The organism is Rahnella sp. NRRL B-41462 (assembly GCF_003263525.1).
GTDB lineage: Bacteria > Pseudomonadota > Gammaproteobacteria > Enterobacterales > Enterobacteriaceae > Rahnella > Rahnella aceris.
Window position 1 is genome coordinate 1 of sequence record NZ_JYDF01000006.1, and the last position, 48064, is coordinate 48064.

42 protein-coding genes and 6 pseudogenes are annotated in these 48064 nt (G+C 54.0%); 32 read left to right on the top strand and 16 right to left on the bottom strand.

From position 1 onward, the window contains the following. The 5 genes and pseudogenes from lldD to UC14_RS01985 form a co-directional block, all read right to left on the bottom strand. Positions 1 to 1142 (bottom strand): FMN-dependent L-lactate dehydrogenase LldD (lldD, locus tag UC14_RS01965; protein ID WP_112197137.1); only part of this gene is annotated, 1142 nt, incomplete at its 3' end. A gap of 202 nt (positions 1143 to 1344) precedes the next feature. Further along, positions 1345 to 1611 (bottom strand): hypothetical protein, encoded by a 267-nt coding sequence (locus tag UC14_RS01970; protein WP_112151433.1) that lies wholly within the window; start codon positions 1609 to 1611, stop codon positions 1345 to 1347. Further along, positions 1580 to 1798: a hypothetical protein gene (locus UC14_RS26855; RefSeq protein ID WP_037032799.1), complete on the bottom strand. Its 219-nt coding sequence runs from the start codon at positions 1796 to 1798 to the stop codon at positions 1580 to 1582. The genes UC14_RS01970 and UC14_RS26855 overlap by 32 nt, the downstream gene beginning before the upstream one ends. Positions 1799 to 1893: 95 nt before the next feature. Beyond that, positions 1894 to 2226 (bottom strand): annotated as a pseudogene (locus tag UC14_RS01980) (ferric citrate ABC transporter ATP-binding protein FecE); the annotation flags it as partial. A 125-nt stretch (positions 2227 to 2351) separates the two neighbouring features. Next, positions 2352 to 2570 (bottom strand): YgdI/YgdR family lipoprotein, encoded by a 219-nt coding sequence (locus tag UC14_RS01985; protein ID WP_013578112.1) that lies wholly within the window; start codon positions 2568 to 2570, stop codon positions 2352 to 2354. Positions 2571 to 2948: 378 nt separating this feature from the next. Here UC14_RS01985 and UC14_RS01990 point away from each other — a divergent pair, with 378 nt between their 5' ends. From UC14_RS01990 to UC14_RS02020, 7 genes and pseudogenes are all read left to right on the top strand, one after another. Beyond that, complete coding sequence (locus UC14_RS01990; protein WP_051930969.1) at positions 2949 to 3323, top strand: hypothetical protein; 375 nt, start codon at positions 2949 to 2951, stop codon at positions 3321 to 3323. A 112-nt stretch (positions 3324 to 3435) separates the two neighbouring features. Beyond that, positions 3436 to 4761, top strand: a complete 1326-nt coding sequence (hutW, locus tag UC14_RS01995; protein WP_112197138.1) for a heme anaerobic degradation radical SAM methyltransferase ChuW/HutW — start codon at positions 3436 to 3438, stop codon at positions 4759 to 4761. After that, the gene (gene hutX, locus UC14_RS02000) at positions 4748 to 5260 is read left to right on the top strand and encodes a heme utilization cystosolic carrier protein HutX (RefSeq protein WP_112197139.1); all 513 of its coding nucleotides are present in this window, start codon (positions 4748 to 4750) and stop codon (positions 5258 to 5260) included. The genes hutW and hutX overlap by 14 nt, the downstream gene beginning before the upstream one ends. Continuing rightward, entirely contained in the window at positions 5257 to 5880 is a 624-nt protein-coding gene (locus UC14_RS02005; protein ID WP_112151436.1) for an NAD(P)H-binding protein, read from the top strand. Before hutX ends, UC14_RS02005 begins: the two co-directional genes overlap by 4 nt. A 168-nt stretch (positions 5881 to 6048) precedes the next feature. Next, the gene (locus UC14_RS02010) at positions 6049 to 6270 is read left to right on the top strand and encodes a YdgH/BhsA/McbA-like domain containing protein (RefSeq protein WP_014416648.1); all 222 of its coding nucleotides are present in this window, start codon (positions 6049 to 6051) and stop codon (positions 6268 to 6270) included. A 195-nt stretch (positions 6271 to 6465) separates the two neighbouring features. Beyond that, positions 6466 to 7814, top strand: a pseudogene (locus UC14_RS27335) (type II toxin-antitoxin system HipA family toxin). Next, the gene (locus tag UC14_RS02020) at positions 7811 to 8284 is read left to right on the top strand and encodes a helix-turn-helix transcriptional regulator (protein ID WP_013578106.1); all 474 of its coding nucleotides are present in this window, start codon (positions 7811 to 7813) and stop codon (positions 8282 to 8284) included. The pseudogene UC14_RS27335 and the gene UC14_RS02020 overlap by 4 nt, the downstream one beginning before the upstream one ends. A 59-nt stretch (positions 8285 to 8343) precedes the next feature. Here the strand turns inward: UC14_RS02020 and UC14_RS02025 are convergent, their stop codons facing one another. From UC14_RS02025 to UC14_RS02045, 5 genes are all read right to left on the bottom strand, one after another. Then, a complete protein-coding gene (locus UC14_RS02025) occupies positions 8344 to 8664 on the bottom strand; it encodes a multidrug efflux SMR transporter (protein ID WP_013578105.1) in 321 nt (106 codons plus the stop codon). Between the two features lie 115 nt (positions 8665 to 8779). Next, positions 8780 to 9634: a LysR family transcriptional regulator gene (locus tag UC14_RS02030; protein WP_112197140.1), complete on the bottom strand. Its 855-nt coding sequence runs from the start codon at positions 9632 to 9634 to the stop codon at positions 8780 to 8782. A gap of 195 nt (positions 9635 to 9829) precedes the next feature. Continuing rightward, positions 9830 to 11329, bottom strand: a complete 1500-nt coding sequence (locus tag UC14_RS02035; protein ID WP_112197156.1) for a UbiD family decarboxylase — start codon at positions 11327 to 11329, stop codon at positions 9830 to 9832. 246 nt (positions 11330 to 11575) lie between these two features. After that, positions 11576 to 13042, bottom strand: a complete 1467-nt coding sequence (locus UC14_RS02040; protein ID WP_014416645.1) for a HAMP domain-containing sensor histidine kinase — start codon at positions 13040 to 13042, stop codon at positions 11576 to 11578. A 3-nt stretch (positions 13043 to 13045) separates the two neighbouring features. Next, positions 13046 to 13768 (bottom strand): response regulator transcription factor, encoded by a 723-nt coding sequence (locus tag UC14_RS02045; RefSeq protein ID WP_013578101.1) that lies wholly within the window; start codon positions 13766 to 13768, stop codon positions 13046 to 13048. Between the two features lie 154 nt (positions 13769 to 13922). Between UC14_RS02045 and UC14_RS02050 the strand changes: the two genes are divergently transcribed. The 3 genes from UC14_RS02050 to UC14_RS02060 are packed head-to-tail and all read left to right on the top strand — an operon-like array spanning position 13923 to position 15681. Then, complete coding sequence (locus UC14_RS02050; protein ID WP_013578100.1) at positions 13923 to 14549, top strand: cytochrome b/b6 domain-containing protein; 627 nt, start codon at positions 13923 to 13925, stop codon at positions 14547 to 14549. A 10-nt stretch (positions 14550 to 14559) separates the two neighbouring features. Then, a complete protein-coding gene (locus tag UC14_RS02055; protein WP_112197141.1) occupies positions 14560 to 15363 on the top strand; it encodes a molybdopterin-dependent oxidoreductase in 804 nt (267 codons plus the stop codon). A 51-nt stretch (positions 15364 to 15414) separates the two neighbouring features. Next, a complete protein-coding gene (locus tag UC14_RS02060; RefSeq protein ID WP_112197142.1) occupies positions 15415 to 15681 on the top strand; it encodes a pentapeptide MXKDX repeat protein in 267 nt (88 codons plus the stop codon). Positions 15682 to 15782: 101 nt separating this feature from the next. Here UC14_RS02060 and UC14_RS02065 read toward each other — a convergent pair whose 3' ends face one another. After that, positions 15783 to 16172: a hypothetical protein gene (locus tag UC14_RS02065; protein WP_013578097.1), complete on the bottom strand. Its 390-nt coding sequence runs from the start codon at positions 16170 to 16172 to the stop codon at positions 15783 to 15785. Between the two features lie 159 nt (positions 16173 to 16331). Here UC14_RS02065 and UC14_RS02070 point away from each other — a divergent pair, with 159 nt between their 5' ends. Next, entirely contained in the window at positions 16332 to 16586 is a 255-nt protein-coding gene (locus tag UC14_RS02070; RefSeq protein ID WP_013578096.1) for a ParD-like family protein, read from the top strand. A gap of 37 nt (positions 16587 to 16623) precedes the next feature. Beyond that, complete coding sequence (gene map / locus UC14_RS02075; RefSeq protein WP_370447429.1) at positions 16624 to 17379, top strand: type I methionyl aminopeptidase; 756 nt, start codon at positions 16624 to 16626, stop codon at positions 17377 to 17379. A gap of 55 nt (positions 17380 to 17434) precedes the next feature. Here map and UC14_RS02080 read toward each other — a convergent pair whose 3' ends face one another. The 3 genes from UC14_RS02080 to UC14_RS02090 all read right to left on the bottom strand — a co-directional run bounded on the left by UC14_RS02080 (position 17435) and on the right by UC14_RS02090 (position 19482). Next, positions 17435 to 17917, bottom strand: coding sequence for a PadR family transcriptional regulator (locus UC14_RS02080; protein WP_223509528.1), 483 nt, complete (start codon positions 17915 to 17917; stop codon positions 17435 to 17437). 2 nt (positions 17918 to 17919) lie between these two features. After that, the gene (locus UC14_RS02085; protein ID WP_112197144.1) at positions 17920 to 18732 is read right to left on the bottom strand and encodes a siderophore-interacting protein; all 813 of its coding nucleotides are present in this window, start codon (positions 18730 to 18732) and stop codon (positions 17920 to 17922) included. 138 nt (positions 18733 to 18870) lie between these two features. After that, the gene (locus UC14_RS02090) at positions 18871 to 19482 is read right to left on the bottom strand and encodes a TetR/AcrR family transcriptional regulator (RefSeq protein WP_013578092.1); all 612 of its coding nucleotides are present in this window, start codon (positions 19480 to 19482) and stop codon (positions 18871 to 18873) included. Between the two features lie 387 nt (positions 19483 to 19869). Here UC14_RS02090 and UC14_RS02100 point away from each other — a divergent pair. From UC14_RS02100 to UC14_RS02150, 11 genes and pseudogenes are all read left to right on the top strand, one after another. Further along, positions 19870 to 22241: pseudogene (locus UC14_RS02100) on the top strand (TonB-dependent receptor domain-containing protein). A gap of 207 nt (positions 22242 to 22448) precedes the next feature. Beyond that, positions 22449 to 23111, top strand: a complete 663-nt coding sequence (locus UC14_RS02105) for a DUF3313 domain-containing protein (RefSeq protein ID WP_112197145.1) — start codon at positions 22449 to 22451, stop codon at positions 23109 to 23111. A gap of 26 nt (positions 23112 to 23137) precedes the next feature. Further along, complete coding sequence (locus tag UC14_RS02110) at positions 23138 to 23755, top strand: paraquat-inducible protein A (protein WP_013578089.1); 618 nt, start codon at positions 23138 to 23140, stop codon at positions 23753 to 23755. Continuing rightward, a complete protein-coding gene (locus UC14_RS02115) occupies positions 23752 to 24375 on the top strand; it encodes a paraquat-inducible protein A (protein WP_112197146.1) in 624 nt (207 codons plus the stop codon). Before UC14_RS02110 ends, UC14_RS02115 begins: the two co-directional genes overlap by 4 nt. Beyond that, entirely contained in the window at positions 24368 to 25963 is a 1596-nt protein-coding gene (locus UC14_RS02120; protein WP_112197147.1) for an intermembrane transport protein PqiB, read from the top strand. The genes UC14_RS02115 and UC14_RS02120 overlap by 8 nt, the downstream gene beginning before the upstream one ends. Continuing rightward, positions 25960 to 26541, top strand: coding sequence for a membrane integrity-associated transporter subunit PqiC (locus tag UC14_RS02125; protein ID WP_112197148.1), 582 nt, complete (start codon positions 25960 to 25962; stop codon positions 26539 to 26541). The genes UC14_RS02120 and UC14_RS02125 overlap by 4 nt, the downstream gene beginning before the upstream one ends. Positions 26542 to 26812: 271 nt before the next feature. Next, positions 26813 to 27304: a PadR family transcriptional regulator gene (locus UC14_RS02130; RefSeq protein ID WP_013578085.1), complete on the top strand. Its 492-nt coding sequence runs from the start codon at positions 26813 to 26815 to the stop codon at positions 27302 to 27304. Between the two features lie 126 nt (positions 27305 to 27430). Next, complete coding sequence (locus UC14_RS02135; RefSeq protein ID WP_112197149.1) at positions 27431 to 28570, top strand: efflux RND transporter periplasmic adaptor subunit; 1140 nt, start codon at positions 27431 to 27433, stop codon at positions 28568 to 28570. After that, positions 28570 to 31685 (top strand): annotated as a pseudogene (locus UC14_RS02140) (efflux RND transporter permease subunit). The gene UC14_RS02135 and the pseudogene UC14_RS02140 overlap by 1 nt, the downstream one beginning before the upstream one ends. After that, complete coding sequence (locus tag UC14_RS02145) at positions 31685 to 33055, top strand: efflux transporter outer membrane subunit (protein ID WP_119262443.1); 1371 nt, start codon at positions 31685 to 31687, stop codon at positions 33053 to 33055. Before UC14_RS02140 ends, UC14_RS02145 begins: the two are co-directional and overlap by 1 nt. 95 nt (positions 33056 to 33150) lie before the next feature. Further along, positions 33151 to 33537 (top strand): methionine-R-sulfoxide reductase, encoded by a 387-nt coding sequence (locus UC14_RS02150; RefSeq protein WP_013578081.1) that lies wholly within the window; start codon positions 33151 to 33153, stop codon positions 33535 to 33537. Between the two features lie 211 nt (positions 33538 to 33748). Here the strand turns inward: UC14_RS02150 and bamA are convergent. Continuing rightward, positions 33749 to 36171 (bottom strand): annotated as a pseudogene (gene bamA, locus UC14_RS02155) (outer membrane protein assembly factor BamA). Positions 36172 to 36385: 214 nt separating this feature from the next. Then, positions 36386 to 37324 carry an aminoimidazole riboside kinase gene (locus UC14_RS02160; RefSeq protein WP_112197150.1) on the bottom strand — a complete coding sequence of 313 codons (939 nt, stop codon included), beginning with the start codon at positions 37322 to 37324 and terminating at the stop codon, positions 36386 to 36388. A gap of 250 nt (positions 37325 to 37574) precedes the next feature. On the opposite strand from UC14_RS02160, the gene UC14_RS02165 reads away from it, so the two are divergent. The 9 genes and pseudogenes from UC14_RS02165 to UC14_RS02205 all read left to right on the top strand — a co-directional run. Further along, positions 37575 to 39155, top strand: a complete 1581-nt coding sequence (locus UC14_RS02165) for a carbohydrate porin (protein ID WP_037032764.1) — start codon at positions 37575 to 37577, stop codon at positions 39153 to 39155. A 77-nt stretch (positions 39156 to 39232) separates the two neighbouring features. Further along, positions 39233 to 40606: a sucrose-specific PTS transporter subunit IIBC gene (locus tag UC14_RS02170; protein ID WP_013578077.1), complete on the top strand. Its 1374-nt coding sequence runs from the start codon at positions 39233 to 39235 to the stop codon at positions 40604 to 40606. Beyond that, the gene (locus UC14_RS02175) at positions 40603 to 42012 is read left to right on the top strand and encodes a sucrose-6-phosphate hydrolase (protein ID WP_112197151.1); all 1410 of its coding nucleotides are present in this window, start codon (positions 40603 to 40605) and stop codon (positions 42010 to 42012) included. The genes UC14_RS02170 and UC14_RS02175 overlap by 4 nt, the downstream gene beginning before the upstream one ends. Further along, the gene (locus tag UC14_RS02180; protein WP_013578075.1) at positions 42013 to 43068 is read left to right on the top strand and encodes a LacI family DNA-binding transcriptional regulator; all 1056 of its coding nucleotides are present in this window, start codon (positions 42013 to 42015) and stop codon (positions 43066 to 43068) included. It begins immediately after the preceding gene. 257 nt (positions 43069 to 43325) lie between these two features. Further along, the gene (locus UC14_RS02185; RefSeq protein ID WP_112197152.1) at positions 43326 to 44144 is read left to right on the top strand and encodes an ABC transporter ATP-binding protein; all 819 of its coding nucleotides are present in this window, start codon (positions 43326 to 43328) and stop codon (positions 44142 to 44144) included. Beyond that, a complete protein-coding gene (locus tag UC14_RS02190; RefSeq protein WP_112197153.1) occupies positions 44144 to 44959 on the top strand; it encodes an ABC transporter ATP-binding protein in 816 nt (271 codons plus the stop codon). The genes UC14_RS02185 and UC14_RS02190 overlap by 1 nt, the downstream gene beginning before the upstream one ends. 4 nt (positions 44960 to 44963) lie before the next feature. Further along, positions 44964 to 46202, top strand: a complete 1239-nt coding sequence (locus UC14_RS02195; RefSeq protein ID WP_112197154.1) for an MFS transporter — start codon at positions 44964 to 44966, stop codon at positions 46200 to 46202. 13 nt (positions 46203 to 46215) lie between these two features. Further along, the gene (locus UC14_RS02200; RefSeq protein WP_112197155.1) at positions 46216 to 47724 is read left to right on the top strand and encodes an ABC transporter substrate-binding protein; all 1509 of its coding nucleotides are present in this window, start codon (positions 46216 to 46218) and stop codon (positions 47722 to 47724) included. Further along, positions 47724 to 48064: pseudogene (locus tag UC14_RS02205) on the top strand (ABC transporter permease); the annotation flags it as partial. The gene UC14_RS02200 and the pseudogene UC14_RS02205, both read left to right, overlap by 1 nt.

Here is a 48064-nt window from a genome sequence, read left to right on the forward strand (position 1 = left end):
TGATTCCGTCCGTAAACCAGCGAATCGCCACTGATATCAGCAATGGATTTCGCCCCGGTCAATGTCATCGCTACCCGCATTTCTTTTTCGATCAGGTTCAGCAGATTAATGACCCCGGCCTCGCCCGCCGCCGCCAGCGCATACACAAACGCCCTGCCCAGCAGCACGCTGTCTGCACCGAGCGCAATCATGCGGACCACGTCCAGACCGGTGCGAATGCCGGAATCGGCGAGAATGGTGATGTCACCTTTCACCGCGTCTGCAATAGCCGGCAGTGCGTGGGCGGTGGACAACACACCGTCAAGCTGACGGCCGCCGTGGTTGGAGACCACAATGCCATCAGCACCAAATTTCACCGCGTCTTTTGCATCTTCCGGATCCAGAATCCCTTTGATAATCATCGGGCCTTTCCAGAACTCACGGATCCATTCCAGATCTTTCCATGAAATCGACGGGTCGAAGTTTGCGCCCAGCCAGCCGATATAATCCTCCAGCGTGGTGGGTTTGCCGCGATAAGCGGAAACATTACCCAGATCATGCGGTTTGCCATTCAGCCCCACATCCCAGGCCCATTGCGGATGCATGACCGCCTGCAACATGCGGCGTGCAGCGGCGTTTGGACCGCTCATGCCGGAATGCGCATCGCGATAACGTGCGCCGGGCGTCGGCATATCCACGGTAAACACCAGCGTTTTAACCCCCGCCGCCTGCGCGCGTTCCAGCGCATTGCGCATGAAACCCCGGTCTTTCAACACATAAAGCTGGAACCACATCGGCCGGTCGATGGCCGGTGCAACCTCTTCAATCGGACAGACAGAGACGGTGGAAAGCGTGAAAGGAATGCCTTTTTTCGCCGCCGCGCGGGCAGCCTGCACTTCGCCGCGTCGCGCGTACATACCGGTCAGACCGACCGGTGCCAGCACGACGGGCATCGCCAGTTTTTCGCCAAACAGTTGTGTCTCAAGACTGAGATCGGACATGTTTTTGAGGATGCGCTGACGCAAGGCGATGTCGGCCAGATCGGCGGTATTACGTCTGAGTGTATGCTCGTTGTAAGCGCCGCCGTCGATGTAATGAAACAGGAATGGCGGCAGTTTACTTTTTGCCGCGGCGCGGTAGTCCGTTGATGCAGAAATGATCATGATGTTTTCTCGTTATCTTGCGCTCTTTTGATTGGCGCTGTAGGGGTGTCAAAAGTGTAGCTGATAAACACAACCTGAGAGAAAACAATGGCAACGAAAAACCATATTTTTACGCGGCAGAGCATGGGAGTAGAAAGAAGGAGAAATCTTGAAAATGCGCGGCGGGTTTAATCTCGCCGCATTGATGATGTCCACGGATTCATCATTTATCGGGTTTGTTCAGATGCCAGTGTAAAAGCCTGACGATCACCTGATACAAAAGAACTGTGATAACAGGACAAATAATAAATAGCGTCAATCCGATAAAGCCTTCAACGTCTGGTTCTCCAAATAACGCGGCTGTGTCATTCCAGAAGATATATTGTTCTTTAGTCACCGGGGATGAAGGCCGCAGAATAAGAAAAACCAGAACGTAAATGCCCACTGCAATTAATATTCTAAATCCCGTTGTCACACGACGCCTGCCCATTCAGGATCACCTCTATCATTCCATAACTCATTAAACCATTGGGTAATTCTGTCTGCCGGGTAGACATCAAGGCCTGACGAATAGCCATAAAATCACTGCGATGCTGAAGGGTGAAAGTACCTGCGCCGAACCTCTTCAGTGGTAAAAAACACACATCATTAACGACAAATTTTCCATGCAAGGTCATGAAGCATCATCCTTAAATTTAACTTAACACGAGATTTTACAAGTTTGAATGACAAAAAAGCATGACACTCGCGCCACAATCTATAACACCCCATTTCACCGCACAATACACATCGGCCTGCCCGACGCCGGTTCAGGGTAGATTTGCACATCGATATCAAAAACCTGCGCCAGCAATTCGGGTGTCATCACCTCTTCCGGCGTGCCCTGCGCGATAATTTTGCCCGCCGCCATCATCACCAGATAATCACAATAGCGGCTGGCCTGATTCAAATCGTGCAGCACCGCCACCCGCGTTTTCCCCTGCTGATTCTGACTGCGCAGCAGGTTCATCAGCTCAACCTGATGGCTGATATCAAGATAGGTGGTCGGCTCGTCGAGCAGCATCAGCGATGTCAGCAAACGTGCTCTATTTCCCCTTGAACCAGACCATAAGAGAGATTTATGTTTTTCGGGCTGGCAATCGGCTATAACTTTCTGAGAAAGAAATATATATTTTTACCCTGCAGATGACGCCATTAATGATATTAATGGCGGTTCCTGTGCCAGCGCACTTATTTTTCGACAATCTCTTTTACGTCACCCTGATGAACCTGGTGAACACTGCCATCAGTATCTTTATAAGAGATCAGACCGGTATCTTTGTCTTTCACCGGCTTGCCATGTGTTGTAATCATATGCCCGTCATTGGTTGAAATGACATAGTCACTGGAACAGGCACTGACAGCAAACATGATGCCCATAACAGCCACTACGCTTAATACTTTTTTCATCATAACTCCTGTTGAATTTTAACGCTAAATATCCGAAAAACACGCTATCAGGCTAATAAATATATCATTATTTTCTAACCACCCGCTTTCACATAAACGTATTCTGGTGGCTCATGTTATGGGTTCATACTGTCCTTAAATTCAACGCTTTGACAACGGGATGCTGAAAAATAAGGATGATGTTAATATTTTAACATCCGGATAAAGAATTTTTTATGCGTACATTACGCTGAATCCATGCACATATTTTCTAATTTTAAATTGTTGGTGTTCGTACCGGAACGCGATAATATTCATTATCGGGCGTCCGCAGAGGTATATGCACAGCAATATCATCATGCCCGGTAAAAGAGAGAATCAATAACCGGAATAGCTCTAATGCAAAATGAGATGAGAATAACTATGCTCAGGAAACCAATATTACTCACGCTGATATTTCTGATATCAGCATGTGCGGGTGAAAAGAATTTTTCAGTGGATTATATTAATAATCATCCCTGGGACATTGCTTATTGTTTACGTCAGAACCTGAATCAAAAAGGCTATCAAACCGGAACACCCGAAAATGATGCAGCCAATATAATGAAAGAAATGACCGTAAGTAAAAATGGAGAAACAGCGGGTATCTACTGGATTGATAAAGCCACTGTGGGGTCTATTGGCCGCTCAGTAAGTACACATAACGTTCAGGACTGGGCGTATCGGGATATGGATGCCGCGTTGCATCAATGTAAGTCAGAACTGGATCAGTAATCCTTTTTAACTTGATACAGATCATCTAAAACGCGGGTTAGGTTTGATCGAATGATAATCATTATCGTTTAATGCTCGGGAATGATTGATTCTTCAGGAGAAGAAGAACCCTATGAGCTTAGACCTCTCGCGTTTTTATGCCGCTGATCAGGGACTGCCATTTCCCGACCGGCGGGCAGTGATGCCATGGCGGCCTCAGCAGCCCGTCGCCCCGCAGGATGTCCCTGCACAGTGGCAGGCGCTCTGCATGCGCACACTTGCGGCCAATAAGCGCCTGGTCTATCTGCATATCCCTTTTTGTGCCACGCACTGTACATTCTGCGGGTTCTACCAGAACAAGCTGGAAGCGCAAGCCACAGAACAATACTGCGATTATCTGATCCGCGAAATTGAGCAGGAAGCCGGTTCGCCGCTGCATCAGTCCGCCCCTGTCCACGCCGTGTACTTTGGTGGCGGCACGCCGACCGCGCTCAGCGCGAAACAACTGCACCGGATTATCACCACGCTGCGCCGCAGTTTACCCCTGGCGCCGGACTGCGAAATCACCGTCGAAGGACGTATTCTTAACTTTGATGATGAACGGATTGATGCCTGTCTGGATGCCGGTGCGAACCGCTTTTCCATCGGTATTCAGACCTTTGACACGCGCATCCGCCAGCGAATGGGGCGCCGCGCGGACCGTGACGAAGCCATCAGTTTCCTGCGTAAACTCGGCGAACGTGACCGGGCTGCCGTGGTCTGCGACCTGATGTTCGGATTGCCGGAGCAGACGCCTGAGAGCTGGCGGGAAGATTTGCAGATTATCCGCGACCTGCCGCTGGATGGCGTTGATCTTTATGCGCTGAACCTGCTGCCTTCCACGCCGCTGGGCAAAGCGGTCGGGAATAAACGCACTACACTGCCGGATGTCAGCATGCGCCGCGATTTTTATCTCGAAGGCGAGGCGTTTCTGGCGCGTGATGCCTGGCATCAGATCAGTAACAGTCACTGGGCGCGCAACACCCGCGAGCGCAATCTCTACAATTTGCTGATCAAAAAAGGCGCGGATTGTCTGGCCTTTGGCAGCGGGGCGGGCGGCAATCTGGATGGTCAGTCGTATATGACGGCGCGCAGTCTGGAAGCGTATTACCAGCAACTGGACGCCGGGTTGAAACCTATCATGATGATGACAGCGTCAACCACCCGCGAGCACCGCTGGCGGCTGGATTTGCAGGGCGGCATCGAAGCGGGCCGTTATGATCTCAGCCGTATTGTTGAAGACCCCTTCCCGCTTGAACCCCTGTTGCAACAATGGCAACAGTGCGGCCTGATGAACAGCGAAGGCCCGCGTTTTAATCTCACGCCTGCCGGGCGGTTCTGGGCCAGCAATATGTTGCAGGCCTTACAAACACTGATCCCTCAACTGACCTTACGGAATGACGCACATGCACACGGATAACCTTCAGTCCCTGATCGACTTTTTAGCCACGCAACCCGACGGCACTGTCGAAGATATCGCCCGGGAATATGCCATCACGCCGCTGGAGGTGATCCGCAATCTGCCGGGAAGTTATCTGTTTGCAGGCACACATTTTGATGCGGTCTGGGACAACATCACGGCATGGGGCGAGGTGACGACGCTGGTGAATAACGAGGATCTGATCCTTGAATTCCACGGTGAATTGCCGACCGGCACGCATCGTCACGGCTACTTTAATTTGCGCGGTAAACACGGAATGAGCGGCCATATCCGTGCCACACACTGCCAGCATATTGCCCTGGTTGAACGGCCATTTATGGGAATGGGCACAGCAAGTGTCTGGTTTTTAAACGCTTGCGGTTATGCCATGCTCAAGGTTTTCGTCGGGCGCGACAGCCATCGCCAGCTTCTTGCCGATCAGCTGAATGCTTTTCGTGCCCTTCCCGCCATGCTGGCTGAGAGAGAGAAACAACCTTGAATACTTTGCTGATTTTTGGCGCAGGCAGCGGTGTCGGCGCAGAACTGGTTAAGCTCACGGCGCAGGATCGCCCGGTAGTGGCACTGATCCGCAACCCTGAACAAGCCGCAGTATTGCGTGAACAGGGCGTGACCGTCATTGAAGGCGATGCACTCAATTCCGCAGATGTATTGCAGGCCTGCCAGATGGCCGGTCCGGACGCGCAAATCGTGTCAACGCTGGGTGGCAAACTTGCCGATTACACTGCCAACCGGCTGATCATTGATACCGCAGAACAAGCCGGCATCCGCCAGATGTTGCTGGTGACGTCTATCGGTTGCGGCGACAGTTGGCCAACGTTATCCGCACGGGCAAAACAGGCGTTCGGCCAGGCGGTTCGTGAGAAATCACTGGCGGAAAGCTGGCTGCAAACCAGCTCGCTCGAAGGATGTATCCTTCGTCCCGGTGGCCTGATGAACGGTGAGGCGACCGGCAAAGCGCACCTGATCCAAACCGAAGCTCACGGCCGCGTGCGCAGGAGCGATGCCGCCCTGCACATCCAGCAACTGCTGGCCTCAGGCGATGGCTGGGGCAAAGTGTTTGCGCTGTGTGATTCAACGCTGGAAGGGGAACGGTTCTGAATTAAATGCCCCGGAAACGGGGCATTTAGTCCCCCTGACATGTTATTCAGAAATTTTAACCAATATCAGCAAATCACTTCGCTATTCATTCTAATCCCACGGCGTTATTCTTCTTCTCATCGAAGGCACATGGCCTTCCCCAAACAAACATTGAGAAGGAATGACATCATGAAATCTATCAAAACTTTCGTTGTTGCTGCTGCACTTGCCACGGTTTCTTTCGGTAGCTTCGCCGCTGAAATCGGCACTGTATCTGCTTCTGGCAATACATTAGAGGGCCTGGAATCCACCTTCGCAGCTAAAGCCGCTGCCGCCGGTGCAACCTCTTATAAAATCATCGAAGCCGGTGGTCAGAACCGTCTTCACGGCACTGCCGTGTTGTACAAATGATTTGCTGAAGTCCTGAGATAAAAACAAAAGCCGCTCCTTTTACAGAGCGGCTTTGTCATTGGGGTAAAAAACATAATGAGTGGTATATCACTCATTATTGCTTTAAAAAACCTTTAATGAGTTATTTAGGTAACATTAAATGGACTCTCATTGGATAATGAGTAATATACCACTCATACACTAATGGGAGCCCATATGGAATTTTTAACGTTACAAGCTTTCCTCAATAATACCTGGGTTGATATTGCTAACATCACTTTTCCCGGCAGTGAGCAGAATAACTATCGTCTGACCGAACTGAATTATCATTCGGATTACGCTATTGATAACCTTGATCGTGACGATAACCATGCCGCATCGTTGAATCACCCCGTCTCTTTGTTTTTTGATGGTGACGATGAGCGGGGTTGGCTGAAGTTTCTTGATGATATTATTCCCAGCGGTTCAAGTCGCCGCTATTGGGCAAACTATCTCGATCTCGAAGGACTGACAGCCGATCAGCAAAATTTCATTTTGCTCAAACATGGCACCTTGTCCCCTGTTGGCAATCTGCGCATAAAAGAATCATTACCGGAATATAATCCGCTGGCTGAAAAACTTTTCTTCACTATAGAAGATGTTAAAAACCGGGCGGGTGACTTTCTGGACTACGCACAACAACGCGGTGCGGCTGCCGGTGGCGCGACAGCGCCGGGGGCGAAGCACCAAAGCTGTTGCTGCGTTGTAGTCAGGAACAGCAAATCTGGATTGATACCTACCAGAATGACACTGCCAACCGGGACATTCCCTATTTGGTCAAATATCCCCGTGGCGCAAGAACAGAGGTAGACTGCAATATTCTTCGGGCAGAATTCTATTTCTACCATGAGCTTGAAGCCATGGGGTTTGACACGATCCCGACGCAAAACATGCGGCTGGAAGAAGGGCTGACTTATCCGTCACTCTGGCTTCCGCGTTTTGATATTTCTTTTGAAGAGGAAGGACTTATCAGACGTTTCGGAATGGAATCAGTCTATTCACTCCTGCGCAAAGCGCCCGGTGTGACGCTGTATCATGAAGAAACCCTCCGTGCACTGATCGATAAGATTTCACACAGTCATATGGTGACAGAACAAGGTTTTGATTTTGATATCCCGGGGTTTGTGACTGAATGGGTACGACGAGATCTGCTCAATATTATTTTTGGTAACAGCGATAATCATGGGCGTAACACCTCTTTCCTGAAAGATGAACGCAGCATCCGGCTTGCACCAATCTACGATTTTGCGCCGATGAAAGCCGATCCGGAAGGTATTGCCAGAACGACGAAATGGAAGGCTCCGTTGGAAATCGGCGGTGAATACGATTATCCCGGCATTGCACAATCACTCGATGATCTTGTCCCGGCAGAAACATTACTTTCGGCACTTAAAAACACGTCACATCAACTGTCGGGACTGAAAGAGCGGCTGGAAGCCCGTGGCATACCGCAGCAAATTTTGAACATGCCCGCGATAAGTTTCAGTTTTATTCCTGAAAAGTTACGCCGCTGGGGGTTGTTATGAAAGAACCAGAGATTGCCGCAAACTCTGCGAGAAATACCATTGATAAAATACGGGCTAAACAAAATGAGGCGAATCATGTGCGGCGTGACGCCGGACAAATGCTGGCTCAGGAAGAAACATCTTCCACGGGAAAAAAACAAGCCCAGCGAAGAGTGTCGAACCTGACGAAACCCGTCAGCACCAATGACCGAAATCAAGCCCGGCTCGACATCATGCGGGCGTTACTTTTGGGTGAAATCACGCAGGGACAAGCACTAAAAGCACTGAGGATTACGGTGCTGGGGTTAAAACAAGACGCCTTTGGGAAACTAGTGACAGTGTCACGTAAGACGCTATCAGAAGTGGAAAATGATAAGGGAAATTACACGCCTGACATCATCAACAAACTGTTTAGACCATTTGGCCTGAAAGTCGGGCTGGTGCCGGTTTCTCAGCAGATATTCAGGACTCTCTTTGAGCGCAGTGAGTAAGATGTAAAAAAAGCCGCTCCTTTTACAGAGCGGCTTTGTCATGTTCCGCGTTGCCGCTTCTATCCTTTCGTCGCTACTTTCAGCAAAATTACGCCTGAAAAAATCAGCAGGACGGCGATGACGCGCAGCGGATTAAGGCTTTCGCCAAACATCACAACACCGAGAATGAAAGCGCCGATAGCGCCGATGCCGACCCAGACGGTGTAAGACGTGCCGAGGGGCAGCGTTTTCATGGAAATCGCCAGCAAAACGACGCTGAGTATCATGAAGAAGACCGTAAGCATACTGGGAATGAGACGGGTGAAACCGTGAGATTCTTTCATCGCGGTCGACCAGACCACTTCGAAAATACCGGCGAAAAGCAGATAAACCCAGGCCATAAAATGTCCTTAAAACACGCAAGGTCGTCCCTGCATCAGTATGGCTGAGTCTCTGGTCGTCCAGTCAGCATGAAGAGTGGGGATTATAGTTCACTCTTTCCTGACTTTACAAAATCTACGCCTCGGGCAAAAAAGAATCTTTTTCAGTGTGCAGGGTAATAATGGCCGGACGGAAAAGTTTCCCCTTCTGTTCGATTTCAAAGCTGCGGAAGTGACGGCTCTCACCCACTTCAGATTCCGGCATCAGCGCCGCACCGACCAGACCGTCGCGGAACATCTCGATCACCATCCGGGGTTCGGACACTTTCATGATCACATTCACGTCTTTCACTTCTTCATACAGTCGGTTGAGCAGCACTTCATACGTCCCCTCGCCGCCCATGCGGTGCAGCATCACCAGCGGGAAACCGGAGAGATCAGCAAAAGAAAGCGTACGTTCCGGCAGCGTGCTCGCCAGTTCGCCGGACACCACCGCGACCAGTTTTATCGGCTCGAATTCACGCACGTAGAAAGAACGCACGTCGGCTGGCGTCTGGATCATCGCCATATCCAGCGTTTTGTTCATCACCAGCTCTTCCAGACTGGTCGATTCGGACACTAAAATGTTCGGATCCCAGTCCGGGTTTTTGCGGTACAGCTCAAGAAAAACGGTGTTGAAATAGCGCAGATAAAGGTAAGAAACGCCGATACGCACCGGGCGTTTTTTTTGCGAGGCGATATCGATGGCTTGTCTGGTGACGCTGTTAACCTGATTGAGGATGTCGCTGGTTTTGCGATACAGAAAGCGTCCGGCTTCAGTGAGTACCATTTGTTTGCTGGTGCGGATAAACAGCGGCGAACCGATTTCTTCTTCCAGCTCATGCAGGCGTTTTCCGAGCGGAGGCTGTGCGATATTCAGCACTTTCGCCGCTTTGCTGATCGAGCCCTGCTCAGCGATGGTACAGAAATAGCGCATTCTTTTGAGATCCATCTTTCTTTTCCTTCCTGTCAGTCTGGCCGCGTGACGCCCAGTATACAAAAAGCCACTTCACGGGGAAGTGGCTTGTGCGGACATCCGTCAGTGGATAAACAGGCTCCAGTAGTGGGAAATGGGCATGACCAGAATGTCTCCCCGGTCATATAGTTAACCGCCTTCCTGCAATGCGAATTATTTTGGGCACATGTATTAATATTTAAAATCAGGCAGGAATTTCTTCACATCGACGTCTTTAAATTTGGAACGTTCGAAATGGGCTTTCAGATGAAACGGCACTGTGCAGTCGAAAATAGTTTTGCATGACATACCTTCCTGCAAAATACCTGGGCTGTAGGCTGGATGTTGCGAAGGATCCAGCGGATGGCAGCGCACACCCGGAATAGTGACGGTATCCACGTCGCCCTGATAGCGGGTTTGCATCGCCCACAGGATGTCATCGGTATCGAAAATATCCACATCCTCATCCACCAGAATCACGTGTTTCAGCTCGGAAAAGGCTGCAAACGCCAGCAGCGCGGCTTGTCTCTGACGGCCTTCATCCACCGGTGAGGATTTTTTAAATTGCAGCACCGCCAGTAACTTACCGCCACCGGAGGTGTGCGCATGCACATTCAGCACACGTCCCGGCATGGCGCGGTCGATCATATCCAGAATACTGGCTTCGGTCGGAATACCGGCCATGCTGACGTGTTCGCCGCTCGGGCCAAGCGTGGTTTGCAGGATAGGATTGCGGCGATGCGTCACCGCTTTCACCTTAATCACCGGCAGCGCGGCTTTGGCTTCACCGGTATAGCCCGGGAATTCAGGCATCGCTTTGCCGGTGTTGGTGTTCTGATCTTCACGGACACGCACATCCGGCAGCAGTTCGCCTTCAATCACGATTTCGGCGTGGGCAATGGCTTTTTCGTCGATGGAAACACAGTGCGTCAGTTCCACCGCTTTCCCGCGCAATGCACCGGCAATGCTCAGTTCGTTGAAGCCCAGCGGCGTGGTGGGTGGCTCGAAGCAGGCGGCAATCTCAATCGCCGGATCAACGCCGATGCTGATGGAAATCGGCAGCGGTTTACCCGCACGCTCGGCTTTTTCGCGGAAAGCATCAATATGGCGACCCGGGGTCAGCCACATCGACAGTTCGTCGCGGCTCTGAATGCACAGGCGGTGGATGGTAATGTCGGATTCTTTGGTTTCAGGATCAGAGGCATAGCACATGCCCATGGTGAAATACGGACCGGCATCTTCTTCGGTATTGGTCGGTGCAGGCAGCAAGGTGCGCAGGTCAAAATTCGGATCATCCGCCAGGTGCGTCACTTCCTGACAGGGTGCCGTGCCGCGATCCACAACCACGGGTGCGATGGCGTTTTTCACCGAATCTTTCAGCAGAAAACCGAGTTTTTCCGGCGCACAGTTCAGCAGATAGCCCACACGTTCGCGGGTAGACATCAGACCGGTGACCACACGCACCCCCGGAAAACCTTTGATGGTGTTAAACATCATCGCCGGGCCTTTACGGGTCGGACGTTCACAGGTTCCCCCGGCACCGACATAGCGGTACACGCCGGAGAGTTCCGCATGCGGATCCACTTCCACATCGGTACTGACCATTTCGCCTGGCAGGCTTTCTAAAAATGCAATCGCAGACCGGAGGTCGTGCACGTTATTATTTTGAGGGTGGCTTTCTTTCTTAGACATATTTTTATCCAAGTAAATAAATATTCCACATAATGAGAAAATTATTTTCATCGCCGGATTGAATATATATTTACTGCCGAAGATCAAAAAGTACCGTTTAAATTCACGCGCTAAACCTTTTTGGTTTATATCAAAAAAATAATAATTATTTAACACTAATGAATACATCACAATAACTTAATGACGAAACATTACGTTAATTCCGCCACGGCATTCATACCCTGACGGAAATTAAAAATCAGGAATTTAAACAGGTACGGAAAACTGAAAACAGGCACCGTGTTTCGGTTGTTCAATCAGCCGGATATCGCTGCCGTGGAGTTGCAGAATGCGGCGCACGATCATCAGCCCCAGCCCGCCCGCACGGTGTTTATTGGTACTGAGGATTGACGGACGCACAAACAGGCTGTCTTTCAGCTCCGGCGCAATGCCCGGTCCGCTGTCTTTCAGTTGTACCATCACCTGCCCTTCCTGTTTCCACAGTTTTATTTCGATTACGCCGCCTTCCGGTGTAAAACGAATCGCATTATCCAGCAGATTAGTCAGCACCCGTTCAATCATGCCTAAATCGGCATTCACCAGCGGAATACCCGGCGTGATATCCGCCAGTAATTTTTGCCCGCGCGTTTCGGTCGCCAGTTCAAATTTCTGGAAAACATCCTGCACCAGCTCACTCAGCGAGAAAGGTTCTTTCTGCGGTTTCACCACGCCATATTCCAGCCGCGCCAGTTCAAATAATTCCTGCGCCAGCCGCCCGACTTTTTTACTTTGCGTCAGGGCAATATTCAGATAACGCTGCCGGTCTTCGTTGGTCAGATGTTCAGCTTTCACCGACAACGTTTCCAGATAGCCATGCAGGGAGGTCAGCGGCGTGCGCAGGTCATGAGAAATATTGGCGATAAATTCCCGCCGCTGCTGATCCTGCACCATCAGGCTTTGCCATTGCTGGTCGATACGTTTTGCCAGCGCGACAAACGCCTGTTGTAACTGCGTGACTTCATCGCGGGCGGCACCGGCCGGAGTATCCGTTTTCGCCAGCGCCTGAATTGCGTCCATGCCGCCGGAATCGAGTTGTGCAATCTGCGCCGTGAGTTTACGCACCGGGCGCGTCACCCAACGGAACGCCAGCGCACCCGCCAGCAGGCCAAACAGCGCCACCAGCCCCATAGACCGCAGCGCCAGAGAAATCGCCGACTGATACTGCGCGTCGCTGGTCAGTGCGGTGTATTCATCGCCGAGAAGCACGATATACACATAGCCTTTGGTCACACCGTCTACCTGCAACGGCGCGGCGCTGAATACCTGAGGGGTTTGCGGGTCACGCGGATTGTCGCCATATACCGGCATTTTCGCGCCGTGCAGCAGCGCATTCACCGGTGCTAAATCGATTTTCTGCTGTTGCAAGCGTCCCGGAGGCGCCGCATTGCCGACGATATTGCCGTCTTTGTCGAGCAGATACACCTCAACGCTCGGATTCACCGCCATCAGCTGATCAAACAGCGTATGGACCGCTTTCGGATCCCAGTCGCCCTGGCTGAGCAGCGGATTATTCGCCGCGATCTGCGTCGCCAGATTTGCCGACAGACGCTGGATCACCGACTGGCTGTACTGGTTGCTGGAACGCACCTGCATATAGCCGGAAAGCGCGCAGCAGGCGATCAGCAGCACCATAAACACCAGAGTCAGTCTTTGCGCCAGCGTGAGATTTTTCATGATTTACCCTTGTGACGCCTCAGAAGAGGACACGAATTTATAGCCTTTTCCCCACACGGTCAGAATCCGTTCCGGCTCGGCCGGATTGGTTTCTATCTTGATGCGCAGCCGGTTGATATGGGTGTTCACCGTATGTTCATACCCTTCGTGTTCATAGCCCCAGACCTGATTTAACAGGCTGAGTCGCGAGAATACTTTGCCGGGATTTTTGGCAAAGAAATACAACAGGTCAAACTCGCGGGGCGTCAGCTCGACAGACTGATGATTGAGCATCACGTCACGCGCAATCGGGTCGATCACCAGCCCGGAAAAGCTCAGCGTTCCGGCATCCATTTTCAGATTACGGCTCATCGCTTCCTGCCGCCGGAACAGCGCCTTGACCCGCGCCACCAGTTCCAGCATAGAGAACGGTTTCGCCAGATAATCGTCCGCGCCCAGTTCCAGCCCGAGCACGCGATGTACTTCGCTGGAACGCGCGCTGATAATAATGATCGGCGTATACCGCGTCATATTGCGCGCACGGCGGCAGATTTCCAGACCATCAACGCCCGGCAGCATCAGATCGAGGATCAGCGCGTCCCAGCCGCCCTTCTCCAGATGTGCCACCCCCAGATTGCCGTCGGCGGCGTGGGTAATCTCATAACCTTCATCACGCAGATGCAGGCTGAGCAGTTCTGCGATATCCCCGTCATCTTCAACGATCAGGATCTTCTTCGTCTTATCCATGTGTTATCCCAAAAACGTGGCGTTTCCTAATGGTTTGAGTCTACACAAGCAACCGTCTGCGAGTTATCACATTTTATTTAACTTTGCGTGAGGTCTCGGGGAACAAATCCGCTCAATACTCGCTACATCACAGGGCGGACAGCCGGACTTCATTATGACAATACACACGGAATTACCTCATCAGGCAAAATCCAAACCGGCCACGGTGCACCCTTTGTGGCTGCGGCTGACCCACTGGCTGAATGCGCTGGCGGTGCTGATTATGGTGACCAGCGGCTGGCAGATTTATAACGCATCACCCCTGTTTGATTTTGATTTCCCGCCAGCGATGACACTGGGTGGCTGGCTCGGCGGCGGTATTCAGTGGCATTTCGCCGGTATGTGGTTGTTCGGTTTTAACGGCCTGTTTTATCTGCTGATGAACATTTTTACCGGCCGGATGAAACAGAAATTCTGGCCGCTGACGCCACGCGGCATCTTCAATGATTTGCGGGCTGCCCTGCGTGGCAAGCTGAAACACGACGATTTACGGCACTACAACATGGTGCAACGTGCGGCGTATGTGTTCGTGATGTTCGACGGCATCGTGCTGGTGCTTTCCGGGCTGGTGGTGTGGAAATCGGTGCAATTCCCGCTGCTGCGCGAACTGATGGGCGGCTTTGATACCGCGCGTTATGTACATTTTCTGGCGATGGCTTCACTGGTGGGATTTGTGGTGTTGCATATCGTGATGGTGGCGCTGGTGCCGAAAACCCTGATTGCCATGATCCGCGGGCGTTAAGGAAGACATGATGAAAAACATCGTTAAAAGAACCCTCAGCCAGATTTTCAGTCCTTCCGACAGCGAAGCGATTTTACAGGAAGCGAAAAAACAGATTATCCGCGAACTGGATGCGCCCTCCCGCCGCCTGTTTTTACAACGCGGACTGACACTCGGCGGCGTGGCGATGCTGACCGGTTGCGATATCAGCGATAACGCCAGCGTGGAAAATGCGCTGGGCAAAATCTCCGGTTTCAATGACCGCGTGCAGGGCTGGCTGTTCGGTTCAACACGCCTCGCGCCGGTGTATGCCGAATCGATGATCACCCGTCCGTTTCCGTTTAACGCTTTTTACGCCGAAGACGACGCGCCACAAGTCGACGGCAACGCTTACCGCCTGAAAATCGCCGGTCTGGCACTGGATAAACGCGAATGGTCACTGCCGACGCTGTACAAAATGGCGCAGGTCAGTCAGGTGACGCGACACATTTGTGTCGAAGGCTGGAGCGCGATTGGTAAATGGGGCGGCGTGCCGTTCGGCGATTTTCTGCGCCTGATCGGGGCAGATCTCACGGCGGAATATGTCAGTTTTAAATGCGCCGACGAGTATTACACCAGCATTGATATGGCGACGGCACTGCATCCGCAAACCCTGCTGGCGCTGACCTACGACGGCCAGATTTTGCCGCGACAATACGGCTTCCCGATGAAGCTGAGGATGCCGACCAAACTCGGCTACAAGAATCCGAAACACATCGAAGTGATTGAAATTACCAATAAATTTACCGGTGGCTACTGGGAAGATCAGGGCTACAACTGGTTCGGCGGAAGCTGAACACTCTCCACAACACCCTTTGTACATCAAACCTATAGAGAAGGATTTACCATGAAAAAGTTAACCATAATGATGATGTCTGCTTGCCTGATGATGGGCGCAGTGAGCACCACCTATGCCGCTGACGCAATGGCGAAGAAAGACACCATGGGCCATATGTCAAAAGACTGCATGAAAAAAGACAGCATGAGCAAAGACACTATGGCGAAAGACAGTATGGGCAAAGACTGCATGTCGAAAGATCACATGAAGAAAGACAGCATGTCGAAAGATTCCATGTCCAAAGACGCGATGAAAAAAGAGTCCCCGGGCCAGTAAGCGCCACTAAACCCGGCCATATAGCGAAAACGCCCCCGTCTGTTCAGCGGAGGCGTTTTACTTTCTGTTAAGAGCCAATACCCCGCCCCCTTAACACTTAATTATTTTGTGGCACTGGACGCCAGGCGAATCTGAATATCATTGTCGAGATTATTCACCCAATGGTTGTAACTGCGGTGAATCTCGCCTTTCCCGGCCAGCAGATTGGTGCTGCCGACATAATTAATGGTGTAGCCGCGGGTGTCATAGGTAATACGGATATCTGCTTTGTGTTCACGGTTATTCAGATGACCGTTAATCACGCCCGGTGCGCCATCCGTCATTATCCAGCCACGTTTTTGCCCTGCGTCGATAATAGCGGTTCTGATCTGACTTTCTGAATTATGGGTTGCCAGCGTGGTATGCGGCGTCGTTACCGGCTCGGTACGCGCGCAGCCAGAAAGCGCCATGACACAGACAAGGCCGATAAGTAACTTACTTGTAGATTTCATGTGAACCTTTTGGATTTAAAATTTGGGATAAGAGCTTGAAAAATCAACACAATATACGCCATTTTCCGAAAGGTGTCATGAAACTCGCCGGTTGAGTTTCGTTTTCGCTTTGCGTAGTATATAAAACATATATGATTCGTATACTACCGAGGCAAGCCCATGGGTATCATTAAGATTTCAGAACTGATGCACGAGAATTTGCGTATTGCCAGCATGGCTTATACGCGTTCGATGAACGCACAGGCCGAGCACTGGATGAAGATTGGCATGCTGATGGAAACCCATCCTGATATGACGCACAGCCAGATTTCGCAATTGCTGGTGCAGTGCAGCATGGAATCTGAAGAAAACACCGGAAGTATCCGCACGCTGTTAAACGTGGGTGGCACACACAGGAAGGCAAGCAATGAATAATGGTTTAGACAGCAGGTATTTCGTCAACAATAACCGCATGGTCAAAACGCCGGAAGGCATCGATAAAGCCCGTATCGCCGGTAAACTGGCGGCGCGCGTGTTGCATATGATCACGCCGTACGTAGTGCCAGGCGTTACGACTAACGAACTGGACCGCATCTGCCACGATTTTATCGTCAACGAATTGCAGGCGATCCCGGCCAATATCGGTTATCACGGCTATCAGAAAACCACCTGCACCTCCGTCAACCACGTGATTTGTCACGGCATTCCTTCCGATAAGGCGCTGAAAAAAGGCGATATTGTTAACATCGACGTGGCGCTGATCAAAGACGGCTGGTACGGCGATACCAGCCGTATGTATTACGCCGGTGAACCCGGCATTATGGCGCGCCGTCTGGTGGATACCACCTATGAAGCAATGATGGCCGGTATTGCAGTGGTACGTCCCGGCGCAACGCTCGGCGACGTCGGCCATGCGATTGCCACTGTCGCGAAACGCGAAGGGTTTTCCATTGTGGAAGAGTATTGCGGTCACGGCATCGGCATGGGTTATCACGAAGATCCGCAGGTGCTGCATTATGGCGAGCAAGGTCACGGGCTGGTATTGCAGGAAGGCATGTTATTTACCATCGAGCCGATGCTCAATGCCGGTAAAAAACAAAACAAAGTCCTGCCCGATGGCTGGACCGTGGTGACTAAAGATCATTCGTTGTCCGCACAATGGGAACATATGATTGCGGTGACGAAAGATGGTTATGAAATACTGACCCCGTGGCCGGAAGATAAGTGACAATACCGGGACAGTAAAGCCTCCATCCGGAGGCTTTTTGCTTTCTGAGGTACGGCTAACTGCGCTCGATTTCTTTTGTCGCCCGGTCTAACGCATCGGTGATTTTATACAGTGTCTCCTGTCCGATGGGGCCTTTCGCCAGCCGCAGGTTCAGCGCCATGCGGATATTGTTTATCGCGCGCTGCATTTCAGGAATGCTGCGATTGTTGGATAAAATCGCCAGCGAATGCAGTTTCTCCGTCACTGAGCCGAGCAGTTCTCCCTGTTCAGCCAGCGATTGCGAACCTTCCGGTGTAATCGCATATTGCTTCTTACCGCCCTCTTCCTGGCTGGCCGAAATCAACCCCTGTTCTTCTAAAAAGGTCAGGTTCGGATAAATGATACTGGCGCTCGGCGTGTATTCACCTTTGGATAATTCTTCGATGGCCTTGATCAGCTCATAACCGTGGGCGGGACGCCGCTGCAAAAAATGCAGCATCAGCAGGCGGATATCCCCCGTTTCGAACATTCTTTCGCGGCGGTGTTTATGATTCATCATCGTTATTTATTATGCCAATAGGCCACACAACGCACCAGGTTCGCATCCAATCCACGGGTTTCCACGAAATAATCATTCAGCCCTTTGGCGAATTTCCCTTCACCGGTGACCCAGATGTAGTAATCGCTTTCTGGCAGCGGCAGGCTTTTCAGTTTTTTAACCGCCGCGTCATCTTCCTGATAACCGTTGTGCTCATCGCTGACAATCCATTCAATGTTGAAGTCTTGTTCATCATCTAAATAGCTGACGCAACTCACGTCTTTCACTTTCACCAGCACGGTGATTTTGGCGTCGGACGCCGCCTGTTTCAGCTCACGCAGACGGCGTTTCACCGCCGGAAGACCGGTTTCATCGCAGACATACAACTGCCATTTATAGGTGGTCGGGATGATCAGTGAACCACGTGGCCCGCCGATGATCAGTTTATCGCCCGGCTTCGCATCAGCCGCCCATTCGCTGGCGACACCCCCGTCGTGAATATAGAAATCCAGCGTCAGTTCGTTGGTCTGTGCATCGTAATGCAGCGGCGTGTATTCGCGGTTCAGCGGACGCGGCCCTTCGCCCCACACGATCCCTTCTTCGGTTGCAGCGGGTGGTGTAATGGCATCCCCCGGATTCGCCGGGAAAAACAGTTTGATGTGGTCATCGAAGCCGCGTGACGTAAACCCGCTCAGCTCGTCGCCGTTTAATACAATGCGTTTAAAACAGCCGGAAATCGTTTCACTGCTTTTTACCGTGATATGACGGAAAATCAGTTCATTTTTGACACGAACCGGCAGATTTGCGGCAGGGGTTTCAGTGCGATGTTGTGCCATCACGTTCTCTCTTTTGCGATAAGGTCTACCGAAAGATATATCTTAGTCATGTTTTCCGCAATCCCGGAAAGTGTAAGGAAAAACAAAAAAGCCATCGCGGTGGATGGCTTCGGATTGCAGTGGCCGGAGGAAGAATGGCTAGCGCACGGCGCCGTACAGGAACATCTCGACGGCGTTTTTCACCAGTTGCTTGATCTCGATGACGTCCAGTGGCGCAGGGTCGCTCTGGTACAAACGCATATTGGTTTGCGCCGTCACCAGCGCCAGAAACTGGCGCGCGCGCAAATCGGCATCAGCATTGCCGAGTTGCCCTTTTTGCATCGCCAGCGCTAAAAATGCCGCCAGTGATTCGATGGCTTCACCCGGACCGGCATCGTGAAACAACATACCGATGTCAGAACGCCCGGCTTCAGCAATCACCATCCGGTATACCGCCAGCGCGGTACCGTCGTTGGTCAGCACCAGCAACATTCTTTCACCAAAACGGGTCAGCACCGTTTCCAGCGGCAGATCAGGCAAGGGGGCGGAAAGCCCGTCAACGGCATCGGAAAGATGCCCGGTGGCGTAGGCTTTAACCACCGCCACCAGCAGCGATTCTTTGGAGGGAAAGTAATTGTAAAGTGTGGCTTTTGATCCGCCAAGCCGCCGGGCAAGCTCATTCATCGAAGCACGCTCGTAGCCGCACTCCTGAAATAATTCCGCCGCGGCATCCACAATGGCATCCCTTCTGGCCTCAGTACGTACCTTCATTTTCACTCCTTAACTGTACGGTACAGTTTCTATTTGTACCCACTCTAACCATGCCTTTCCGGCTTGTAAAGCCGCGCCCCCCTGGCCCGTTTCGAAAGACGAATTGCAAAGATTTCGTTAAGAACTACATTTTTTTTATCATTTTGTTGATAACAATTATCAGTATCATTATCATTCTCACGAAGCCGAAATGGGTGCGGATGTTAAATAAACCCATATTTTATAAGGACAATGGCCTTTTCACGGAAGAATTGCATGCAGATGACCAGCGCGTCTGATTTGTCGAAAGGCAGTAAATGCGAGCAGAACTTAAAAAAATTAGTCCAGGACTTATAACAAATGTTCAAATCCTTTACACAGCAGGGTTTGGTGAAAAACGTCATTTTCATGGGGACGATTCTCACCACCACCTTTAACGTAAATGCAGCGGAAGCCGTTAAAGACAATACCGATCTCACAGCAAGCAATACGCAATCTTCTGAAGCCATCAAAAAAAAACCGGCGGTGCGTACCGCGCAGGATCTGGCGCAGAACAATGAAGAAGTCATGACTGTCACCGAAACGATGCCGGATAAAAAACCAGGCTCGAAAACCACCATCACGGCGGCAGAAATGCAGCGAAAAGGCGGTAATGATTTCGGCACTATCATGCGTTATGAGCCGCTGATCACCGCGACCGGCGCGAGTGGCGGCTCCGGCAATGGCAAAAGCGGCTTCGACCGCAGCGGTTATACCGGCTATAACATCCGTGGCCTGGAAAGCAACCGCGTCGGTATTGACGTCGACGGTATTCCGCAGCCAAACGCTACCGGGCGCAGCTACGTCAGCCGTGCGGGCCTGAATACCTTTGGTATTGGCCGCGATTACATCGACCCGTATATTTACGGTCAGGTGGATATTGAATCCGGCGCCACATCAGCCGATCGCGCCAACACCTCCATCGGCGGTGCCGTTTCCTTCCTGCCAAAATCTGCCGACGATTACCTGCGTCCGGGCAAGGAAGTCTATTTCGGTTACCAGTCTGATTATGATTCTTCGGATCGTTCCTGGCACAACGGCATCACCGCTGCCGCCGGTGACGAAACCTGCGGGGCCTGATCGCCATCAGCCGCCGCGACGGCCAGGAAACCAGCAACAACAGCGATACGCTCGATGCGTATCCGGCCAACTGGCACTCTGACGCCATTATGACGTCGGTCATCTGGCAGCCGAATGATGCGCATAAAATCACCGGCACCCTCGATTACTACGAGAAAGTGAACCACACCCATTACGATACCTGGAACAATGCTGGCAGCGCGATTCTGGGTACCGCACAACAGCAAAGTAACACCCGCCGCTGGGGCGCGAGCCTGAAAGATGAATGGACGCCATTCAACGATTACGTGGATGCCATCGTCTCGAAAGTGTATTACCAGTACACTCAGGCACACGACAACACCTATCTGCCAAACGAAAGTAAGCAGATGATGAACGTCTACTCAAACTATGACGTGAACACTTACGGCGCGGAGACCAGCTGGCTAAAAACGCTGGGTCGCCATGAGCTGAGTGCCGGTATCAACGGCCGCGTGTCCAACACTGAACGTCCGTTCCGCGAAAGCCCGGATCAAAGTGCTTTCACGACTATCATGCAGCCGGAAGCTAACAGCCGGACGTATATCCTCGGCGGCTTCCTGCAAGACACCATTAAGTTTGACCTCGACGGCCATAACTTCTCTGTGGTGCCTGCGGTGCGTGTCGCGTATCAGAATACCAAGGCAGAAAACCTGTCAGACTTGTCCAACAGCATTGTTTCTGAAGATCAGGTTTCCACCTTGTACGGTAAAGCCAACTCCGATACACAGGCCCTGCCATCACTGGCCTTCACCTATGACATCACCCCTAAGCTGATGACTTACCTGCAGTACCAGCGCGGTGCCCAGTTCCCGGATGCCAGCCAGCTTTACGGCTCCTGGAACCTCGGTTCTAACTACGCAGGCCGTGGTCAGTACGCGCTGATCGGTAACACTAATCTGAAAACCGAAACCAGCAATAACTTTGAATGGGGCATGAAAGGCGAAGCCACGGAAGGCGTGACCTTCAAGACTTCTCTCTTCTATAACACCTACAAAAACTTCATTGCTAACACCCGCTACACCCGCGCGGGCAGCCCGGGTATGTTCACCAATGTGCCCTCCAATATTTATACGATTTATCAGGCAGAAAACCGCGATGAAGCCTTTATCTACGGTGGCGATCTGAGTACCAAAATTAACTACGGTACCTGGTTCAGCAGCGTTGATGGCCTGAGCACCACCTTCGCACTGGGTTATGCCAAGGGTGAATCGAAATCCAGCTACGATGGCGACAAATATGTTGACCTCGACAGCGTGCCGCCAATGAAGTTTGTGGCTGGCGTGGCATGGGATGCGCCATCCGGCATCTACGGCACCGCCCTGACCGCCACCTTCGTGAAAGGTAAAAAAGCCGAAGCGACCAGCCGCCAGAGCTACACCAATGCCGGGACGCCAATCACGGGTTCCACCACCGAATACATGAATGTGCCGGGCTACGGTATGGTGGATGCAACGGCCTACTGGAAAGTCGCGAAGAACGTGAAACTCAGCGGTGGCGTTTATAACATCACCGACCGCAAATACTGGGATTATCTGAGCAGCCGCACCCTGACCGAAACCACCAATCAGGATGAGTACAACAAAGCGCTGGCTGTGATGCCGGGTCGCAGCTTCCAGTTGGGCGTGAACGTCGATTTCTAACCGATAACGCCCGAACGGACAACATCATAGGCGTCATGTGCAAACATGACGCCTTTTTTACGCCTTGTGACCTTCTCCTCAAAACTAAACCCACCTGTACATTTTCTTGACATGGGAATTTTATTACTCCATAAATGAACCGTACCGTACGGTTTTGAAATAAACCGAAACCGACGTCCCGCGACGATTCTTAAAAAGGTAGGAAAAATGTCTGCATCCGTTCACGGCTATTCTCTGGCGGCTTTGATTTCTTTGGGTTTTCTCACCGGGTGCGCGAGTACCCAGCCTGTGCCCTACACCGGGGTCACCTCTTCTCCACAAATGAAACCTGATACCCGGGACGATTCAGGCCATATCGCATACAGCTACAACACCCCGACGGACTGGAATAAATACAGCCGCGCGATCCTCGATCCGGTGGTGATTTATCAGGGCAAGGATGCCCAGTTTGATGACGTCACGGCGGAGCAAAAACAGCAACTGGCGGCGTACATGCAGCAGCAGTTCGGCAAAAGTGTCGGCGGGCGTTTCCCGCTGACGAACGCTATTACCCCAGGCACCTTACGTATCCGGCTGACGCTCACCGGCGCGCAAACCACCACCGCGTTTCTGGGCACGTTCACCCGCTTTGATCTGATGGGCGGGCCGTACAACATCGTGCAGTCAGTGCGCGGCAAACAGGGTTCATTCACCGGCTCCGTGAGTTATGCGGTGGAAATTTATGACGCCCCCTCCAATCAGCTGCTGAAGGCTTATATCGCGAAGCAATACCCGAACTCGCTGAACATTGGCGCGACCTGGGGTGCGCTGAGTGCGGCCGAAACCGGGCTGGATAAAGGCGCGGAACAGTTGCAGGCACAACTGAAATAAGTGACGGCAGGACACAGGACATCACCATGAAAATCTATCCGCAGCAGGTCGTTTGCAAACATTGCGACAGTCTGTATACCCGAAAACCTGTGCGGTCCGGCGAGGCCGCACATTGCCAGCGTTGCCGTGCCGTACTGTATCGGGGAAGCTGGCTGAGTCTGGAACAATGGTTTGCGCTGACGGTCACCGCCGCGCTGTTTTTCATTATCGCCAATGCCTTCCCGGTGCTGGAAATTCAGTTTCATGGTCAGGTGCAGGCGGCAACGTTGTGGCAAACCGCGATGGCGCTGGCGTACAGCTACGCATCGCCACTGGCCATTCCGCTGGCCATGCTGATCATCGTCTGTCCGTGTCTGCAAATTCTCTTATTGGGTTGGGTGTTATGGCACGCCTGCCGGAAAAAAGCCGCGCCGGGACTCGCTTCTGCGATGCGTTTGCTGGCCGGGCTGGCACCCTGGAGCATGGCGGAAGTGGCGTTGCTGAGCATTCTTATCGCCGCCATCAAACTCTCGGGACTGGTGCAAATCACCCCCGGCCCCGGCACATGGGCGCTGCTCGGGTTGTGCCTGTTATTGCCGGTGATCAACCATCAGGATTTCCACCCGCTGTGGAGCCTCAAAACGCTGAAAGGCCAGCGCGAATGACGCCGGTTCCGCACGCATTAACGCAGGGCATCGTGCGCTGTCATGTCTGCGGACTGGTCTGCGAACAGGTGCCTGGCGTGCGGGCGTTGCCGTGTCCGCGCTGCCATGCGCCGCTGCATCCGCGATTGCCGGACAGCCTCAGCCAGTCATGGGCATTGCTGCTCACCGGGCTGTTGCTGTATCTGCCCGCCAATTTACTGCCGGTGATGTACAACAGTTTTGCCGGTCGCGGCAGTGAAAGCACCATTCTGGGCGGTATTGCCGGGTTCTGGGATGCCGGTGATTACATCATCGCAGCAATCATTTTTACCGCCAGCATTGTCGTGCCGTGTGCTAAGTTCCTGATCCTCGGCGGGCTGCTGATCGCGGTACAACGACGTCCCGCTTCCGGTCAGCTTCGTCGCTCGCGCCTGTTCCGCCTGACGGAACATATCGGTTACTGGTCGATGCTCGATGTGATGGTGGTCGCGATGATCGCAGCGCTGGTGCAGTTCCCCGGCCTCAGCACTGCCGAACCGCGCATCGGTATTGTTTTTTTTGGCGCAGTGGTGATCTTCACCCTGCTGGCTGCCCTGAAGTTAGACCCGCGTTTGCTCTGGGAAAATCAGAATAATGACTGAACACGCTTCACCCCCGCCGGACATTGTCCCGCGCCGTTTTCGCCCCTCGCTGATCTGGCTGGTGCCCGCCATAGCGGCATCAGTGGGTTTGTTTTTGCTGTTACAGGTCTGGGCGGATACCGGCCCGGAAATCTCCATTACTTTTCAGACCGCCAGCGGATTAGAAGCCGGTAAAACCGAAGTGAAATACAAAGACGTCACGGTCGGGCGGGTGAAATCGATTTCGCTCAGCCCCGACAGCCGGCGCGTGCTGGTCACCGTTTCACTGATGAAAAACGCCGAAAATCTGCCCAGGGAGGACACCCGTTTTTGGGTCGTGCGTCCGCGCATCGGCATGGGCGGCGTATCGGGTATCGATACCCTGCTTTCCGGCGCGTATATCAGCCTTGATACCGGCACATCGCAGAAATCCGGCAGTGACTTTCAGGGACTGGAATCGCCCCCGGCGGTGATCAACGGTATGCCCGGCAAACAGTTTGAAGTGGTGGCCGACGATCTGGGTTCACTGGATATCGGTTCGGCGGTGTATTACCGCCGCGTGCCGGTCGGGCGGGTCTCTTCCTATGCGCTGCGCCCTGACGGCAAAGGCGTCAGCCTGAACGTATTTATCGATGCGCCGTATGACCGGTTCGTCACTTCCGCCACCCGTTTCTGGAATGCCAGCGGCGTGGATTTATCACTCGATTCTGAAGGTTTGCAGATCAAAACGCAGACCATGGCGTCGGTGATTGCCGGAGGCATCGCGTTTGCCAATCCACCTGACGACAGCACGGCAAAACCGGCAGCCAGCCACCGCGTATATACGCTGGCAGACGATCAGGCCTCGGCAATGACCCCGCCGGACGGCACGCCGCAGGTGTTGCAGTTGCGCTTCCAGCAGTCGCTGCGCGGCATGAAAACCGGCGCGCCGGTGGAGTTTTCCAGCGTGAAGCTCGGGAAAGTCACGGCGATTGAGCTCGATTACGACCCTGCCGCTTCACGGTTTATCTCGGTGGCGACGATTGAGGTGTATCCGAACCGCTTAGGGCATGTGCAGGAGAAACTGCCGAAACCTGAAAAAGACGGCCAGCAGCAGGCTGCCACGTTCCTGCGCGACATGGTGAAACACGGACTGCGGGCGCAGGCGCGCACCGGCAATCTGCTCACCGGACAGTTGTATATCTCGCTCGATTTTGTGCCTTCGGCGCTGCCGGTGTCTTTTGATATGACTGCGCGTCCGTTGCAGATCCCCACACTCAATGGCGGCTTTGATCACCTGCAGGAACAGCTCGCGACACTGATTGGCAAGTTATCGACAATGCCCATTGAGTCGATTGGCAGCAATCTGGATGCCACACTGGGCAATCTCAATCAGACGCTGATTCAGGTGAACCGTCAGGTTCTGCCACAAACCACGCAAACCCTGCGCCAGTTCGATCAGACGATGGGCAGCGCACAAACCCTGCTGGCAGCGGACTCTCCGCTGTTGCAAACGCTGGCCGAATTCCAGCGGACATTATATTCCCTGCGCACCCTCACCGGCCTGCTCACGCGCCAGCCACAGGCGCTGATCGCCGGCAGAAACAATGAAAATAAGGAGCAACCATGAATGTCCTTCGCGTGATAACCGGGGTTTGCCTCCTGCTGGGGTTAAGCGGTTGCGCCTCTCCTGCGCCTCATTATTACACCCTGATCACACCTGCGGAGAATGCGCCATCTGCGATACCACCGGCTGCATTTGTGCTGCGCGTACAACCGGTGACCGTGCCTGAACAGCTTAATCAGCCGCAACTGGTGATACGTAAAAGTGACGGCGAAATCGTGATATCGGATAGCGCGTTGTGGGCCGCGCCGCTGCCGGAGGAAATACGCAGTGCGCTGTCGGCGCAGCTTGAACGCTCGCTGAATACAACAGACATCCGCGAATTGACACCGCCGCCCGATAAACCGGTTATCACCCTGCGCGTAACCGTGCAGCAACTGGATGCCTGGCCACAACGTCACGCCAGCCTGACAGCCCGCTGGCAACTGCGTTTTGGCGCAGATGAAAAAATGCTGACCTGTCGCTCACAGCATCAGATTGCCGTGACGGGTGGCGTGCCGGAACTTATCACCGCGCAACAGAAACTGATTGCGGCACTGGCCGCCGATGTTTCAGATGCCATAAAAAGCCGCCACTGCCGCTGAAAACCGGACTTTTTCGCAATGCTTACACGGCAAAAATAGGTTTACGGCATCTTTCCGCCGTTTATCTCAAGATCAATCAGTTACCCCTGTTCTGAACTGTTAAGAAGTGTCAGCAACAGGGGCGAACCTGAGAGCACCATCATGATTTAGTCATTATAAAACAACACATTAACACTATCCTTACGTTAGTTTCCCGCTCCGTCACTGTCTTGCCCTGCAAACTTGTAAGATATATCTTGAGGTCGTCGGCAATCAGCGAAGGAGAAAAATCATGAGCGAAACCGAACCTGCTGTACGGCGTAAAAGCAAACTGTTCACCCGTCAGGAACTGGCGCTGTTTGTGTTGCATCTGATCCAGATAAACCCGGTGCATGGCTACGAAATTATCAAAACCATCGAAGGCTATTCTATGGGGGTGTACATCCCCAGCCCCGGCGTGATTTACCCGATCCTGGCGCATATTGTTGACAACGGCTTTGCCACCGCCGCAGAAATAGAAGGCGGGAAAAAACAGTTTTCCATGACACCGGCCGGTTCTGAATATCTGGCGGCAAGAAGAAACGAAATCCGCGCCATAGAAGAAAAAATGAAAAAGCGCGTGATTGAAAATAACCCGCCGCCCGCACCTGAAATAATTTACGCCATTGAGAATTTAAAAATCACCGTACGGACGAAAGCCTATAACGGTGAGGTCACGCCGGAAATATATCAGCAGATGGTTAAATACATTAATGAGGTCACGAAGAAAATTCATGATTTATGATTCCTGATTTATAAACAACGGCACATCTTTAAATAATTTTAACGGGATCCTGACTGTTTTATTTCGATAAAACAGCCGGGGCTCCTTTGCCTTTAATTATATTATTTATTATTTACGGACACCAAAATGCCTTTAAGATTCTCCTGCTTATTGATACTTATCGCGCTGAGTGGTTGCGATAATTCACCACCGGCTCAGCCCACTGCCGCGCCCGCTGAAGTGGGCGTCGTCACGCTAAAAGCACAATCGTTCAATCTGGTCAGCGAATTAACCGGCCGGACCACCGCCACACTGACGGCGGATGTGCGGCCGCAGGTCGGCGGTATTATTCAAAAACGTTTATTCACCGAAGGCGACTGGGTTAAAGCCGGTCAGGCGCTGTATCAGATTGATCCGTCGTCGTATAAAGCGACGTACGATCAGGCTGCCGCTGCACTGAAAAGCGCCAAAGCGCTGGTGCTCTCGGATTGCCAGAAAGCCCGCCGTTATGCCGTACTGGTGAAAGAGCAAGGCGTGTCGCAGCAGGATGCGGAAGATGCGCAATCGGCCTGTGCAGAAGACCGCGCCAGCGTGGATGAAAAAGCCGCATCGCTGGAGTCGGCCAAAATCAATCTCGACTGGACGCGGGTCACGTCGCCGATTGCCGGTCGTATCGGCATTTCCTCCGTTACACCGGGCGCGCTGGTCTCTGCCGCGCAGGACACCGCGCTGGCGACGGTGCGAAATCTCGATTCAATGTACGTGGATCTCACCCGTTCCAGCGCCGATTTGCTCAGTCTGCGTAAACGCGCGCTGGCAGCGAACAGCGATGCTTTAAGTGTCACGCTCACCCTTGAAGACGGTTCAACCTACCCCGAAAAAGGTCGTCTGGAACTGACCGAAGTGGCGGTCGATGAAGCCACCGGTTCGGTCACGCTGCGCTCCGTGTTCCCGAATCCGCAACACGTTTTACTGCCGGGGATGTTTATCCGCGCTGACGTGGATGAAGGCGTCGTCGAAAATGCCGTGCTCGCGCCGCAACAAGGTGTGACACGGGATGCCAAAGGCGATGCCACCGCGCTGGTGGTTACCGCCGACAACAAAGTCGAACGACGTCATATCGAAACCGGCGAGGCTACCGGAACCCACTGGCTGATTGTCAAAGGTTTGCAGGCGGGTGATCGCGTGCTGGTGGAAGGCAGTGACAAAGTCACGGTGGGCGATACGGTGAAACCGGTTGAAGTGAATAACGCCGCCACTGCGAAAAGCACAGAAGGAGCCGCCTGATGTTCTCCCGCTTCTTTGTGCGTCGCCCGGTTTTTGCCTGGGTGATTGCGATTTTGATCATGATGGCCGGGATTATGGCGATCCGCACGCTGCCGGTCGCGCAGTATCCGGACGTCGCGCCTCCCTCAGTGAAAATCAAAGCCACCTATTCCGGGGCTAACGCCGAAACGCTGGAGAACAGCGTCACGCAGGTCATCGAACAACAACTGACCGGCCTGGATAATCTGCTGTATTTCAGCTCCAGCAGCAGTTCCGACGGGTCGGTGGATATCACCGTCACCTTCAAACAGGGCACCAATGCCGATACCGCGCAGGTGCAGGTGCAGAACAAAGTCCAGCAGGCGGAATCACGCCTGCCGACGGAAGTACAGGAAGCCGGGGTGACGGTCACCAAGTCGCAGTCCAGTTTCCTGCTGATCATGGCGGTGTACGATAAAACCGACAAAACCAGCAGCTCGGATATCGCCGACTGGCTGGTCAGTAATATGCAGGATCCGCTGGCGCGCGTCAGCGGCGTCGGCAGCTTGCAGGTGTTTGGTGCGGAATATGCCATGCGCATCTGGCTGGATCCCACCAAACTGGCGGCGTATGACCTGATGCCGTCAGATGTGGAAACGGCCATCGAAGCGCAAAACGTGCAAATCTCCGCCGGTAAAATTGGCGGTCTGCCGTCTTCCGCTTCACAACAACTGACCGCCACGGTGCGTGCGCAATCACGTCTGCAAACGCCGGAGCAGTTCCGTAACATCATTGTTAAAGGCAATACCGGCGGCGCGGTGGTGCGCATCAGTGATATCGCCCGCGTCGAAATGGGCAGCGAAGATTACACCGCGTCTTCACAGCTGAACGGTCATCCGGCGGCGGGTATGGCGGTGATGTTATCGCCGGGCGCCAACGCGCTCGATACCGCCACGCTGGTGAAAAACACCATCAGCGAATACCAGCGCAGCATGCCGAAAGGCTATGACGTCGCCTATCCGAAAGACAGCACCGAATTTATTAAAGTGTCGGTGGAAGACGTCATTAAAACGCTGATCGAAGCCATCGTGCTGGTCATCGTGGTGATGTATCTGTTTATGCAGAATCTGCGCGCCACGCTGATCCCCGCGCTGGCGGTGCCGGTGGTACTGCTCGGCACGTTCGGCGTACTGGCGCTGTTCGGCTATTCCATTAACACCCTGACGCTGTTCGCGATGGTGCTGGCCATCGGCCTGCTGGTGGATGACGCTATCGTGGTGGTGGAAAACGTTGAGCGCATCATGCGTGATGAAGGGCTTCCCGCCCGCGAGGCCACCGAGAAGTCGATGGGAGAAATCTCCGGCGCACTGGTGGCGATTGCGCTGGTGCTCTCTGCCGTGTTCCTGCCGATGGCGTTTTTCGGCGGCTCAACCGGCGTGATTTATCGCCAGTTCTCCGTCACCATTATTTCCGCCATGATACTTTCCGTGGTGGTGGCGCTGACCCTGACACCGGCGCTGTGCGGCGCATTTCTGCGCCATAAACCACAGGCTACCCGTGGTTTCTTCGGTGGCTTCAACCGTTTGTATTCGCGTACTGAACAACGCTACGAAAATGGCGTGACGCATGTGCAGCGCCGTCCGGTGGTGATGGCGCTGATTTACGGCGCCATGGCCGCACTGATGGGCGTGCTGATGTGGCAACTGCCGACCAGCTTCCTGCCGTCTGAAGATCAGGGCGAAGTCATGGTGCAATACACCCTGCCCGCAGGGGCGACAGCGAACCGTACCGAAGCCGTCAATTCCCGTGTTACAGAGTGGTTCCTCGGCAAAGAGAAAGCCAATACCAACGTCATATTCACCATCACCGGCTTTAACTTCAGCGGCAGCGGTCAGAATGCCGGGATGGCGTTTGTGTCACTGAAGAACTGGGATGAACGTCCGGGTGCCGTAAACACCGCGCAGGCGGTAGCCGGTCGCGCGATGCGGGATCTGGCGGTGATCCGCGACGCAAAGTCATCGCCATGACGCCGCCTTCCGTGGACGGGCTCGGGCAAAGCAACGGTTTCACCTTTGAGCTGATGGCTACCGGCGGCACCAGCCGCGCGGACTTACTCAAACTGCGCACCGAACTGCTGGCCCTGGCCGCCAAAAGTCCGGAACTGCAATCGGTTCGCGCCAATGATTTGCCACAAATGCCACAGTTGCAGGTGGATATCGACAACAACAAAGCCGTGGCGCTCGGGCTGACGCTCAGCGATGTCACTGCCACGCTAAGCAGCGCGTGGGGCGGCACTTACGTCAATGATTTCATTGACCGTGGCCGCGTCAAGGAAGTGTATATCCAGGGCGACAGCGAGTTTCGTTCCAAACCGGCGGATCTGAATAAATGGTTTGTGCGCAGCAGCGACGGTACCAGCATGACGCCGTTCTCCGCGTTCGCCACCACCCACTGGACCTATGGCCCGGAAAGTCTGGCGCGCTATAACGGATCAACTTCCTATGAGATCCAGGGCGAGAACACCGACGGCTACAGTTCCGGCGCGGCGATGGCAAAAATGGAAGCGCTGGCGGATAAATTACCCGCCGGTTCAACCTGGGCATGGAGCGGACTCTCTCTGCAGGAAAAGCTCGCCAGCGGTCAGGCGCTCAGCCTGTATGCCATCTCGATTCTGGTGGTATTCCTGTGTCTCGCCGCACTGTACGAAAGCTGGTCCGTGCCGTTCTCCGTGATCCTGGTGATCCCGCTCGGTCTGCTTGGCGCATCCCTTGCCGCCGAACTGCGTGGCCTGAATAACGACGTTTACTTCCAGGTGGCGCTGCTGACTACCATCGGCCTGTCGTCGAAAAACGCCATCCTGATAGTTGAGTTTGCCGAAGCAGCACTCAAACAAGGCAGCACCCTGACCGCTGCCGCGCTCTCCGCTGCCCGCACCCGTTTACGCCCGATCCTGATGACGTCGCTGGCCTTTATCGCCGGGGTGATGCCGCTGGCAGTCGCGACCGGCGCAGGGGCTAACAGCCGCATCGCCATCGGTACCGGCATTATTGGCGGCACCGTGACCGCCACCTTACTGGCTATTTTCTTTGTTCCGCTGTTCTTCGTGCTGGTGAAAAAAGTCTTCACCGGTCACAAAGACGCGCAGGAGTCAGCATGATTTTTCGTCTGAGTATTATTTCGCTGGCCATGTTGCTGGCAGGCTGTATCTCGCTGGATCCCGATTATCAGCGCCCTGCCGCGCCGGTGCCTGCAGTCTGGCCTGCGCAGGGCGCACAGCCAGCGGCTACCACGGTGCTGAGCGACTGGCAGGGCATCATGGCCGATGCGCGCCTGAATGCCGTGGTGGCCAAAGCGCTGACCAGCAACCGCGATTTGCAGGAAGCGATTGCTGATATTGAAGCCGCCAAAGCGCTGTATGGCGAGCAACGCGCCAGCCTGTTCCCGACGCTGGATGCTGAGCTTTCACAAACCCGCAGCCGGACGCAGGATGCAGGCGTCAGCAGCAGCGCCACCGCCGACGGTGCGGTCAGCAGTTTTGAAATCGACCTGTTTGGCCGTAACCGCAGCCTGAGCACAGCGGCAAAAGAAACCTGGCTGGCGAGTGAATCGACCGCGCAGAACACCCGTCTGACGCTGATTTCAGAAACCAGCACCGCGTGGATCACGCTGGCGGCGGACAACAGCAATCTGAAGCTGGCGCAGGACACCCTGAAAAGCGCGGCGGATTCGCTGAGCATTACGCAACGGCGGCAACAGGAAGGCGTCGCCTCGGGGCCGGACGTCAGCTCTTCGATGGCGATTTATCAGCAGGCACGCGCCAGTGTCGCCAGCTACCAGACGCTGGTCGCGCAGGACATCAACGCCCTGAATCTGCTGGCGGGCGACACCGTGGCGCAAAATCTGTTGCCGGGTACGCTGGAAAGCCTGGCACCGCAGGCCATCAAACTGGTGCCCGCCGGGATTTCGTCGTCGGTATTACTGCGCCGCCCGGACGTGCTGGAAGCGGAACATAATCTGAAAAGTGCCAATGCGGATATCGGCGCAGCGCGGGCGAATTTCTTCCCGACGCTCTCGCTGACTGCAAGCGCAGGCGTCGGCAGCAGTTCGCTGTCGAACCTGTTCAGCCACGGCAGCAATGTGTGGTCGTTCGCGCCCAGCCTGAGCCTGCCTCTGTTTACCGGCGGCAGTAATACCGCGCAGTTGCGCTACGCTGAAGCGGAGAAAAAGGGGCTGATTGCCGCGTATGAAAAAGCCATCCAGAGCGCCTTTAAAGATGTGGCGGACGCCCTCGCCCGCCGTGCCACGCTCAGTGAACAGATGGATGCCCAGCAGCAATATGTTGCGGCCGCACAGCGCAGTTATGATTTGGCGCGCCGCAGTTATGAAACCGGTGCGGGCGATTATCTGACGGTGCTTACCGATCAGCGTTCACTGTGGTCGGCGCAGACCGACCTGATTGCCCTGCAACAGACTGATTTTGAAAACCGTATCACCCTGTGGCAGACGCTGGGCGGCGGCGTGAAATAGCACACTATGGCAGGAGGGCACTTGCAGCTTGATATGTCGCCCCAATATAGCGCTACACTATAAGGCTGCAATGTCACCTGCCAGGAGCAATGATAATGAACAGAGAACTGAATGATTTTGAACGTTTTGTCATCGAAAACAAAGGGACAGAGCGCCCGAATACCGGTGAGTATAACGACCACTTTTCACCGGGCCGTTACGTCTGTAAAAGATGTTCTGCGCCGCTGTATTCCTCAGAACACAAATTCGAATCCCATTGCGGCTGGCCCGCTTTCGACGATGAAATTCCGGGTGCGGTAGAACGTGTACCGGATGCCGATGGCCGCAGAACAGAAATTGTGTGTGCCAACTGCAAGGCACATCTGGGGCATGTCTTTGAGGGGGAATATTTAACCGAGAAGAATCTGCGCCATTGTGTCAATTCCGTTTCAATGATTTTTGAAAGTGCCGATGCGCAAGGGAATTACCACAAAGCAGAATAATCGCTTATTTCTGCTGTGATAAACGAATAAAAAGAAGGGCCGCACAGGGGCAGCCCTTAAAAGGAAGAACTCCAACAATATTATAATGGCATGATGTTTTACCCTAAGGGTTGCTCAATAAACATCATGCCGGCATTATAATTGAATCAGATTTATTTTCTATTCTCATTGCGTCTGTAAAAAGTAATAACTTTGTAAGACAGCGTTATTATTACCACGTCTTACCGATATTAAACTGGAATTGCTCCGCACTGTCCCCTTCATATTTCACCAGCGGCTGCGCATAAGAGAACACCAGCGGGCCGAGCGGGGATTGCCATTGCAACGCAATACCACTGGAAACACGAATATGTGTCGGGTCGCTGTAATCCGGAATACCCGCGGCTTCGGTCGCTGAGGTATTTTCCATCTCGTATCCCACACCGTACCGGAGTCGACAAATAATGAGGTGCGCACTGAACTGGCGTATTTCTCGCTGATGAACGGCGTCGGCACATACAGTTCCGCGCTGGCAATCGCCATCGCATTACCGCCCACCGCATCAGTCGATTTGGTCACCGGACAGGTGGAATACGAGCTGTCCGCGCTGCTGCATTTGTAATATGCCGCTTTCGGCCCGATGGTGTTGGAGGAGAAACCGCGAACCGAGCTGGAGCCACCTGCATAGAAGTTGTCGTAGAACGGGACTTCGTTGCTGCCAATGCCTGCCGCGTAACCGGCTTTGGCGCGGCCCATTAATACCCAGTCCGATTTGTCGCTCAGCGGAATGTAATGGTTGGCATCAAAGGTGATTTTGTAGTAGCTATCGTCCGAGCCAGGCGTGGTCACTTTTGCCGCCAGGCTGGCGCGCGTGCCGGATGACGGGAAGAAGCCACGGTTAAGATCGTTATACGCCCAGCCGACACTGGCGAAGAAGTCATTGGTGCTCAGTTGTGCATCGCTGTTGGTGGACGTCGTTACCAGCCCCGGATGTACGCCGCTGGCATTGAGATAGCGCCAGACCGCGACCTGCGGTTCCATATCACTCAGCGTACTGTGAACATAATCCAGCCCCAGATTCAGCGTATTGTTTTCGCTGACCGGCAGGCCAAGATTCACGCCTGTGCCGTAACTTTGCAGATTATACGCCGCCAGATCGTTATCTTCCGCGTCGTAATGGTTGTAGAACACTTTGCCGCCAAGGCTGATGCCATCAACGGTGTAATACGGGTTAGTGGCCGAGACTTCGACATAGGTCTGATAGGAGTTGCGCGTGCCGCTGAAACTGACCGTATTACCGCTGCCCAGCCAGTTGTCCTGCGTTACGCCCAACTGATAACTGATGCCGCTGTCGGTGCCATAACCCAGGCCCACGTTGAATGTGCCGGTGTTACGCTCTTTAACTTTATACACCACATCAACCTGATCCGCTGAACCGGGCACCGGCTGGGTATCCACATCAACCGACTCGAAATAGCCGGTACGGTTGAGGCGATCTTTGCCCTTCTGCACCAGATCATTGCCCAGCCACGCGCCCTCCATCTGGCGCATTTCGCGCCGCAGCACTTCATCTTTCGAGGTGTCATTGCCTTCAAAACGAATGCGGCGCACCGAATAACGGTTGCCGGTATCCACGCTGATATGCAGTTTCACGGTTTTATCCGTTTCATTAATGTCGCTTTGCGTCGTGACATGCGGATAGGCATAGCCGTAGCGGCCCAGCAGATTTTTGATGTCACCTTCCACTTTGGTGACTTTCGCGCCGTTATACAATTCACCGGCAGGAATGGTGGCGAGCGATTCAATTTCGGAAGAATGTCCGGCCATGTCGCCGGTCACCACTACGCCGGACACGGTATATTGCGCACCCTCAGTAATATTGACGGTAATATAAATCCCTTTCTTATCCGGCGTTAAACTGACCTGGGTGGAATCAATATTAAAACGGGCATAACCGCGGTCGAGATAAAAACTGCGAAGTGTTTCTAAATCACCTGACAGTTTTTGTTTTTCATATTTTTTATCGCCAATCACATTCCACCACGGCACCTCATCGCGTAGCTGGAAATGGGCGATTAAATCGTCACTGGTAAAAGCTTTATTACCCACAATATTAATTTGTTGAATTTTTGCCGACACGCCTTCGGTAAAGACCAGTTTCACGTCCACGCGGTTACGCGGCAACGGCGTCACCACCGCGTTTACACTCGCGCTGTATTTGCCGACGCTGTAATAAAAATCTTCCAGTCCCTTTTCAATCGACGAAATGGTGGTGCGATCCAGCGCGTCCCCGACGCGGATCCCTGAGGCTTCCAGGTTCTGCTGCAACATCTCGTCCTTTATGGCTTTGTTGCCCGAGAACGTAATGCTGGCAATCGTTGGCCGCTCTTTCACCTGAACAATCAGCGTGTTGCCATCTTCAAGCACCTTCACATCGTCAAAATTGCCGGTCGCAAACAAGGCACGGATCGTCTGGCTGATATCGTCATCGGATACCGTATCGCCCACGCGCACGGGGATGCTCAGCAAGGCTGCGCCGACGGTGACCCGCTGCAATCCTTCGACGTGAATGTCTTTTACGACAAACCCGCCGGCAGCAAAAACCGGGGCACTGCTGAACAGCAGCGACGCTAAGAGTAATTTTTTCATTGTCATGTGATCCGTGCTCGCCGTTTTTCAACTAACAAAAATTCCTGTTAACAAAATATTTTGCTATCAGAAGAAATAACCTCGCTAACAGACTGTGGGATATATAGGAGGTTCAGCGGCAAACATTTGATTTTCGTAAAACATGACGTTGGATTACAGATTACTTACATTATTTTCGTCGGGTGAACAGTTGCGGTCCGGGCAACATCGTCGGGCGCGGTTACCCCTGAGAGGAGAACGCTTTTAAGGTAACGCTGTCGGGTAATGCAGTCATTGCGCCTCTGGCGGTGGTGGCAAGAGCACCGCATGCCAGTGCCTGATGAATGATCTGTTGCCAGACACTCTCCGAGGTCAGCGGCCAGTGTTGCGCCAGCCCGGCCAGTAATCCGGCGACAAAAGCATCTCCGGCGCCGGTGGTATCCAACGCTTTCACTTCGGGGCCGGATAGTGCTTCACGACTGGCATTATTTTTCCGGTAAACCGAAACCCCCAGTTTTCCCTGCGTGACCAGCAGCAGCTCGGGATTATAGCGGTCACACAGACGCAGCATCCCCTCCGACAGCAACGCTTCGCCCGTCAGAAATTCCAGCTCATCCTCTGAGACTTTAATCACATCAGCCAGCGACAAGGCGCGGGCAAGATTTTCACGCAGTTGTCCCTCATCAGACCACAAGTCATGCCTGATATTGGGATCAAAACAGACATAACCGCCTGCCGCTTTCATCTTCGCCATTGCCAGAAAGGCGGAGGAACGTGAAGGTTCCGCAGATAACGCGATTGAGCATAAATGTAAAAAATCCCCGGGATGGAAAGCCGGAATGTCGGTGGCCTGGAGGAATAAATCCGCACCCGGACGCACCATAAACGTGAAAGAGCGTTCGCCGTCAGCATCGTTTTCCACCACCACGGTGGAGGTACGGTGATGAGGGTCAAGGTACATACAGTCAATGTTCACCCCCTCATCCGCGAGGGTTTTCATCAGGAACTTCCCGAAAGGGTCATCGCCCACGCGTCCGATAAATGCGCTGTCTCCCCCGAGGCGGCGGATCCCGACGGCAACATTCGCCGGTGCCCCGCCCGGGCATTTTAATAAGCGGTCATCCTCTTCAGCGATCAGATCCACCACGGCGTCACCCAAAACCCAAACCCGGTTATTCATCTTCATTCCTTTTTTAAATCCTGATAAATCGTCTGTCGATAAAATAGAAGAACCGGTTTAGCTAATCAAGAGCAAATGAATTTTCAGGACGAGAGATGGAATTGCCAGCAAGATCACAAATCCAGCACAAGTCTGCCGAACTTCGTTGCGTAAATACATAACGGGTGTTTATTGTGCTCAGGAAAACCAGTTTAGCAATTTAGCAAAATGGTTTTCCCATAATAATTAAACTTCCTCTGAAGGGATAAAAATGATGATGAAACCTCGCTATCTTGCTGTTGCTATTGGACTTATTCTTTCTTCTGCGGCCCAGGGTGCCGATATCTCCGCCAGTGCGATTGAAGCGCGCTTTGCGGCGATGGAAAAACGACTACAACTCGCCGAAAGCCGCGCCGCTAAGGCAGAAGCCCGTGCTACGCAGGCAGAACAGCAGGTTAAGCAACTCGAAACTCGCACCGCCAGCAACGAACAGCAAACCCGTCAGGTGGCGAAGACGGCTGAAATCACCCAGCAGCAAACTGCCGATGTGGCTAAACGCACTGAAACGTTAGCCGCTGATAACAATAAAAACAGCAGTGATAACAGCGGGTTTAAATTCACGGGATATGCCCGTTCCGGCGTGATCATGAATGACTCGGCGACCTCCACGGAAAGCGGCCCGTACGTGACGCCTGCCGGACAAACAGGCGGTGCAGTCGGGCGTCTTGGCAATGAAAACAACACCTACGTTGAGCTGAATCTGGAGCATAACCAGACAATGGCCAGCGGCGCGACTTCCCGCTACAAAGTCATGCTGGCTGACGGTCAGCGCAGCTACAACGACTGGACCGGCGCGACCAGCGATTTAAATATCCGTCAGGCCTTTGTTGAACTCGGCTCGCTGCCGACGTTCACCGGTCCGTGGAAAGATTCCACGCTGTGGGCGGGTAAACGCTTTGACCGCGATAATTTCGACATTCACTGGCTCGATTCCGACATCATCTTCCTGGCGGGGACCGGCGGCGGGATCTATGACGTCAAATGGGGAGATAACCTGAAAAGTAACTTCTCGCTTTACGGAAGAAACTTTGACGATCTTGAAGACGATAACAACGATGATACCCGCATCGAAAATTACATTGTCACAGCCAACAACTATGCCGGGCCTTTCCAGTGGATGCTGAGCGGGTTGCGTGCCAAAAACAATCAGGATCGCGAAAATACCGGCACAAATGGGATCACTAATGCGGCGGACACCGGCTTCCATACCATGCTGGCGTACCACGGCGACAGTTTCTATGGTCTGCGTGAAGGGTCATCCAAAACCGCGCTGCTTTACGGTCACGGACTGGGGGCGGAGGTGAAAGCACTGGGCTCTGATGGACATCTGACTGACGATGCCAGTACGCTGCGTCTGGCAACCTACGGCATCACACCGATCAGCAAAAACTGGAGTATTGCTCCGGCTGTTCTGGCTCAGCAGAGCAAAGACCGTTATGTCTCCGGCGATGACTATAAATGGCTGACCTTCAACACCCGGCTGATTCAGCAAATTACCGAGAACTTCGAGCTGGCGTATGAAGGCAGCTATCAGTATATGGATCTCAATCCGCAGGGTTACAGCGATTACAACAAAGTGAAAGGCGGTTTCTACAAACTGACCTTCGCACCGACCTTCAAAGTGGGCGATATCAGCAACATGCTGAGCCGCCCTGAAATCCGCTTCTTTGCCACCTACATGGACTGGAGCAAAGAACTCGACAGTTATTCCTCCAGTGATTCATTTGGTACTGATGGCTTTACAGCGGGCGGACAGTGGAATTTCGGCATCCAGATGGAAACCTGGTTCTAAACGGCAGGGTTTGATTTAAAAAAAAAAAGCACCCGGTCTGACCGGGTGTTAACGGTAATGACAAATTAAGGGATTCTATGAACATCAATGCAATCGCGACTGAGCTGCTTCCGCTGTTGGGTGGGAAGGACAATATTGCCAGCGCGGCACACTGCGCCACCCGTCTGCGCCTGGTGCTGGCAGACGACAGTCTGATCAACAAAAGTGCTATCGAAAAAGTGGAAGGCGTAAAAGGCTGTTTCAGCAACGCCGGACAGATTCAGATCATTTTTGGTACGGGACTGGTGAACAAGGTGTACGCCGAGTTTATTAAAGTGGCCGGTATCAGCGAATCGAGCAAATCCGAAGCCGCCGATATTGCGGCGCGAAAACTCAATCCCTTCCAGCGACTCGCGCGCGTGCTGTCGAATATCTTTGTGCCGATTATTCCGGCGATTGTCGCATCCGGCCTGCTGATGGGGCTGCTCGGCATGGTGAAAACCTACGGCTGGGCCAACCCTGAGAGCGCGATTTTTATCATGCTCGATATGTTCAGCTCGGCGGCATTTATCATTCTGCCGATCCTGATTGGTTTCACTGCCGCGCGCGAATTTGGCGGTAATCCGTTCCTGGGTGCAACACTGGGCGGCATTCTGACTCACCCGGCACTGACTAACGCCTGGGGCGTTGCCAGTGGTTTCCATACCATGAATTTCTTTGGTATTGAAATTGCGATGATCGGTTATCAGGGCACGGTATTCCCGGTTTTGCTGGCGGTCTGGTTTATGAGCTTCATCGAAAAACGCCTGCGCAAAGTGATCCCTGATGCACTGGATCTGATCCTGACGCCTTTCCTGACGGTCATCATTTCCGGTTTTATCGCTTTCCTGATCATCGGCCCTGCGGGTCGTGCGCTCGGGGACGGTATCTCCTTTATTCTCAGCACGTTAATTACCCATGCCGGTTGGGTGGCAGGTCTGGTGTTTGGCGGATTGTATTCGGTTATCGTGATCACCGGTATTCACCACAGCTTCCATGCGATTGAGGCCGGTTTGCTGGGGAACCCGAATATCGGGGTGAATTTCCTGCTGCCTATCTGGTCGATGGCGAATGTTGCACAGGGAGGAGCCTGTCTCGCGGTCTATTTCAAAACGCGTGATGCGAAAATTAAAGCCATTGCCGTGCCTTCAGCATTCTCCGCGATGTTGGGCATAACGGAAGCGGCAATTTTTGGTATCAACCTGCGCTTCATGAAACCGTTTCTCGCCGCTCTGGTCGGCGGTGCGCTCGGCGGCGCCTGGGTGGTTGCGATGCACGTCAATATGACGGCGGTTGGCCTGACCGGTATTCCGGGGCTGGCCATCGTCCAGTCCAGTTCGATTCTCAGCTACCTGATTGGTCTGGTGATTGCCTTCGGCAGCGCATTCCTGTTGTCATTGCTGCTGAAATACAACACGGAGAGTGAAAAATGACAGAAGTCAGTTTGCTGAAAAAAGCGCTGCGCAGTGTGGTGGCCGGTCAGGTCAGAGCGGCGGCAGATCCTTATCGACCCGGCTGGCATCTCGCGCCGCCGGTCGGGCTGCTCAATGACCCTAATGGCTTTATCCAGCATAACGGTCGATTCCATTTGTTCTATCAATGGAACCCGCTGGCCTGCGCGCACGGTGCCAAGTTCTGGGGGCACTGGAGTTCAGCAGATTTACTTCACTGGCAGCATGAACCACTGGCGCTGGCGCCGTCAGAAGAATACGAAACCCACGGCTGTTATTCCGGCTCAGCCGTAACAGACAACGGCCAACTGACGCTGATTTACACCGGCAACGTGAAATATCCCGATGGCAGCCGCACGGCGTTTCAGTGTCTGGCGCGCGAAAATGCTGAGGGTGAGTTTGATAAAACCGGGCCGGTATTCAACCTGCCGCAAGGCTATACCGGACATGTGCGTGATCCGAAAGTCTGGTGGCATGACAAACACTGGTACATGGTGCTGGGCGCTCAGGATCTCAGCCTTCAGGGCAAAGTGTTATTGCTGCGATCTGACGATTTATCCGCGTGGGATCTGCTCGGCGAAATTGCCGGTTCAGGTTTACACGGGCTGGGGGAGTTCGGTTACATGTGGGAGTGCCCGGACTTATTCCGGCTGGCCGAAAACGACATTCTGATTTGCTGCCCGCAAGGTTTAGCGGCGGAATCTGACCGTTATCTGAATACCTTCCAGTCGGGTTATTTTGTCGGACAACTGGATTACGCCAATGCCACGTTTACGCACGGCGATTTCGCTGAGCTGGATCTGGGGTTCGAATTTTATGCACCGCAAACCACGCAAACGGATGACGGGCGACGCCTGCTGATTGGGTGGATGGGGATCCCGGACGGCGATGAATTTTTCCAGCCAACGATACAAAACGGCTGGCTGCATACCCTGACCTGCCCGCGCGAACTGACACTGGTCGCGGGAAAAATCATCCAGAAACCGGTCCGTGAACTGCAACAACTTCGTCGTGACGAGCAGACATGGCAAGGGATTGCGGACTATTGCCTGCCTCTGGACATCACCCACGCCGAGACAGAGATTGTCACTGAGCACCCCTTCATCGCCGATTTTGGTGGTGATATGACCCTCAGCTTCGACGGAGAATGGCTGCGTTTAAGCCGTAAAAACCGGCGTACGGGTGAGCCTGAACATCGTGTCTGGCAGGGTCAGTTACGTAAGCTGACGGTGTTAAGCGATGCATCGAGCCTTGAAATTTTCATTAATGACGGAGAAGCGGTGATGTCCGCACGCTATTTCCCTGTTTTACCAGCACAATTGAACTTGCAGGGTTCTCATCAGATTACGCTGCGCCACTGGTCGTTGGCGGAATGCGTGATAGAATAAATGTCTTTCCGGACAACAGAATATGGCGCAGTGAAAAAGACCAAACGCATCACTATCAGTGGCATAGCCGAACTGGCTGGCGTATCGAAATCGACTGCCAGCCAGGTACTCAACGGGCACAGCAAGAAGTTTCGTATCTCCGATCCTACCCGGGATCGGGTGCTCGCCGTGGCGGCTGAACATCATTATCAGCCGAGCATTCACGCCCGCTCGCTGAATGTCAGCCGCAGTTTCACCCTGGGGCTGGTGGTGCCGGAAATGACCAACTACGGTTTTGCTGCCTGTTCTAACGAACTTGAAACACTGTGTCGTGAGAACGGCATGCAGCTGCTGATTGCCTGTACGGATGAAAATACCAGCCAGGAAACCATGGTGGTCAATAATCTCATCCAGCGTCAGGTCGATGGCCTGATTGTGGCGTCCAGCATGCTCAGCGATGCGGAATACGTAAAAATCAGCCAGCAAGTCCCCGTCGTTTTGTTTGACCGTCATATGCAGGACACGCAGCTCCCTATTGTTGTCTGTGAAGCCATCGAATCTTCAGCAGAACTGGTTTCGCGGATAGCGAAAATTCAGCGGGACGAGTTTTATTTTATCGGCGGCCAGCCGCGAATTTCTCCGACCCGCGATCGCCTCGCAGGCTATCAGCTTGGCCTGCAGCGGGCAGGTGTCAGTCTCGACCCCGACTGGATTGTGTACGGCAACTACCACCCGAGCTCCGGCTACGAAATGTTTGCGCAGCTGTGTGCCCGGCTTGGGCGTCCACCCAAAGCGCTTTTCGTGGCCTCCTGCGGTTTGATGGAAGGGGTTCTGCGCTATATGAGCCAGCATCAATTGCTTGAGAGTGATATCCATCTTTGCAGTTTTGACGATCACTATCTTTACGACTCGCTGTCCGTGAAAATTGATACCGTCGCTCAGGACTGCGGGGAGCTGGCCATGCACTGCTTCAGCATGATCAGTGATCTGATGAATGAACACCCCATCGCACAGCCACAATGCTTTTTAACCCCTAAATTGCACTGGCGTTCCCCGCACTTCTCGCAGATCAAATAGATATTCAATGTCGTCACATGAGGATGATGAGAGATGTTAATTCATCTCGCATCATCTGATTGTTCCTGCCAGCTTTGCTTCATCATGTCCCGGCTACGACAGCGGCGAACTCATCATTTCGCTGCCTGAAAGGGTGCTGCACACAGTTGCACCGGCAAATAGCACAGAGAAAATCACAAAACCTTTTGCATTAAATTGACACATTTTGTTATGTTATCACATATCAAAACAGTCGCAGCGATGAACAGGTTTAGGGAATGACATACAACAGGACGCAAAATACTGAACCGGTTCTCGCGGTGGAAGGGCTGACAGTGCGGCTCGCAGGTGAAGAACGCGTCAGCGGACTGAGTTTCAGCGTCAGTGCGGGCGAACGGGTTTGTCTGCTTGGTGCTTCCGGCTCCGGTAAATCACTGACTGCCAAAGCCATCACCGGCACGCTGCCTGCGGGCGCGATACACGGCGGCAGCATTCGGGTGAATAGCGTCGAAGTGCGCGGCAGACATCCGGTTTCACGTTGTGCTGCCAGCCGCGTCGCCACGGTTTTTCAGGATTCTTCCACCGCACTGAACCCGCTGATGACGCTCGGAAAACAGCTACGTCTCGCCCTGCCCGCCGCCAGCGAAGACGAAATCTGCACGATGCTGGATGCCGTCGGGCTGGGCGATATTGCACAATTTTCCACCCGTTATCCGGCGGAGCTTTCCGGCGGCCAGCGCCAGCGTTTGTGCCTGGCGCTGGCGATGCAATCCTCTTCTTCGCTGCTGGTGGCGGATGAACCGACCACCGCGCTCGACGTGCTGACCCAGCAACAGGTTTTACAGGTCATGCATAACGCCTGCACCCGCCCGCAATCACCCCGGGCGCTGCTGTTTATCACCCATGATATTGCCGTCGCCGCGCAGCTATGCGAGCGCGCACTGGTGATGGAAAACGGCGTGCTGGTGGAATCTGCCGGTATGGCGCAGTTACTCCGTCATCCGCAACATCCTTATTCCAGAAAACTGGTTCACGCTGCAAGACAGGCCGCCGCGCTGCATCAGAATGCCGCGTCGCTGCGCGGGGTTGCCGTCTGATGGAATCTTCACTGCATCTGTTCACCGAACCGTTTCTGCATCTGCATAACGTCAGCCGCCATTTCGCCCTGCCGCGTTCCGGCTGGCGCAGGCAGCACGCTGCGCTTTTTGAGCATCTGTCGCTGCGTATCGGCCACCACGAAACGCTCGGGCTGGTCGGCGCGTCCGGCTGCGGAAAATCCTCCCTGCTGAAAATCTTGCTGGCGCTTGAATCTCCCGACAGCGGTGAAGTATATTGCGCCGGTGTTAAAATTCGCCCCGGCTCTGCGCGGTCTCTGCGCGCATACCGGCAGCGCGTGCAGTACATTCCGCAGGATCCGGCCGGTTCGCTGCCACCGGCTCAGACCGTTTATCAGATTATTGCCGAACCGCTGAAACGCCTCGGGTTTAGCGGCAATATCCGTCTGCGCGTGACTGACGTGATGGCGCAGGTCTGCCTGAGCGAAACGTTGATAGGGCGGACGGCAGCCGGACTCTCCGGCGGGCAGGCGCAGCGGCTGGCGATTGCCCGTGCGCTGGCGATCCGCCCGCAATTTCTGGTGGCCGACGAGCCGGTGAGCGGGCTGGATCTTCCCCTGCGCGGGCAGATCAAACAACTGCTGCAACAGGTGACGCAGCAAAATGGCATGGGCCTGCTGATGGTCACGCACGATATCTCGATGGTGGCCGGGCTATGCGACCGGTTGCTGGTAATGCACGGCGGCAAAATTGTGGAAGACCGCGCCACACAGGATATTTTGCGCGCCCCGGACCATACGCATACCCGGCAACTGCTGCAGGCCATTCCTCATTTACCTTTGACCGTTAACGGATAACCGGATGCTGACCCGTTCCATTGCCCGCGCTTCTGCGCCAAAACCACCGCTGCTGCTCGCCAGCAATCTGGTATTTAACATTGGCTTTTATGCCGTCGTGCCGTTCCTGGCGATTTTTCTGCGCGACGACTTATTGCTTTCCGGCTGGGCGATCGGGCTGGTGCTGGGTTTGCGGACATTCTCGCAACAGGGCATGTTTTTGCTCGGCGGGGCACTGTCTGACCGCTACGGCGCACGGGTCATCATTCTGCTGGGCTGCGTGGTGCGTATCACCGGTTTTCTGCTGCTCGGGCTTTCCGACACACTGGCACCGGTGATTCTCGGCGCCTGTCTGACCGGCATCGGCGGCGCACTGTTTTCCCCTTCGATCGAAGCGCTGCTGGCACAGGCAGGAACGCACAGCGAGAAAGCCGGAAAACGCAGCCGGGCAGAATGGTTCGCGCTCTCGGCGGTCTGCGCGGAACTGGGTGCAGTGCTGGGGCCATTGCTCGGATCGCTGCTGTCCGGTTACGGTTTTCAGCCGGTGGCGCTGGCCGGCTCCGGTCTGTTTCTGATTGCGCTGGTGGTGTTGTTTTTCACGCTGCCCGCCACACCGGAACGTGCCGCTGAACTGAAAATTGTGCCGTGGTGGCAGACCTTCCGTCAGCCGCGTTTTGTGGCCTTTATTATTGCCTACAGCGCTTATCTGTTCAGCTACAACCAGTTGTATCTGGCGCTGCCGGTGGAGCTGCGCCGTTCGGGCGGCAGCGAGCAGGACCTCGGGCCGCTGTTCGTGCTGGCCTCGGTTCTGGTGATCGTTCTGCAAATGCCGCTGGCGCGTTTTTCCCGCCGGATAGGCGCGGCGCGGATTTTACCTGCGGGCTTCGGATTGCTGTCTTCCGCGTTTATCGCCGTGGCGCTTTTCGCCTGGACAATACCGGCGGAAGGCTGGCTGCGGCTGCTGCCTTCCGTATTACTGATTACCCTGCTGACTGTCGGCCAGATGCTGATTGTGCCGGTCGGGATGGATCTCATTCCGCGCTTTGCCGGGCAACATAATCTCGGTGCGCATTATGGTGCGCTGTCGTCGATGGGCGGCGCTGCGGTGCTCGCGGGCAATTTCCTGCTCGGCGGCCTGCTCGATAACGCCCTGACACCGTCCCCGGGCGCAGTGATTCCGTGGCTGGCGCTGGCCGCCGTTCCCTTTTTAAGCGCGCTGGCGATGTGGCGAATCTGCCGCCAGTTGCCCCCTCCTGCAATCTGACAAGGAACTTCTGATGTCTCTGTTACGTGTAAGCCCGCTGGCCGGGCTGCTTTCTGCTGCCCTTTTACTGACCGGTTGCTTCAGTGAAGCCGATAAAACCCCGGAAAAAAGCGCGGATCAACGCCTGCGGCTGGCGATGTTACAGCCGCCGCGTTCCGGTCTGACGCCGCTCAGCGACGATGCATTTAAACTCTCACGCTGGAGTACAGCAGAGACGCTGGTGACGCTCGATAAGCTCGGCGAAGCGCAACCGGCGCTGGCCATCCGCTGGCAGCAAATCGGTAATAACAGCTGGCGTTTCGCGCTGCGTGCCGGTGTGAAATTCCACGACGGCAGCCCGCTTGATGCCGCCACAGTGGTGAATGCACTGACCGTCGCCGCCCATGCCGCGCCGAAACCGCGCATTCTGGATGGCGTGCAACTGACCGCCGTGGCTGACGGCGCACTGGCGGTGATTGTGACCACCGCACTGCCGGATCCGTTGCTGCCGCAGCGTCTGTCCAGCCCGCAACTGGCGATTCTTTCACAAAAAGCCTACAGCGCCAGCGGCGTGGTCGATCCACGCCATACCGGTTCCGGCCCGTTTGAACTGGTGCAGGTGAATGGCACCAGCAGCGCCCGGCTTGAACGTTTCGCCGGTTACTGGGGCGAAAAGGCCAAAGCCAGCGGCATTGATGTCAGTTTCGTGCCGGACGGCACCGCACGCGGCGCGGCATTACGCAGCGGCACGGCGGATATTGTCGAAGCCATTCCCGTGTCTCAGGCCCCGCTGCTCGATCAGAACTTAATCCACGAGGTGCCGATGCCGCGCACCAACACGCTGTATCTCAATACGCGCCTCGGCGTCATGCAGGATCCGGCGCGGCGTGCCGCCGTTCGCGAGGCGATTAACCGTCAGCAACTGGTGGATAATGTCTACGAAAAACGCGCAGATGTGGCGCAGGGTCTGCTCGGCCCGGCACTCCCCTGGGCAGCACAACTGCGCCAGCCGGTGAGCCATCCGGTAGCTGCCCGTAAACCGGCCGGTGAAACCATCACGTTAGCGACATTCAGTGACCGCGCTGAACTGCCGGAGGTGGCGGTGTATCTTGCGCAACAACTGAAGGCCGCCGGTTTTACCGTGACACAGGTAGTGCGCGAATACTCACAAATCGAATCTGACGCGCTGGCAGGCAAGTTCGATGCCTTTATTTTATCCCGTGCGACGGTGCTGGATTCCGGCGACCCGGTGGCCTATATGTACAGCGATTTTGCCTGCAAAGGGTCGTTTAACATTGCGCAGCTTTGCCGCCCTGACATCGATCAGGCGCTGCAAAAGGCTGCCGTTATTCCGGCTGGCACTGAACGCCGCCAGGCGATCATGCAGGCTGAAAACCTGATCCTCGCCACGGATGCCGCCATTCCAATGTTGCATGAACGGGTGATTCAGGGCGAAGCAGCGGATATTCGTGATGCAGTGCGCGACCCGCGTGAACGCACATTAATCAATGCCGCGACACAACGTGCGGGTCAGGCCGACTGATGAGTGAATCTCTGTATTGCCGCACCTGCATGGCCGTCAGCCGTGTTCGCATGAGCCAGACCGGCGGCGCGTGGATACCGCTGATTTCGCGCCTGCTGACGCTGGCCGCCATCGTGGTATTGATCGGCCTGTTGCCGTGGCTGTCGGGCAGTGATCCGGCACTGACCTTGCTGCGCGCAAAATCCGGTGAGCAGGAAGCCACGGCAGAAACGCTCAATGCGATCCGCCTGACACTGGGGGTTAGATCAGGGGGCATGGGCATGCACTGACGCACTGGCTGGCCGGTTTGTTGCGGGGGTGACGCGGGAATTTCCTGGGGTATCCGGCATGCCGGTTTTAC

Excerpts from the sequence above, each read along its gene's own strand:
- UC14_RS01970 (WP_112151433.1), bottom strand. The coding sequence starts at position 1,611 with ATGGGCAGGCGTCGTGTGACAACGGGATTTAGAATATTAATTGCAGTG.
- UC14_RS26855 (WP_037032799.1), bottom strand. The coding sequence starts at position 1,798 with ATGACCTTGCATGGAAAATTTGTCGTTAATGATGTGTGTTTTTTACCA.
- UC14_RS01985 (WP_013578112.1), bottom strand. The coding sequence starts at position 2,570 with ATGAAAAAAGTATTAAGCGTAGTGGCTGTTATGGGCATCATGTTTGCT.
- UC14_RS01990 (WP_051930969.1), top strand. The coding sequence starts at position 2,949 with ATGCAAAATGAGATGAGAATAACTATGCTCAGGAAACCAATATTACTC.
- hutW (WP_112197138.1), top strand. The coding sequence starts at position 3,436 with ATGAGCTTAGACCTCTCGCGTTTTTATGCCGCTGATCAGGGACTGCCA.
- hutX (WP_112197139.1), top strand. The coding sequence starts at position 4,748 with ATGCACACGGATAACCTTCAGTCCCTGATCGACTTTTTAGCCACGCAA.
- UC14_RS02010 (WP_014416648.1), top strand. The coding sequence starts at position 6,049 with ATGAAATCTATCAAAACTTTCGTTGTTGCTGCTGCACTTGCCACGGTT.
- UC14_RS02020 (WP_013578106.1), top strand. The coding sequence starts at position 7,811 with ATGAAAGAACCAGAGATTGCCGCAAACTCTGCGAGAAATACCATTGAT.
- UC14_RS02025 (WP_013578105.1), bottom strand. The coding sequence starts at position 8,664 with ATGGCCTGGGTTTATCTGCTTTTCGCCGGTATTTTCGAAGTGGTCTGG.
- UC14_RS02030 (WP_112197140.1), bottom strand. The coding sequence starts at position 9,634 with ATGGATCTCAAAAGAATGCGCTATTTCTGTACCATCGCTGAGCAGGGC.
- UC14_RS02035 (WP_112197156.1), bottom strand. The coding sequence starts at position 11,329 with ATGTCTAAGAAAGAAAGCCACCCTCAAAATAATAACGTGCACGACCTC.
- UC14_RS02040 (WP_014416645.1), bottom strand. The coding sequence starts at position 13,042 with ATGAAAAATCTCACGCTGGCGCAAAGACTGACTCTGGTGTTTATGGTG.
- UC14_RS02045 (WP_013578101.1), bottom strand. The coding sequence starts at position 13,768 with ATGGATAAGACGAAGAAGATCCTGATCGTTGAAGATGACGGGGATATC.
- UC14_RS02050 (WP_013578100.1), top strand. The coding sequence starts at position 13,923 with ATGACAATACACACGGAATTACCTCATCAGGCAAAATCCAAACCGGCC.
- UC14_RS02055 (WP_112197141.1), top strand. The coding sequence starts at position 14,560 with ATGAAAAACATCGTTAAAAGAACCCTCAGCCAGATTTTCAGTCCTTCC.
- UC14_RS02060 (WP_112197142.1), top strand. The coding sequence starts at position 15,415 with ATGAAAAAGTTAACCATAATGATGATGTCTGCTTGCCTGATGATGGGC.
- UC14_RS02065 (WP_013578097.1), bottom strand. The coding sequence starts at position 16,172 with ATGAAATCTACAAGTAAGTTACTTATCGGCCTTGTCTGTGTCATGGCG.
- UC14_RS02070 (WP_013578096.1), top strand. The coding sequence starts at position 16,332 with ATGGGTATCATTAAGATTTCAGAACTGATGCACGAGAATTTGCGTATT.
- map (WP_370447429.1), top strand. The coding sequence starts at position 16,624 with ATGGTCAAAACGCCGGAAGGCATCGATAAAGCCCGTATCGCCGGTAAA.
- UC14_RS02080 (WP_223509528.1), bottom strand. The coding sequence starts at position 17,917 with ATGATGAATCATAAACACCGCCGCGAAAGAATGTTCGAAACGGGGGAT.
- UC14_RS02085 (WP_112197144.1), bottom strand. The coding sequence starts at position 18,732 with ATGGCACAACATCGCACTGAAACCCCTGCCGCAAATCTGCCGGTTCGT.
- UC14_RS02090 (WP_013578092.1), bottom strand. The coding sequence starts at position 19,482 with ATGAAGGTACGTACTGAGGCCAGAAGGGATGCCATTGTGGATGCCGCG.
- UC14_RS02105 (WP_112197145.1), top strand. The coding sequence starts at position 22,449 with ATGTCTGCATCCGTTCACGGCTATTCTCTGGCGGCTTTGATTTCTTTG.
- UC14_RS02110 (WP_013578089.1), top strand. The coding sequence starts at position 23,138 with ATGAAAATCTATCCGCAGCAGGTCGTTTGCAAACATTGCGACAGTCTG.
- UC14_RS02115 (WP_112197146.1), top strand. The coding sequence starts at position 23,752 with ATGACGCCGGTTCCGCACGCATTAACGCAGGGCATCGTGCGCTGTCAT.
- UC14_RS02120 (WP_112197147.1), top strand. The coding sequence starts at position 24,368 with ATGACTGAACACGCTTCACCCCCGCCGGACATTGTCCCGCGCCGTTTT.
- UC14_RS02125 (WP_112197148.1), top strand. The coding sequence starts at position 25,960 with ATGAATGTCCTTCGCGTGATAACCGGGGTTTGCCTCCTGCTGGGGTTA.
- UC14_RS02130 (WP_013578085.1), top strand. The coding sequence starts at position 26,813 with ATGAGCGAAACCGAACCTGCTGTACGGCGTAAAAGCAAACTGTTCACC.
- UC14_RS02135 (WP_112197149.1), top strand. The coding sequence starts at position 27,431 with ATGCCTTTAAGATTCTCCTGCTTATTGATACTTATCGCGCTGAGTGGT.
- UC14_RS02150 (WP_013578081.1), top strand. The coding sequence starts at position 33,151 with ATGAACAGAGAACTGAATGATTTTGAACGTTTTGTCATCGAAAACAAA.
- UC14_RS02160 (WP_112197150.1), bottom strand. The coding sequence starts at position 37,324 with ATGAATAACCGGGTTTGGGTTTTGGGTGACGCCGTGGTGGATCTGATC.
- UC14_RS02165 (WP_037032764.1), top strand. The coding sequence starts at position 37,575 with ATGATGATGAAACCTCGCTATCTTGCTGTTGCTATTGGACTTATTCTT.
- UC14_RS02170 (WP_013578077.1), top strand. The coding sequence starts at position 39,233 with ATGAACATCAATGCAATCGCGACTGAGCTGCTTCCGCTGTTGGGTGGG.
- UC14_RS02175 (WP_112197151.1), top strand. The coding sequence starts at position 40,603 with ATGACAGAAGTCAGTTTGCTGAAAAAAGCGCTGCGCAGTGTGGTGGCC.
- UC14_RS02180 (WP_013578075.1), top strand. The coding sequence starts at position 42,013 with ATGTCTTTCCGGACAACAGAATATGGCGCAGTGAAAAAGACCAAACGC.
- UC14_RS02185 (WP_112197152.1), top strand. The coding sequence starts at position 43,326 with ATGACATACAACAGGACGCAAAATACTGAACCGGTTCTCGCGGTGGAA.
- UC14_RS02190 (WP_112197153.1), top strand. The coding sequence starts at position 44,144 with ATGGAATCTTCACTGCATCTGTTCACCGAACCGTTTCTGCATCTGCAT.
- UC14_RS02195 (WP_112197154.1), top strand. The coding sequence starts at position 44,964 with ATGCTGACCCGTTCCATTGCCCGCGCTTCTGCGCCAAAACCACCGCTG.
- UC14_RS02200 (WP_112197155.1), top strand. The coding sequence starts at position 46,216 with ATGTCTCTGTTACGTGTAAGCCCGCTGGCCGGGCTGCTTTCTGCTGCC.